Genomic DNA, 57,126 nt, shown 5'->3' with positions numbered 1-57,126 from the left:
CGTCGAGATCCACGCCCTTGGTCTCGCGGCTGAACAGCAGTGAGGTGACCGTGATGGCCATCGTGATCACTAGGTATCCGACCACCATACCGACGCCGTAGTTGTCGATGAGCCAGACCGCGATGAACGGCGCGGGTGCACCGGCGATGATCGACGAGCCCTGGAACACCAGCGACGAACCGGCGTAGCGGTAGCGGGTCGGGAACAGTTCGGTGATCCACGCGGCCTCCGGGCCGGCGAGCATGCCGTGGAAGAACGCGCCGACGCATACCCCGAGCCACAGCATCGGCAGGCTCTCGAGCTGTACCAGCCAGAAGAACACGGGCGCCCACACCACGAGGATGATCGCGGGCACCAGCATGGCTACCCTGCGGCCGACCCGGTCGGACCACGCGCCGCCGCCGATCATACCGACGAACTGGAACAACGATGCGAATGTGACGGCCATGATGACGTCGCCGCGGTGGAAGTCGAAGTACGTCGTGGCGTAAGCGATGACGAAAACGGTGTAGACGTAGAACGCAATGTTCTCGCCCAGCCGCATGCCGAGGCCGGTCAGGATGGCGCGGGGACGGGACAACGCCTCGAGGATGCTCGACCGCTCCTGTGCCTGCGGTGCCTTGGCGGCCTGCTCCTGGGCAGCCTTGAAGACCGGCGACTCCTCGACGCCGCGACGGACCCAGAAGCCGATGGCCAGCAGCGGGATGGCGAAAAGGAACGCCACGCGCCAGCCCCACTGGTCGAAAGCGTCGTCGGAGAGGAAGACTGCGATCACCGACACGACGACCGTCGCGAGGACGGTGCCCATCGGGGCGCCTGCTTGTGGCCACGACGCCCAGAAGCCACGCCTCTTCGGTTCGCCGTATTCGCTGACCAACAGCACGGCCGCGCCGAACTCGCCGCCGAGGGCGAAGCCCTGGATCATTCGGAGTACGACGAGCATCACGGTGGCCCAGATGCCGATCTGATCGTATGTCGGCAGCAGGCCGATCGCCGCAGTTGCCGTGCCGAGCATGATGAAGGTGGTCACCAGCATCGGCTTTCGGCCGAACTTGTCGCCGAGATGGCCGAATACGATGCCGCCCAACGGGCGGGCGACGAAACCTAGGCCCTGGGTCGCGAGCGCGAGCAGCAACTTCGTGACGCCGTCTTCGCCCGGGAAGAACAGCGGGCCGAGGACGGTCGCGGCGAGGATTCCGTAGATCGCGAAGTCGTACCACTCGAGCACGGCGCCGGCCATGCTGCCGGTGAGGACGCGCCTGAAGCTGGACCTGGGTGGCTGGTCGCTCGCAGACGAGCCCGTGGGAACTACGGGCCCGGTGACAGTCGGTGATCCCATGACGGATCCTTTCGGGTGCTGAAAGAGGAGGGGGAGGTGGGTCAGAGCGCGAGGGTGATCTTCTTGCCGCATGCGCGGGAGCAGCAGGTCATCATCGACTTGTTCTGAGCCCGTTCGGTTTTGGTGAGCACCATGTCGCGGTGATCCACCTCGCCGTCGAGGACGGGGGCTTCGCAGGATCCGCACAGCCCCTCCTCGCAGTCGCTCTGGATGTCGATGTTCGATGCGCGCAGGGCGTCCAGCACGGTCTGGTCGGCGGCAACTTGGAGGGTCAGACCCGAGTCGCGCAGTTCGAGTTCGAAGGCGTGCTCGTTGGCCGGGTCGAGCGTGGCCAGGTTGGACGTGAAGTGTTCGACGTGCAGCGAGTCCTCGGCCCAGTGGGCGCTGGCCTCGTCGAGGGCGGTGAGCAGCCGCTGCGGACCGCATGAGTAGATCTGGGTTCCGTCGACCGGGACGTCGAGCAGGGCCGGGATGTCGAGGCGGTTGCCGGTGGAGCTCGCGTGCACGGTGGTGCGTTCTCCGTGATCCGCCATCAGCCGGTCGAGTAGTGCCATCGTCGTGAGATCGCGCCCGCAGTAATGGATCTCGTAGTCCTTGCCGACGGCCTTGGCGTGGTCGGCCATCGCGATGATGGGCGTGATGCCGATGCCGCCCGCGACGAAGATGTAGCGCTCGGCATCCGGGTCGAGCTTGAAATGGTTGCGGGGTCCGCGCATCTTCAGGGTGTCGCCGGCCTGCAGGGTGCGGTGCACGTAGCGCGAGCCGCCCCGGCTCTCGGGCTCCTCGAGCACCGCGATCTCGTACGACGACAGGTCGTTCGGGTCGCCGCACAGCGAGTACTGGCGCGAGAATTCACCCAGGTCGATGTCGATGTGCGAACCGGGCGTCCACTTCGGCATTGCCTTGCCCGACGGATCCGACAACGTCAGGCGCACGACGCCGTCGGCGACCGGCGTGATCGCGTCGACGGTGACGGTCCGGGAGATGTTGGTCTTGGACGGCTCGCCGACCTTGACCGGCTGGCGGCTGTCGAGGATCGACGGATCCGTCCGCTCCGGGTTCTTCGCCGGATCCCACTGCACCAGAACGTGGTCCGGTCCGCGGAAGGAGGTATTGGGCAGGTAGGTGAACTCCTGGTCCGGGACCAGTTCCATGTGCGGGAGGCGCTTGGTGAACTCCTCGAGAAAGATCTGCATCTCCATGCGGGCGAGGTTCTTGCCCATGCACTGGTGGCTGCCGTAACCGAACGTCAGGTGGTCGCTGGAGTTCTCGCGGCGAATGTCGAAGTCGTCAGCATTGTCGAAGTGGCGCTCGTCGTGGTTCGCGGACGACGTGACGATCAGCAGCTTCGAGCCCTCGGGGATGTCGATGCCGCCGATCGTGGTGTCGGCGGTGACCAGGCGGCGCCATGCGGCGACCGAACCCGAGTGGCGCAGGCACTCTTCGACGGCGTTGGGGATCAGGCTCGGATCGGCGCAGATCTCCTCCCACACACTGCGGTTCTCGAGCAGCAGGCGGAAGGCGTTGGCCGAAGCATTCGCCGTTGTCTCGTGTGCCGCAACGATTCCCGCCATCATCATCGAGTGCAGATAGGAGTCGGTGACGACGTCCGGCAGCTCCTTCTGCACGCGGATGCCGAACGGCATCCAGCCGTGGCCCGACGGATCCTTGCGCATCTTCTCGAGTACCTGGCCGGCGTATTGCCAGAACTTGCCGACCGCCTCGGCGACCGCGACCTGCTCTTCGGGCGCGGGCCGGCCCCACGTGTTGACCGTGTGTGCGATCGAGTAGCTGCGCAGCTCGTCCATGTCCTCCTCGGGCACGCCGAGAAAGTGCAGCGCGACGGTGAGCGGGACCTCCCACAGCATCTCGTCGACGAGGTCGGCCCGGCCGGTCTCGATGAACCGGTTCACGTACTCGCGGGTGAGGCGACGGACCATCGGTTCGTGGTGAACCAGTTCCTTGGGGGTGAACGGATCCATCAGAACCCGGCGACGCGGCATGTGCGCGGGTTCGTCCTCGTTCACCATGGTGCGCGACATCGCGTAGTCGTACTTCGCGAGCGTCGCCGTCGCCTCGTCGGAGACCGGGGTGATCTTCTCGAGCGCGATCGACGGCGAGAACAGGATGTTGTCGCGGAAGACGGCCTTGACGTCCTCGTACCGGGTGACCACCCAGTAGCCGAGTTCCGGGCTGAAGAACACCGGTTCCTCGTCGCGAGACCAGCGCAGTGACGCTGCCGGATCCACCTGGTACGGGCCGTTGAACGGGTCGAAGGCGGCGGCATTCGCGGAAACCGGGCAACCAGTGTTCGGCATGGTGGCGACGCCGCCGGTGTTCTGCAGTGCTGCGTGGTCGATCGGGCACATGCTCATGGGTTGAATCTCCGTCTGTCTGAAAACTGCGCTCATCTGCGAAGTTACTAATAACGCACATCATGTATCTGTGAGCGAACTTGAGACAGAGTAAGTGCGGTCACATTCGAGGTCAAGTAGGGCCCGAATAACGACGCGGATGGTCTGTTCTGTGGTAAAACGAGCGACCCGGAGTGGCCGGTCGCGGGGTGCGCGACCGTGCGGGTATGGAGTGCGTGGGAGCCGGGAGGCAGGCCCCGGCCGTCAGACGCTTCGGACGCTGATGCGGGTTTCGATCTGGCGCGCGGTGCGCTTCACCGCGGCGGCGGCGCTGTCGGTGTCGAGGCCGTCGATTGCGACGACGCCGACGCTGCGTTCGAGGCCGGTGCTCGACCCGAGGCCCGCGGGCAGTGCGATGCCCGACGCGATGCCCACCGCGCCGTGTTCGAGTTGGCCGCGGGTGAGGCTGTAGCCGTCGGCCCGGGCCTGACGGACCGCGTCGGGATCGTTCGACTGCTCGGGGCGCAACGCGAGGATTGCGATACCTGCGGCGCCCTGGTCGAGGGGGTGGCTGCTGCCGACGCGGTACCCGACACGCAGCAGCGTGCCCTCCGGTTCGGCCACCATGATCACGACACAGTTCTGGCCCTGAGCTGCGGAGACGAAAGCGGTGGCCCGGGTCTCGTTCGCGAGGGAGAACAGCAGCGGTTGCACGTCGCCGGAGAACTGCGGCTCGAAGCGGGACGCCAGAACTGCGGCGCCGACACCGAGGCGGATGCGTCCGTCGTCGGTGCGTGTGACCAGTGAGTGCGCCTCGAGTGTCGCGATGATGCGATAGCAGATAGCCCGGTGGACATCGAGTTCCTTGGCCAGATCGGCCACCGAGATCCCGGCTCGCGACTGGGCGACGACATCGAGCGCCCGCAGCCCGCGGTCGAGGGTCTGCAGCGTGCTCATGTCCGTCCAGTCCGGGTGTCGTCGGGGCCCGTCGGGCGGGCTCGACCCCGTGGTCCGGGGTCTGTGCGCCGACTTTACGTGTCGGGTGGCAGGCCGTGGACGACCTGATCCGCAGGGCGGGCATTCGCTCGGGAAAGCCCGGATTAAACAGTTAACAGATATACTAGTTCGGTGACGATTCCGCGACGGTCGCAGCAGACGGCGGCGACCGTCTGCCGCGATAGGGTGACCGCATGAGCGGGGACGACGGGCGAAATGGGCGGGCTGCGGCGGATGCTGCGGCGCCGGAGGCCGGCGATCTCGACTTCTGGTCCTTCATCGACCTCGCGAACCGGCGCCTGAGCACCGAGTTCGGCTCAACTCATCAGCTCGCCACCCAGGTGTTGCTCACCCTCAACCGGGCCGCGAACGTGGTGACCTATGACCTCGAATCGTCGGTGCACCGTCCGCGGGGGTTGTCGTGGTCGACGTTCCGCTTGCTGTTCGTGACGTGGCTGGCCGGCCCGATCGAGCCCAAGAGTGCCGCCAAGCTCACCGGCATGAGCCGCGCCGCCGTGTCGAATTTGACGAAAACCCTGGTGGCAAGCGGTCTGCTCGATCGGTCGCCGGACGAACGCGACGGCCGGTCGGTCCAACTGTCGCTCACCGAGAAGGGGCGCGCCGAGATGGCCGCGACGTACCGCGAGCACAACGAGCGCGAGTACGCGTGGGCGAGCGTCCTCACCGAGGCCGAGCAGCGCATTCTCGTCATGCTGCTCGACAAGCTGATCACCAATCGCAGCCAGTTCGACGTCCGCGGACGCAACTGACCCAGCCGTCCTCCACGCGTCTCTCGCGCGATAAGTGCGCAAATCGCGGGTTTGCCCGACGCGGATGCGCGATAAGTGCGCAAATCGCGGGTTTGCCCGACGTGGATGCGCGATAAGTGCGCAAAACGCGGCGGCGGGGGCGGGCCGGAGTGGGTTCCGGTGGGGCGGGGAGGGGGAGACCGCTTGTGTGGTTGCGCTCACGCCCCGAAACTAGTTAATCTATTTACTAACCTCGGAGCGGGACCGGCGGCCGTGACGACCACAGCCGCGCTGCTGTTTCGCCGACGGTGACAAACACAGCCCGAGTTCGGGCGCGAGCACTCAGGAGGCCGGTCATGGCGTTCTACCGACAGCTCGGCAACATTCCGCCGAAGCGTCACACCCAGCACCGGGACGAGAACGGTCAACTCTACTTCGAGGAGCTGATGGGTGAGGAGGGCTTTTCCTCTGATTCGTCGCTGCTGTACCACCGTCACATCCCGTCGGCCATCGTCGACGCGACCGTGTGGGAACTGCGCGACCAGACCACCACCCCGAACCACCCGCTCAAGCCGCGGCATCTCAAGCTGCACGACCTCTTCCCCGAGGAGATCTGGGCCGAGACCGACGTGGTCACCGGACGCCGGCTGATCCTCGGCAACGCCGACGTGCGCCTGTCGTACGTGGTCTCCGCCAAGGAGTCTCCGCTGTACCGCAACTCGCTCGGCGACGAGATGGTGTACGTCGAGTCCGGTGAGGCGATCGTCGAGACCGTGTTCGGCGCACTGCATGCACGACAGGGTGATTACGTCCTGATCCCGATGTCGACCACCCACCGCTGGGTGCCGCAGGGCTCGGAGCCGTTGCGCGCGTACGCAATCGAGGCGAACAGCCACATCGTTCCGCCCAAGCGCTACCTGTCGAAGTTCGGCCAGTTCCTCGAGCACGCGCCGTTCTGCGAGCGCGACCTGCACGGCCCGTCCGAGCCGCTGATCTCCGAGGGCACCGACGTCGAGGTACTGGTCAAGCACCGCGCCGGTGGCGAGATCGTCGGCACCCGCATGGTGTACCCGAACCACCCGTTCGACGTCGTCGGCTGGGACGGCTGCCTCTACCCGTACACATTCAACATCTCCGACTACGAGCCCATCACGGGTCGCGTGCACCAGCCGCCGCCGGCACACCAGGCGTTCGAGGGCAACAACTTCGTCATCTGCAACTTCGTGCCGCGCAAGGTCGACTACCACCCGCTGTCGATTCCGGTGCCGTACTACCACTCGAACGTGGACTCCGACGAGATCATGTTCTACTGCGGTGGCGACTACGAGGCCCGCAAGGGTTCGGGCATCGGCCAGGGCTCGATCTCGATCCACCCCGGTGGGCACGCCCACGGCCCGCAGCCGGGCGCGTACGAGCGCAGTATCGGCGCCGAGTTCTTCGATGAGCTCGCGGTCATGGTCGACACCTTCCGTCCGCTCGAACTCGGCGAGGGCGCCCTCGCGTGCGAGGACGAGGCCTACGCGTGGTCCTGGTCCGGGCGTGGCCCGGCGTCGGGGCAGTCCGGACGGGGGCCGAACAAGTGACCATTTCTCCGTTGCTGGCCGGCCTGTGCGACGACGCGGCGCTGTTTCCCCCGGGGAACGCGCCGATGGACGCCGCGGTGCCCGCGCACTTCGAGCACGAGCGCAGTGATCACGCTCCACTGGTGGGGCCGTTCGTGTTCCCGGCGCCGCGCCTCGGTGAGCTGCCCGAGATCGTTGCGAAGCAGGACGGCGAGCTCGAGCTGAGCCTCACCGTGCCCGCCGGCACCGACGCCGTTCCTGCCGCGCTCGAACAGTTGCGCACCATCGACGGCGTGAAGCTGGTAGCGGTGGAGATCGGTGTTTCCGAGGGACAGGCGCCGGACGGGCTGTTCGCCGCCCTCGACGAGATCGCCGCCACCGCGCCGGGTGTGGAGATCTTCGTCGAGGTCCCGCGCGACGACCGCCGCCCCGCGATCCTCGCCGGTCTGGTCGGCACGCCATACGCTGCGAAGTTCCGCACCGGCGGCATCGTCGCGAACGCTTACCCGGACGAGGCCGAACTCGCTACTGCAATTCACGCCGTCGCGACGTCGGGCGTGCGATTCAAAGCGACCGCCGGTCTGCACCACGCGATCCGGAACACGGACCCCGACACGGGATTCGAGCAGCACGGCTTCCTCAATGTCATGCTCGCGACGCACCGGGCGATCGGTGGAGCGAGCGTCGGGGAGATCGCCGCGACGCTCGCCGACCGTGACGGAACGAGCCTCGCCGGAGCACTGGCGGGACTGTCGGCCGAGGCGGTGGACGCGCTCCGTGCGCGCTTCCGGTCCTTCGGCACCTGCAGCATCAGCGACCCGCTGACCGAACTGGTCGGACTCGGCCTGGTGCCCCAAGCATCCACCGAGCCCTCCGCGCCTACGGGCTCGGTGGATTCCACCTCGATTGACGAAGGACCCCTCGCATGACCGTCATCTCGATTCCCGCCGACTCCCTGTTCGGTCTCGACAACCTGCCCTACGGCGTGTTCTCGACCGCCGCCGCGGGCCCGCGGGTGGGTGTGCGCGCCGGCGACAGCGTCGTCGACCTCGCCAAGGCTCTGGGCGATGACGTCTTCGCTCAGCCGACGCTCAACGCGTTCATGGCCCAGGGCCGCGACCGTTGGGTCGAGGTCCGCGCGCAGATCACCGCGCTGGTCTCCGGCGAAATCGCCGACGACGCGGTGTTCTCCGCCGACGACGTCACGATGCACCTGCCGATCGCGGTCGCGGACTACGTCGACTTCTACGCGTCGGAGAACCACGCGACGAACCTCGGCAAGCTGTTCCGACCGGATTCCGCTGCGCTGATGCCGAACTGGAAGCATCTGCCGGTCGGCTACCACGGCCGGTCGAGCACCGTCGTGGTGTCGGGCACCGACATCGTCCGTCCGTGCGGTCAGCGCAAGGCTCCGGCCGACGCGGCCCCCACCTTCGGTCCGTCGACCCGTCTCGACATCGAGGCCGAGATGGGCTTCATCGTCGGTGTCGGCTCGCCGATGGGCTCCTCGATCACCCCGGACCAGTTCGCCGAGCACTGCTTCGGCGCCGTGATCCTCAACGACTGGTCCGCCCGCGACATCCAGGCGTGGGAGTACGTCCCGCTGGGCCCGAATCTCGGTAAGAGCTTCGCGACGTCCATCTCCCCGTGGGTCGTCCCGCTGCTCGCGCTCGAGGCGGCCCGCATCGACACTCCGGTGCAGGATCCGACCCCGCTGCCGTACCTGCAAGGTGACGAGAAGTGGGGCCTGGACATCGATCTCGAGGTCGAGTGGAACGGCGACGTCATCTCACGTCCTCCGTACGCCCAGATGTACTGGTCGCCCGCACAGATGCTGGCGCACACCACCGTCAACGGTGCGGCGGCGAGCACGGGTGACCTGTTCGGTTCCGGCACCATCTCGGGTCCCGACAAGGCTCAACGAGGCGCCTTCATTGAATTGACCTGGGGTGGAGCTGAACCCGTCGAGGTCGCCGGTGAGCAGCGAACCTTCATCCAGGACGGCGACGAGATCTCGATCTCGGCGACTGCACCAGGCGTGAACGGTGGCCGCATCGGCTTCGGTGAGGTCCGCGCCCGCATCCTGCCCGCTACCGGTGGTGCGCGATGAGCAAGGTCTACGCAACTGCGGCCGACGCTGTCGCCGACATCGCGGACGGGTCCTCGCTCGCGGTCGGTGGTTTCGGGTTGTGTGGTATCCCGACCGAGCTGATTGCCGCTCTCGCCGAGCGCGGTGTCACCGGGCTCGAAGTGTTCTCCAACAACTGCGGGGTCGACGACCACGGTCTGGGAATTCTGTTGTCGGCCGGTCAGATCCGACGGGTTACCGCGTCATATGTGGGTGAGAACAAGGAGTTCGCGCGGCAGTATCTGTCGGGCGAGTTGGAGGTGGAGTTGACGCCGCAGGGCACGCTCGCCGAGCGTCTGAGGGCCGGTGGTGCCGGGATTCCCGCGTTCTTCACTCCGGCCGGTGTCGGTACCCCGGTGTCCGAGGGTGGGCTGCCGTGGCGCTATCACGCCGACGGCTCGGTGGCGGTTGCGTCGCCGCCGAAGGAGACGCGGGAGTTCGGCGGCAAGACGTTCGTGCTCGAGGAGTCGATCGTCGCGGACTTCGCGCTTGTGCACGCCGAGATCGGCGACACCGAGGGAAATCTCGTGTTCAACAAGACCGCGATGAACTTCAATCCGTTGGCAGCGATGGCCGGGCGGGTCACGATCGCGCAGGTCGAGAAGCTGGTCTCCCCGGGCGAGCTCGATCCCGCGCAGGTCCATCTGCCGGGTGTGTTCGTTCAGCGGGTAGTGCATACGGGTTTGCAGGACAAGCGAATCGAGAAGCGGACGGTGTCGGCATGAGCTGGTCACGTGAGCAGATGGCCGCGCGCGCCGCGGCCGAGATGATCGACGGCGAGTACGTCAACCTGGGGATCGGGCTGCCGACCCTGATCCCGAACTACCTGCCCGAGGGCGTCAAGGTGGTTCTCCACTCCGAGAACGGCATCCTGGGCACCGGCCCCTACCCGACGGACGATGCGGTCGATCCCGACCTCATCAACGCGGGCAAGGAGACGGTGACGGTGAACCCGGGTGCGGCGTTCTTCGATTCGGCGTTGTCGTTCGGCATGATTCGCGGTGGACACATCGACACCGCGGTCCTCGGTGGCATGCAGGTCTCCCGGAACGGAGACCTGGCCAACTGGATGGTGCCGGGCAAGATGGTCAAGGGCATGGGCGGGGCCATGGATCTGGTGCACGGTGCCCGGCGCGTCATCGTGGTCATGGAACACACCGACCGCGATGGCGGCGCCAAGATCGTCGACGAGTGTTCGTTGCCGTTGACCGGTCGGGCCGTGGTGCAGCGCATCATCACCAATCTCGCGGTGATCGATGTCGAGGACGGGACGCTGGTCCTACGCGAGCTCGCGCCCGGCGTGACCGTGGAGCAGGTTCGGGAATCGACCGGCGCCCCGCTGGTCATCGACTCGGCGGCCTAGCCCGCAGTCGCCCGTCCGGCCCGGACTTTCCCTACCGGGTCGGACGGATCGCCGAGCTCAGCGCGCCGCGATCGCCTCGTTCACGAACTTTGCCGCGCGCTCGAACTCGAGCTCGAGGTCGTACTCCGGATCCTGCCGCCAGTAGCGGATCGACGTCACATACACGGCGGTGACCATCTGGCCGAGGAAGCGCATTGGGTAATCGGTCCGCACCTCGCCCTGGGTTCTGCCGAACTCGAGGACTCGGACGAATGCATCGATGAAGCGCTCGGTGCGTTCGGCGCTGAAAGCGGGTGTCGCCAGATCGCGGTCGAGTTCGCGGGTGATTGCCTTCAGATACTGCTCCATGTGCCCCGCCGCGTCGACGACGTCGCGAAACAGGCGTTGAATGCGTTCGGCGGTGGTGATGTCTTGGGCAAGCAGATCGTCGATGATGCCCGGCAGCTTCTGCATGTGGGTGTCGTGCAGGGTCCAGAGGACCGCGTCCTTACCCTCGAAGTAGTTGAAGAAGGTGCCGCGGGAGACGTCGGCGGCCACGACGATGTCATCAATCGTGGTCCGGTCGAACCCCCGCTCGGCGAACAGTGTGCGTCCGGCGTCCAGCAATCGCTCGCGCGTTCGCCGCTTTTTCTCCTCGCGGCGTGTCAGAATCTCCTGGTCGTCCATCTGCCTGCGCGTCCCCACCTCGACAGCCCGATTAGTTGGTCTTCCCGACATCAGCAATCTACCGGGTCGACTCTTCTGTCGGACATTCTTCGCGAATCCGGCGTTGTCTGCCGTGCAAGCGCACTGTGTCAGCGTGGCGCGAGGGATTCGGCCGCGTAGCGCGCCGCCTTCTCGAATCCGTCCGCGAGGTCGTAGTCGGGATCCTGCCGCCAGTACCGGACTGTCGATACGTAGATGGCCGCAACCATCCGGGCGAGGAACAGCGGCGGGTAGTCGGTTCGAATCTCGCCCCGCGCGATTCCGGATTCGAGGATTCGCAGGATCTCTTCGTTGAACCGCTCGGTGCGTTCGATGCTGATCTCCGGGGTCGTGAGATCTCGGTCCAGTTCGCCGGTGACGGCGCGCAGATAACCGGGTAGCTCGACGGCCGTCTGCACGAAATCCTCGAAGAGTCCGTGGATTCGGTGCTCGGTCGTCAGATCCGCCTCGAGAAGGCGGTCGATGACCTGCGAAACCAGGTCCATATGGCTGGTGTACAGGGCGTCGAGCAGTGCATCCTTGTTCTGGAAGTAGTTGAAGAATGTCGCGCGGGACACGTCGGCTTCGTTGGCGATGTCATCGACAGTGGTGCCGGTGACTCCGTAGTTCGCAAACAGGCTGCGCGCCGCGGTCAGCAGGCGTTCGTGCGTCGCACGCTTGTTGCGCTCGCGGCGTCCGAGCGTTATGTCCTCGTTCATCGGCTTCCGTGACTCCGCTGTGCTCCGTAACTCCGCCGTCAAGTCTGACTGCGTTTCGACCCTATCTGGCGGCAGGACGGACGCCCTGCGTGCGGGTACTCGGCGAGCCCGCGAGGAAGCGGATCCTCGAAACCCTTGCCCGAACATAGACCAGCGGGGGCAGGGAGCTTTCGTGGCAGGACAGCGCCGGACCGGCTGCGTGGCCGAAGCGTCCCGGTCAACTGAGTGGAGACGCTGTCGGCCCGTTCCGGGCAAGCGAGGAAAGGGCCTCTACTCCAACGGGTTCAGCTGGCAGCATGGGCACGATCGCGTACCGCCCTTGCTGCCGTGCGATCTCGCCGATCTCAACGAGTTCGGCGGCGGCACGTTCTTGGAGCAATGGTGATGTGAGCTGGGCGGCGGCGATGGAGTTGTTGACCACCCAGGCCCAGGGGCGAATTCCTGCGCGTTCGAGGTCGGCGTGGAGGCCTTCGGCTTCGAGTCGGGGCGTCGTTTCGGCGAGGGTGACGATGAGGATCTTGGTCTCGTCGGGGTTCTGCAGCCGCATGAGCGGGGTGGTGAAGTTCGTGTTCTCGCCCATCTGGCGGGCGATCTCGCGGTGATAGGAGCCGGTGGCGTCGAGCAGGAGCAGGGTGTGGCCGGTGGGGGCGGTGTCGACGACGACGAAGTGCCGGCGGGATTCGTGGATGACCCGGGAGAAAGCCTGGAAGACCGCGACTTCCTCGGTGCACGGGGACTTGAGGTCCTCGGCGAGGTTGGCGCGGCCCTGCTCGTCGAGGGCGGCGCCCTTGCTGGTCAGCACCCGGTCCCGGTACGCGGCGGTGGCCTCGGCCGGATCGATCCGCGAGACGTTCAGATTCTCGAGGCTGCCGCCGAGGGTGTCGGTGAGGTGCGCGGACGGGTCGGTGGTGGTCAGGAGGACCTGGTGACCGCGCTCGGCAAGCGCCACCGCAAGCGCTGCAGCAATGGTGGTTTTCCCGACCCCGCCCTTGCCCATGCACATGATCAGGCCGTGATCGTCGGCGGCGAGTTCGTCGACGAGCGCGGACAGCGACGCATCCGGCACGGTGGCAGCGGACACGGAATCCTGTTGGGCCGCAGCGGTGCTCGACTCGGCGATGAACAGGGTATCGAGGGCGTCGACGCCGACCATATTGGTGGCCTTGAGCTCAACCCGATCGATGGGCAGCTTCCGCAAGTCGGCCGGTAGAGCGGCGAGGGCGGCCTGTTCACGGTCGTAGATCGCGGCGGCCAACTCGTCGTCGCCGTCGGGGGCGGGGAGGACGCCGTTGATGACGACGTGCTGCTCGGTCAGTCCGATGTCGGCGAGTTCGGTGTGAGTGCGGGCGATCTCGGCCAGCGGGGACCGCTGCGGCCGGGCGACCAGGACCAGGCGGGTGCGCTGCGGGTCCGAGAGGGCGGCGACGGCGCCGGCGTAGATGGTGCGCTGCTTCTCGAGTCCGGACAGCGGGCCGAGGCAGGAGGCGTCGCCCTTGCCGTCGTCGAGGAAGTCGGTCCACGACCCGGGCAGCTGCAGCAGGCGGATGGTGTGGCCGGTGGGGGCGGTGTCGAACAGGACGTGGTCGAACCCGGCGATCGTGGTCTCGTCGGTGAGCAGCGCGGTGAACTCGTTGAACGAGGCGATCTCGGTGGTGCACGACCCGGAGAGCTGCTCGGTGATCGACGCGAGTTCCTTCTCGGGGAGCAGGCCGCGGACGGGGCCGATGATGCGTTCGCGGTACGCGTCGGCGGCCTGTTCGGGGTCGATCTCGAGCGCCGAAAGCCCCGGGACGGCAGGAACGTCGGTGATGGTGTTGCCGATGCTCAGTCCGAAGACCTGCCCCACGTTGGAGGCGGGGTCGGTGCTGACAAGCAGGACCTTCTTGCCCTCGCGGGTGAGGGCGACGGCGGAGGCGCAGGCGATCGAGGTCTTCCCGACCCCACCCTTGCCGGTGAAGAACAGGAATCGGGGTGCACCGTCGAGGAACTTCATGGGTCGACCTTTCAGCAGCAGCTGGTGTTGTCCGGGCCGTCGCCGCAGCAGGATCCGGCGCCGGTGGTGTCGGCGAGGCCGAGCATCTGGGTCCCGGCGGGCGCGGCCACCGGCTCGGCGGCTATACCGGCCCACTTGGCGAGCTGGGCGCGGTCGGGATAGCGGCCGGTGACGGCGGTGATGCCGTCGACCAGGACGAGCGGGAGTCCCTCGGAACCGGAGAGCTGAAGGAACGCCTTGACCGGTTCCCGCTCCGCGAAGGCGAGAGGCTCGTTAGCGAGGTTGAAGCGCGCGACGTCGCCGCCGCGGGAGTTGATCCAGTCCATGTCGGCGGTGAACGTGACCAGGGCCTGGTCGACGTCGTCGCCGCACACCCCGGTGTTGCAGCACAGTGCGGGCTCGAACACCTCGATACGGGTCATCAGTTGGTCCTCTCAGTTCTCAGGGGTGGGTAGGGGCGGTGAGCTGGCCGACGAGCCGGTCGACGCGGGCGGCGATGTCGTCACGGACCAGGCGCATGCGTTCGATGCCGTCGATGCCGCGCTCGGACGGCTCGTCGGTGTCCCAGTTCTCGAACCGGGTCCCCGGGACGGGATCGACGTGGGCCTCGCTGCCGAGGGTGACCACCAGGTCGACCTCACGCACCAGCTGCGGGTCGATCGCCTTCGGTGTCTCGGCGGTGATGTCCACGCCGACCTCGAGCAATGACTGCGCGGACAGGGCGTTGACGGCGGTACCGGGCTTGGTGCCGGCCGAGTGCACCTCGACCGCGTCGCCGGCGGCCTTACGCATCAGCCCGGCCGCCATCTGGGACTTGCCGCCGTTCTTCACACAGACGAACAGCACCGAAGGTTTGTTCACGCTCGGATCCTTCCCGGGTGGCCGTGTTCACCGGCCATTCGGTTGACGAGTTGAATCGATAAGAGTCAATATAGACGTATGTCGAATCAATCGTCGAGTGGAGTCGAAGCCTGCTGCTCGCCGCTCACGCGGGAGCCGTTGACCTCGGATTGGGCCTGCGACCTGGCCCGGATGTTCAAGGCGCTCGGGGATCCGGTCCGTCTGCGGATGCTGAGTCTGATCGCCAGCCACGAGAACGGCGAGAGCTGTGTGTGCGACATCTCCCCGGCGTTCGAGCTGTCGCAGCCGACGATCTCGCACCACCTCAAGGTGTTGCGCGAGGCCGGGCTGCTCGACTGCGAGCGCCGCGGCACCTGGGTGTACTACCGGGTGATCCCCGCTGCACTCGCGCAGCTGTCGGCGGTGCTGTCATCGGAGTCCGGTGTTGTCGAAGGCTCGGCATGCGTGCCGATGGTCGCTGCGATGGAGGTGGCCCTATGAGCGAGACCGTCGCCCACCCTGCTGTTGTCGGCAAGCTGTCGACCCTGGACCGGTTCCTGCCGGTGTGGATCGGCGTCGCCATGGTCGCCGGGCTGCTCCTGGGCCGGATGATCCCCGGCCTCGGCGATGCGCTGAGCGCTGTCGAACTCGACGGGATTTCGCTGCCGATCGCACTCGGCCTGCTGATCATGATGTACCCGGTGCTGGCGAAGGTGCGCTACGACCGACTCGACACGGTTACCGGCGACCGCAAGATGCTGCTCGGCTCGCTCGTCCTCAACTGGATCATCGGGCCGGCGCTGATGTTCGCGCTGGCCTGGCTGCTGCTGCCCGACCTGCCCGAGTATCGGACGGGCCTGATCATCGTCGGTCTGGCGCGCTGTATCGCGATGGTCATCATCTGGAACGACCTCGCCTGCGGGGACCGGGAAGCGGCCGCAGTGCTGGTCGCGATCAACTCCGTCTTCCAGGTGATCATGTTCGCCGTCCTCGGATGGTTCTACCTCTCGGTCCTGCCCGGCTGGTTGGGTCTCGAGCAGACCACCATCGACACCTCACCGTGGCAGATCGCCAAGTCCGTGCTGATCTTCCTCGGTATCCCGCTGCTCGCCGGGTTCCTGACCCGTCACTTCGGGGAGAAGGCCAAGGGACGCGAGTGGTACGAGTCGACGTTCCTGCCGAGGATCGGCCCGTGGGCCCTGTACGGGCTGCTGTTCACCATCGTGATTCTGTTCGCGCTGCAGGGCGACCAGATCACCTCCCGGCCAATCGATGTCGTGCGGATCACGCTGCCGTTGCTGGCATATTTCGCGATCATGTGGGGCGGCGGCTACGCCCTCGGCGCCGCGATGGGATTGGGCTACGAGCGGACCACGACGCTCGCGTTCACCGCCGCGGGCAACAACTTCGAACTCGCGATCGCCGTCGCGATTGCCACCTACGGCGTCACCTCCGGGCAGGCCCTCGCCGGGGTCGTCGGCCCGCTGATCGAGGTCCCAGTCCTCGTCGGCCTCGTCTACGTCTCCCTCGCCCTGCGTAAACGCTTCCCTCCTACATCGGTGCCCACGCATCCTCCGTCGTGATTCCCGACTGAATTCCACTACCTCCGAAAGGCTCGCGATGACCACCGCATCCCCGGACGGCAAGCCGTCGGTCCTGTTCGTCTGCGTGCACAATGCCGGCCGCTCCCAGATGGCCGCCGGATTCCTGACCGCGCTCGCCGGTAACCGGATCGAGGTCCGCTCAGCGGGCAGCGCCCCGGCCGACCAGGTGAACCCCGCCGCCGTGGCGGCGATGGCAGAACTCGGCATCGACATCTCGACTCAGTCCCCGAAGATTCTCACCGTCGACGCCGTGCAAGCCTCCGACGTGGTGATCACGATGGGTTGCGGGGACACCTGCCCGATCTTCCCCGGCAAGAGCTACCGCGATTGGGTTCTCGACGACCCGGCCGGTCAGGGCATCGACGCGGTGCGCCCGATTCGTGACGAGATCAAGGCGAAGGTCGAGGCGCTGATCGCCGAGCTGGCCGCCGCACCCGCTCGCTCCTGACCGGAACCCGGTCCGAGGCGACTGGTACGTGACCTCGCGGTTTTGCGCAAGAGTGGAACAAGTTCTAGCTACGATGCGGCATGCGAATTGCCAAGACAGCTCCGTCAGCACTCCTCACCGCGATCGCCGTCGCGATCATTGCACCGGCAGCCGTATCGGCGGCGCCGAATCCCGATGACAGCCCCAACCAGGCGATGGCCCGTGCGTACATCGACGCCCTCGTCAGTCACGACGCGAGCGCTGTGCGGTTCACGCCGGATGCAACGCGGGTCGAGGCCGGTCTGCAGACGGGTTTCTCCGGGCCGCAGTTGGCGAACGATCTGGGGCACGGTGTGCAGTACAGCGTCATCCAGGGCGTGCGGAACCTGACGATGGCCGAGACCGGTAATACCGTGCACACCACCTATCTGCTCGATGCCGGCATCGGCGGAATGCGCCTGATGACTGTGGAGATCGTCGAGAGCTTCGAGCTCGAGGCCGGCGCCATCGACCGGATCGTCGCCGACATCCGGCCGGTATCGCTGTCCTGACGCGTAGCGTCACCGCAGACAACATCGGCGAGCGGCAGGATGGGGCAATGACGGAGATGACGGACATGGCGGACGGCAATCAGCGGGTTGCGGTGGTCTCGGGCGCGGCGCGGGGGATCGGCGCCGCGATCGCGAAACGGCTCGCATCGGACGGTCTCGCGGTGGCGGTGCTGGATCTCGACGAGAATGCATGCGCCGAAACTGTTTCCGCGATTCGTGATGCGGGAGGGCGTGCCCTCGCGGTCGGTGCCGATGTGGCCGATGAGTCGTCGGTGGAGGCGGCCGTCGCACGCGTTGCGGACGAGCTGGGTGGGCCGGCCGTCGTCATCAACAACGCCGGGATCACGCGCGACAACCTGTTGTTCAAGATGTCGGTCGACGACTGGGACTCCGTGATGCGCGTGCACCTGCGCGGCGCCTTTCTGCTCACGCGGGCCGCGCAGAAGTACATGGTGGAGGCAAAGTGGGGCCGCGTGGTGAACCTGTCGAGCATCTCGGCGCTCGGCAACCGCGGCCAGGCGAACTACTCCGCAGCCAAGGCCGGAATGCAGGGACTGACCAAGACGCTCGCATTCGAACTCGGCCCGTTCGGCATCACCGCCAACGCGATCGCGCCCGGCTTCATCGTCACGGAGATGACTGCTGCCACGGCCGAGCGCCTTGGAGTGTCGTTCGAGGACTTCAAGGCCGGTGTCGCCGCGGAGACCCCGGTGCGGCGGGTCGGCCTGCCGGAGGACATCGCGCACACCGCGTCGTTCCTCGTCAGTGAGGGCGCCGGATTCGTCTCCGGGCAGGTTGTCTACGTCGCGGGTGGCCCGAAGGCCTGACGCTCCCGTTCGGTGCTGGCGGAAGGTCGGTCTCGCTAGTGCCAGCGGTGGTCGACGATAGGCGTGCGGGGGCCGAACTTCGGTTTGCGCGCGTGCCCGCTGATCTCCAGCAACCGGATCGCGCGGTAGCGGTGGGGCCGGAGGTCGGCGAGGTACTCGACCATTGCGTCGTCGTCGATCGCCCGGCCGAGCAGAGTCCAGCCGACGATCGATGCCAGATGGAAGTCGCCGACCGACAGCGCGTCGGCGTCGCCCAAGGCGCGCTGCGCGACCTCGGCGGCGGTCCACGCTCCCACCCCGGGGACGGCCCGCAGTCGACGGTGGGCGGCGTCGCGGTCGAGGTCCACGATCTCCTCGAGGCGATCGGCTACGCGAGCGCACGCGACGATCGTCTGCGCGCGCCGCGGATCGACATTCGCGGCGTGGAACTCCCACGACGGGATCCGCCGCCACACATCGGCGGGCGGCGGCACCCGCATCCCGTCGGGCGCGGGTCCGGGTGCCGGTGTCCCGAACTTTCCGACGAGCCGCCGCCACGACGTGTACGCAGCCTCGGTGTGCACCCGCTGCTCGAGGATCGCCGGCACCAGCGATTCCAGGACCCGCGCGGTCCGCACTATCCGCAGGTTCGGGTAGCGGCGGTGCGCGTCGACGAGCTTCGGGTGCGAGGGCTCGAAAGTGCCGGCGGCATCTGCGTCGTGTTCACCCACCAGCCCGGGTGCGAATGCGCCGAACTCCTCGGCTCCCGAACCCCACACCCGGACGTCGACGGTGTTCGATCCCCGTTGCCGGAGCCGGTAGGTCACTGCGCCGGACGGCAGCAGCGATGTGCGCCACACGGTCCCGTCGGACTCGACCCGATGGCACGGGTCGAACCGTCCGCGGCGCAGCGGCGACAGGGTCGACGCAAGGTCCACGGGACGTCGCGTGACCATCTCGAAGTGCACGTCGGAGGCCGTACCGGTCATTGCGGGAAGCCTAGCGCCGACGCTCCGGGACCGGACCGTCGCATGTCGGTGCGAGCACGTATTGTCCGAAGCCATGATCATCGTGAGTACCGACGGCTCGTGTCTGCGGAATCCGGGCGGTGCGACCGGCTGGGCTTGGGTCAATCACGAGGGCCCCAGCAAGTCGGGCGGTGAGGTGTCCGGTACCAACCAGAGCGCCGAGCTGCGGGCGCTGCTCGAGGCGATCGTCGCGCATCCCGGAGCCGAGCCACTGCTCATCGAATCCGACTCCCAGTACGCCATCAAGTGCGCCTCCGAATGGCTACCGGGATGGAAGAGAAAGGGATGGAAGACGACGTCCGGCGGCCCGGTGAAGAACGTCGAACTCGTCCAGGGGATCGATCGGGCGATCGTGGAGCGCCCCGGCCCGGTCCGGTTCCGGTGGGTGCGCGGACACGTCGGCAACCACTTCAACGAGATGGCGGACAAGCTGGCGGGTGAGGCAGCGCGTGCTGTCGCCGCGGACCCCGACAAGGCTGCCCCGTGGCATGCGGAGACGGCAACTTCCGCAACGAACAGATCGCTGCCCGCAGACGAGGCGCCGTGCCAGGCGGCCGCCCGGCCGTCGGGCAAATCGAGCGGTGTCGGCACCATCGCGGCGGGCGGTTGCCAGCCGGAGCCCTTACTCACTCTCTTCTGAGTCAAGTTGCCGAAACCCGCGCGCGACCCGGAAGGACGGTGTCGAACCCGGGTCTCACGGAGCACGCACCATCCGGGTTAGGGTCGGCAGGAATGCACCGGCGTCACCCGGGCAGTGGAGCGGCGAGAGGGACTGTGCGTGTGTGAACCCGCTGATCGGGCCGAACAAGGATGGGAGTCCGACGCTGCCGGCGTGGTCGAGTTCCGGGAGCGTCTGGGACTGACCGCGCTGATCGACATCCACACCCACTTCATGCCGAAGCCAGTCATGGACAAGGTCTGGGCTTACTTCGATGCGGCCGGCCCGCTCACGGGCCGAGAGTGGCCGATCCGGTACCGCATGGAGGAACAGTCTCGGCTCGAGCACCTTCGCGCGTTCGGTGTCAGCAGATTCACGTCGATGCTCTATCCACACAAGCCAGAGATGGCGGCGTGGCTCAACCAGTGGGCCGCGGACTTCGCTGCCCGCACACCCGATTGCCTGCACACCGCGACGTTCTACCCGGAGGTGTCGGCGCCCGGCTACGTCACGGCGGCGCTCGAGGCCGGGGCACGCGTTTTCAAGTCCCACGTCCAGGTGGGCGATTACGACCCGAACGACCCGCTTCTGGAACCCGTGTGGGGCCTGCTCGCCGACAGCGGTACCCCGATCGTGATTCACTGCGGATCCGGTCCAGCGCCGGGCCGGTTCACCGGCCCCGACCGCATTGCGCGGCTCCTTGCCCGGCACCCGCGGCTGGCGCTGGTGATCGCACACATGGGGATGCCCGAGTACGCGGAATTCCTCGATCTGGCGGACCGATACCCGAATGTGTGCCTCGATACGACGATGGCCTTCACCGACTTCTCGGAGTCACAGATCCCATTCCCGCGATCCGAGGTTCCCCGATTGCGGGACCTGCAGGACCGCATCCTGTTCGGCAGCGACTTCCCCAACATCCCGTATTCGTACCTCGACGCGCTCGAGGCCCTGGAGCGGTTCGATCTGGGTGACGATTGGGTGCGCGCGGTGGCCCACCACAATGCCGCGGTGCTGTTCGGGATCAGCTGAAGAGTCAGGCCGGTGGCTCGGGCTGCATGACGCTGAAGACGGCGCCCTGCGGGTCGGCGAGTACCGCCATTCGGCCGACGGTCTTCATGTCGAAGGGATCGGCCATCAGCGCCCCGCCGGCAGCGATCGCCGTGTCGACCGTCGCGTCGGTGTCCTCGGTGCAGAAGTAGACGTGCCAGTGATTGAGGACATCCGGCCGCGGCGGCGGCAGGCAGCCACCGACGCCATCGGAATCGACCTGCAGGACGGTGTAGTCGCCGTCCGGCATCGGCATCTTTGTGCTGCCTATCCCCACCACGTCGCGGTAGAAGGCCAGCGCCGTGTCCGGTTTGTCGGTGATCAACTCGTTCCAGATCAAGGCGCCGGTCTCGTTCACGAGGGTGGCGCCGAGATGCGTCCGGGCCTGCCAGAGGCTCACCTCGGCTCCGGTGGGGTCGGCGAGGACGGCCATCCTTCCGGCATCCCCGACGTCGAATGCCGGGAGGATGAGCCGTCCGCCCGCCGGTTCCACCTTGGCCACCACCGTGTCCACGTCGTCGACCGCGAGGAAGGTGTTCCACCGCGCTGGCGTGTCGGCCGGCCATGAGCCGGTCGGCAGCGGGGCGATTGCCGCGACCAGTTCACCGTGCAGCGTCGCGATGGAGTAGATCGCATCTTCCAGCATCGGTCGGTCGTCGTAGACCCAGCCGAACAGGGCGGTGTAGAACTCTTTTGCTCCTGACTGGTCCGGAGTCTGTAGATCCACCCAGTCCGGCGTTCCTTGGGCGTAACTCGAACGTGTAGACATCGCGAGGTCCTCTCCGTCGTGTCGACGTGGTGCACTGTCGACTTGCAGCACGGCCGACCCGAGCGCACGTCGCGGCGGAGGGAGGAAGTGAATATCGGACGGTGGATCCGAACGCTGCGACACGCGGCCGAGCACCAGGCCAGGTTATCGCAGAATCCGGGTGTCCGCGGTTCCACAGCGGACTGCGAAACCGCGGACGAGAACGTTTCTAGACGAAATCGGCAGTGATGATCTTGTCCATGTTTCGTTCCGCGAGTGCGGTGATCGTGACGAACGGATTGACGCCGACGTTACCGGGCACCAGCGAGCCGTCGACGACGTACAGGCCTGGGTACTCAGGCAGGCGCCCGTAGTTGTCAGTGGTCTGGTTCAGCAGGCAGCCGCCCAGCGGGTGGTACGTGAAGTCGTCGCCCCAGGTCTTGTACGTACCGAACAGATCGGTCCGGTAGATCGTTCCTTCCTTCTTGTTGATCTTGTCGAAGACCTTCTTGGCCATGTCGATGCCCCTCTGGTTCTGAGACGCCGCCCAGGAGAGATCGACCTTGCCCGTGCTCGAATTGAACTGGAAGCGAGCGCGTTCGGGGTTCTTCGTGATCGCGAGGTAGAGGCTGATGTATGTTTCCAGGCCCGCGGGGAGCGGGGCGATCTCGGCGAAGACCGGGGCGTTGGGGTCGTTCCAATTGTCGATGCCCATGGTCGGGATCGTCGCCTGCCTCGAGCCGGTGGCGTCCCACATGTGGTTGGCCCGGCCGACCATCACGTTGCCGTTGTTGCCCCAGCCACTACCGACGCTGTTCGACAGATTGGCCAGGTGGCCCTGGGCCTTCATTGCTACCAGCAGCTTGCTGGTACCGACGCTACCGGCGGCGAAGAACACCCGGTCCGCGGTGACGACCTTGGTGGCGATCTTGTTGCCCTGCTCGTTGATCTGGTCCATGGTGACGCTGTAGCCGCCGCCGTTGGCCGGGGTGACCTTCGTGACCTGATGCAGCGTGGTGATGGTGAGCTTGCCGGTGGCTGCCGCCTGAGCAAGGTAGGTCTTGTCGAGCGACTTCTTGCCGGCGTTGTTGCCGTAGATGACCTCGCCGCCGAGGCTGGACTTGGCGACCTGCCCAGCAGCTTCCTTCTTCATGTACTCGAAGTCGTAGACGTTCGGCACGAAAGTCGTTGCGAACCCGGATCGTTGGGCGGTCTTACGGCCCGTCCGCGCGAACTGGTACCACGGCGTCGATTCGAACCAGGCCTGGTCGATGTTGTTGACACCGAGACTTGCGTTCGCGCGCGGAAAGTAGGTGTTGTACATCTCGGTGGAGTTGACCGAGGGGAGGATCTCCTCGAAGTAGCCCCGCTTCGGCGTCACGGCCATACCGCCGTTGACGAGCGAACCGCCGCCGACACCGCGGCCCTGGTAGACCTTGATTCCGGAGAACTTCTCGGCGTCGAGGACACCGACATACTTGTCGATGCTCTTGTTGATGCCGATGCCCATGAACTTGCTGACCGGCTGATCCGTCTTGTTGGCCAGCCACATCGAGCGCTTGTCAGGGTTGAGCACCCCGCAGAAGATCTTGCCGTCGGCGCCGGGGGTGTCCCAGCTGCGGCCCATCTCGACGATGTGGGTGGGGATGCCTGCCTTGGTCAGACGCAGAGCGGCGACCGCACCGCCGTATCCGCTGCCGATGACGAGCGCGGGAATCCGGTCGCCGTCACCGAGGGCGCGGCGGGGGGAGGCGGAAGCAGAGGTCGACACCGACGAGAGCGCGAGCGCTCCGGCGGCGAGACCTGCTCCTGCGAGGAATCGGCGGCGGGAGACGTTGGCAACCCCTCGGGTTGCATCGGCTCGGAACGCCTGGCTATCTGACATGGATCTCCTCTGTCGGTAGTTTGTTTGGTAACTCACTTGACAGCAAGGGTTATACCGCCGACAGCGGAGCCTTCGAGGAAGTACCGGAAAATTGGTACGCATCGAACATGATCACCGCAGCTCGGCGTTGCCACCGTCCGACATAAGCGCCTGTCTCGTCATGTATTTCGAATCCTGGTCCGCGAGGAACACTGTGACGGGCGATGTCCGTCCCGGGATCGCCGATTCACCACGACCAATTCGAGAAGCCTCCGCCGAAGTCCGTCCGAAATGGTGCGTGTGCGCCTGAATGTCGGTGCCTGTCGAGTTCTTCTTCCGGGGCACCCATAAGCTCGACCGGCAATCGATACGAGCAACAGTGGGAGGGCGTATGGGCGTCTGGGGTTCCGGAAACTTCGACAGCGACACCGTCGCCGACGGGCTGGGAATGCTGACCGGCCGGATCGTCGAGGACATCACCGCCGAGTTCGAGGACGACTCGAGCCTGGAGCCGGACGAGTGGGGCGGGGAGATGGTGCCGGCCTGGCTCGAGATCCTCACCGAGATTGCCGAGACGCGACGGGTGGGTGTGACCTTTCCGTCGACGACAGTGCTGATCGACTGGCGCGACCGATACCTGCGTGTGTGGGACGAGTACATCGACGAACTCGAGCCGGACGACGACTACAAGGTCACGCGTCGGGCCGTCCTCGTCCGCACCTTCGAGCGGGCCGTTGCTGTCGCCGCCGAGCGGGAACGGGTCTAGCTCGTGCGTCCCGGCCGACGAGGTCGAGGTCGAACTGGGGAGTGCGAGGCGATCTCCCATGCTCAGTCATCGACCTTCCGGTCGGAGCTGTCGTCAGCACAGCCCCCGCCCCGGAGCCGGTGATGAGGGTCGTGCGGTTCGCCGCGCTCGGCTGATCCACCACGCACGGCTCATTTACCTTTTGCGTGACGGCGTAAAACTAGTATTTGTTCTAGTGATACTGCAACGGTTCTTCGGAGTTGGATCGACCTGAATTGCGGTGTGTTTCACGCTCGCACGGTAGGCGTTCCTGTCCGGCGGTGTCCGTTCTCGCCGGCGCATTCACGGAGGTCGATTGAAATTTATTCTATTTCTTGCTTGTGATCCTCGGCACAGGCATCGGAAATTTGTGGTAGAACGCACTTTTGCTCCAAGTGCGATTTTCCGGAAGGACCAGCCATGTCATTGAACCTCGCCGACCTCACCGAAGCGGTGGTCGACGCGATTCCCGACCACGTCGCTCTGGTCTGTGGGCCCGAGTCGCGGACCTACGCCGAACTCGACGCAGGTGCGAACCGGATTGCCCACCACCTGGCCGCTCGAGGAGTGCAGCCCGGCGATCATGTCGGGCTCCACGCCCGCAACAGCATCGAGTTCGTCGAGGCGCTGCTCGGCTGTCTCAAGGTGCGCGCGGTGCCGATCAACGTCAACTTCCGGTACGTCGACGCCGAACTCACCTATCTCTACAACGACGCACAGCTGTCTGTCGTGATCGCCGACGGCGAGTTCAGCGATGTCATTGCCGAGGTGCTCCCGAAGTGCCCGAAGCTGCGCCACATCGTACTCATCGGGGCGGCGGTCTCGCCCGCACTCGCTGAGGCCGCGACCGGCGCTGATGTCGAGGTCGTCGACTACCACAAGGCGATTGCGGACCAGTCCGCCGAGCGTGACTTCCCGGCCCGCAGCAACGACGACCTGTATGTCATCTACACGGGTGGGACCACCGGCATGCCCAAGGGCGTGATGTGGCGACACGAGGACTTCTACTTCGCGGCCCTCGGCGGTGGAAACCTCATGGGCGACCCGATCCTGTCCGGTGCCGAGCTCGGCGCTGCTGCGGCGGCCAACCAGTTCGCGATGTCCTACTTGATCACCGCTCCGCTGATGCACGGAGCGGCGTCCTACTCACTGTTCACGTGCATGTTCATGGGGTCCAGGCAGGTCCTGATGCCCAAGTACGACGCCGTCGAGGCGCTCGAGCTGATCGAGAAGCACAAGCTTAACTGCGTCATGGTGGTGGGTGACGCGATCGCTCGTCCGCTGGCCGACGCCATTGCCGAGCACGGCGACCGCTTCGACCTGAGCACGCTGTGGATCATCGGTTCTGGTGGTGCGCTCTGGTCGGCCAGCGTCCGCGAGCAGTTGCAGGAGCTCCTGCCGAATGTCTACCTGCGCAACGCGTTCGGCTCGTCCGAGTCCGGTAACGACGGTGAGGTCAAGGCGAGCGAGGACGGCCAGCTGCGGATGCCGCCGTCGCCCAAGGTACGCGTCGTCGATACCGACTTCGCCACGATCGAGCCGGGATCCGACACGATCGGATACCTTGCGCACGTGGGCCACGTCCCGGTCGGGTACTTCGGCGATCCGGTGAAGACGGCGGCGACGTTCCCGGTGGTCGGCGGCGTCCGGCTGTCCGTGCTCGGTGACCTCGCCCGCGTCGAGGAGGACGGGTCCATCGTCGTGCTCGGACGCGGTTCGTCGTGCATCAATACCGGCGGCGAGAAGGTGTACGCCGAGGAGGTCGAGGAGGCCATCAAGAGCCACCCCGACGTGCTCGACGCGCTTGTTGCCGGTATCGAGGACCCCATGTACGGGCAGCGGGTCTCGGCCGTGGTCCAGGCGCGTGACGGCGTCGACGCGCCCGATCGCGAGGATCTGATCGCGCACTGCCGCACCAAGATCGCCGGCTACAAGGTCCCGCGCACAGTCGTCGTCGTGCCCGAGATCGTGCGCTCGCCCGCAGGCAAGGCCGACTATCGTTGGGCGAAGGCGACTCTCGAAGCTGCCGACTGGCGCAACGGCTGATGCGAAAGCGGCCCGCCCCCAATCCGCAGTGGCGGGGTGGGCCGCCGCGTCCGGGAGTGGCTGGCAGTGTCTACCCGTGCGCAGGGGGTGTTCCGGGTGGCCCTTCGGCAGCGGTGCGCCTGCTGTGATGTGTCACAGCGTTTCGGTTCCGGTACGTGGAGGATCTCGGTGTGAGATCGCTCCCGGACCGCAGGACCGCCTGATAGTGTTTCGGAATCAATTTCAGTTTTGCGCTGGTTTGCTTTGTCGACCAGTGGATCGGATGGTTGTGGAGGCGTGGATGACTGTCGTCGATCCAGACGATCCGGTAGATCCTCCTGCCCCGCGGCGTGAGCTGCCGCCCTCCATGGTTGAGCGGATGACGCTGATCCTCGACGCGTTCGACGGCCGTAGTTCCCGACTCACCCTCGAAGAAGTCGCGCTCCGGACGCAGCTACCGCGCTCCACCGCGCACCGCATCCTCGATCAGTTGGTGCGGCTCGACTGGGTCGAGCACGCGTCCTTCGGCTACTGCCTCGGCCGTCGTGCCCTCGGCCTCGGTGGGGGCGACGGTGGTCACAGCGAGATCCGTGCTGCGGCTGCGCCTTTGCTGCATGAGCTGCACATCCAGACCGGGATGGTCATCCACCTCGCGGTGCTCGACGGTAGCGAGAGCGTCTACCTCGACAAGGTCGGTGGCCGCTACGCCTCGTCGCTGCCATCCCGCGTTGGCGGCCGCGGTCCCGCGTATTCGACAGCCGGCGGCAAGTCGATGCTCGCGTGGCTCGATCCGGAGCGGGTGGACAGCCTGTTCGAGGGGCGTTTCAGCCGCTGCACCGACCGCACGATCACCGACATCTCCACGCTCCATCAGGAGCTCAACCGTATTCGTCGGCGTCGCGGTCTTGCCTTCGAGCGCGGTGAGTCCATTCGCGGTGTCGCGTGTGTCGGCGTCGCGATCCGCGGTAACGAAGGTCCGGTCGCCGGGATCTCGCTGTGCGGTGACGCGCGCACCGCGCAGCTTGAGCGCGTCGCCCCGCTCGTCGTCGACGCGGCCCAGGAGATCTCGCGGACCTTGTATCCGGAGTTCGGTGCACCGCGCCGCGGGCGCCGGGCGCCGGAACTCCCGGAGAACATGTGGTCCGCCGACGCGATGGACCGTTTGCTGTCCATTCAGAGCGGGCAGTGGATCTGATCGATTTCGTCGTCTGCGGCTGACGGAACTTCGGTCTTCCGGACTAGACTCCGGCGGCATGGCGGACGTCCGCGTCGGGATCTCAGGCTGGACATACCCGGGCTGGCGCGGTGGCTTCTATCCGCCCGGCCTGGTGCATCGCAAGGAGCTCGCCTACGTCGCCAGGCGTCTGACATCCGTAGAGATCAACGGTTCGTTCTACGCCTTGCAGAAGCCGGAAAGCTATGCGAAGTGGCGCGAGGAGACGCCTGACGACTTCGTGTTCGCGGTCAAGGGCGGCCGGTACATCACCCACGTCCGGCGTCTGCTCGACGTCGAGGCCCCGCTCGCCAACTTCTTTGCTTCGGGCGTATTCGCGCTGGGTCCGAAACTCGGGCCGATCCTGTGGCAGCTGCCGCCGAACCTGCAGTTCGAGGCGACGCGCCTGGACGCGTTCCTGGCGCTGCTTCCACGGACCACGACGGAGGCCGCGACCCTTGTGCAGCGCCGCGACGAGAAACTCCCGGATGATCGCGTGCTGACCGTCGCCGACGCTCACCGCCCGATCCGGCACGCACTCGAGGTTCGGCATCCCAGTTTCGCGGTGCCGGCACTCGTGTCGATGGCACGCGATTACGGTGTCGCGCTCGTAGTCGCGGACACCGCCGGCCGGTATCCGCGCATCGAGGAGCCCTGTGCGGACTTCTTCTACGCCAGGCTGCACGGTGATGCCGAGTTGTACGCCAGCGGGTACACCGCAGAGGCACTCGATCGGTGGTGCCGGAGGGTCCGCGGCTGGGCGGCGGGCGGCCGGGATGTGTTCGTCTACTTCGACAATGACGCGAAGGGGCACGCGCCGTTCGACGCGATGGCGCTGCTGAGCCGGCTCGCCGGGGGCTGAGCATTCCGGCATCGGCGGCGATGTGGCGGTCGGTCAACTGTTTGGTCAGGCGTCGAGATCCGCTATGCACGAAAATTGTCCACATTTTTTGCGGCCTCTGCTCGGCCCGGTTTACGGGAATCGGGCCCGAAGCCTGCTAAGAACAACGCGATGATCTTGGAAGCGCCAGGATTTCGGTGGCTTCTAGTTGTCCCGAGGATGGCCCACAGGTTTTCCTCGCCCTCGACGAGTAGGAACTTGCCAATGAAACTGACCGGGTCGATCGGGGCCGCCGCGGGCGCTCTGGCCGTGGCCATCTCACTGGGTGTCACGCCGGCGTCGGCGTCGGCGGCGGAGCCGCTGCCGGGGCCGGTTCCCCTGGCGGACACCTGGTACCAGGAGCCCGACAATCTGGCGGCCTACGCCAACGGTGACGTGATCCGCTCGCGCACCGTCGAGGTCAAGTATCCGGCCAACGCGGCCTGGTCGATGGTCAAGGCGACGCAGCTGCTGGTCCGCAGTTCCGACGCGCACGGCGCCCCCGAATCGACCGCGGCGACGGTGATGATTCCAGACCGCCCGTGGACCGGACCTGGCGAGCGTCCGCTGCTCTCCGTGCAGGTGCCTACCGATTCGCTGGGCCTGCAGTGCAATCCGTCGGTGACGCTGACGCAGGGCACCGACGCTGATCTGGCACTGGTCTCGCCCATGCTCGCGCTCGGGTACGCCGTCGTCGCCACCGACTACGAGGGCCCGGAGATGGCGTGGATCGCCGGCTATCAGGCGGGTCACGCGGTGCTCGATGGCATCCGCGCCAGCCAGCGCTACGCACCGCTCGGCCTGTCCAAGTCGCCGATCGTGATGTACGGCTACTCGGGCGGCGGCCAGGCGACGGCCTGGGCGACCGAACTCAAGGCGTCGTACGCGCCGGAACTGAACGTCATCGGCGCCGCCGAGGGCGGTGTTCCCGGCAACCTCGCCGAACTCAGTGCGCGACAGCCTGCTGCGGGCTTCACCGCGTGGGGTTCGCTGCTCGGCCTGTCCCGCGCGTACCCGGAGCAGGTGCGCCCGCAGGACTACCTGAACCCCGAGGGCATCGCCTTCGCGACGGGTCTGACCAACCAGTGCCTCAGCGATCTGCTGAAGAACACGGACAACGTCAGCCTGACTCAGTACTCGACGGTGGGCAACATCCCCACCCTTCCCAGTGTGCGAGCGGTGTTCGAGAAGAACTCGCTGGGCCGAACGGCCAACACGCCGGACATGCCGCTGTACGTCTTCCACGACAGCAAGGACACCCTGATTCCTGACTGGGCGATGACTGGTGTGGTGCAGGAGTACTGCGAGCGTGGCGTCGACGTGCAGTTCGTGTCCGGGCCGGGTGTGGGTCACGTCGGCTATGCGCTGCTCGGCATGCCCGCCGCGTACAAGTGGCTCGACGACCGTGTCATGGGGCGCCCGACGACCCCCAACTGCGGCGCGCCGGTGACGCCCGGCCTGTCCTGACCACCTTCCCGTAGGCGAAGGGCGGCCCGATTTCTCGGGCCGCCCTTCGCGTTTCGGACGCGGCTCGGGATGCGCGTCCGCGACCCGGGATCCGTCGGCGCCGCCGGCGAGGCCGGCCTTTTCCAGGAGGATCGTGTTCAACCCGGCGATGTGCCCGTGTAGGTGCCGGCCAGTTGGCCTCCGCCGGTGTCGATGTCGACCATGTCGCACTGGGGTGCCCAATCCTGGATGGATGTATCCTCCATCGAGTTCGGGTTCGATGCGCGCGCAATCGCAGGAGTCGGTACGGGGGCAGTGCGACTCCCGAACAGTGGAAGCGCATCGACTGGTTCGACGCCGGGTGGGACCATTTCGTGTATGCGGTGCCACCGGGTACGGCGGGTGTTGACGGAAACGAGTAGGGGGTCCATGGTGCCGAGAGTCGCCGAGGCGCGGGACGCGGCGGAGCCTAGTTCTGCCGAGCAGCGGGCACGGTTCGTGCGAATGCTCGATGCCGCGGCGCAGCTGGGCACCGAGAAGGAACTCGAGCGGGTCCAGATGCACGAGGTCGCCAAGCTTGCGGGGGTCGCGATCGGCACCCTGTATCGCTACTTCCCGTCCAAGATCCATCTCTTCGTCGCTGTCATGGTCGACCAGATCGATCAGATGAGCGACAGCTTCGGCCACCGGCCGCATCCGGCGAACACGCCGCAGGAGGAAATCTTCGACACCCTCCTGCGAGCGACGAGAGCGTTGATGCGGCGTCCGGTGCTGGCCACCGCGATGATCCAGGCGACGAGTACCGCGAGGGTGACGGCGATTCCCGACGTCGCCAAGGTCGATCGGCAGTTCCGCGACGTGCTGTTCGCGGCCGGCGGACTCGAACAGGTCACCGAAAACGATTCCGTCCTGGTCCGGGTGCTGGTGTCGGCCTGGTTCGGCATCATCCAGTCCTGCCTGAATGGACGCATCTCGGTGCCGGACGCCGAGTCGGATCTGCGCGTCGCGTGCGAGCTCCTTCTCGCTGGTCTGTCGAATGCCCAGGTTTCGGCCCGGAGCTGACCCGTTCGCCGAGAGTCCACGGGTAGCCCGTCGGGAATCGCCGAGACGCATTCTTGTTTCTACGCACTTGCTGGGCTTCCGGCGCAGATCCGGGCTGTTTCCTGGTCCACCCATTGCTCTCGGCTGGTAAGCGGAATACATTTCGAAAATGAACGTGTTTCAGTTTTCGGTCTCGGGTCGAAGCGCTGTGCGGCGCAGCTGTGAGCCGAGTCCACCGGTCCGGCCGGGTAGTGCGCTGTTTACGACCACCGTCGCCGCGCGCACCTGATCCACCGAGCTCCATCTACTTTCCGACCGCCTGCCGACGAAATTTCAGGGGAATAGCGATGACCATTGGCTTGACTGACGAAGACCGCGAACTCCGCGATTCCGTTCGTGGGTGGGCTGCCCGCCATGCGACGCCGACGGTGATCCGTGAGGCCGTGGAGGCCAAGGCCGAGACGCGCCCGGCGTATTGGGGATCGCTCGCCGAGCTCGGCCTGCTCGGTCTGCACCTGCCCGAGGAGTTCGGTGGCGCCGGCTACGGCCTGGTCGAACTTGCCATCGTCACCGAGGAACTCGGCCGGTCGATGGTGCCGGGGCCGTTCCTGCCGACCGCGGTGGTCTCTGCGGTGCTGTGCGAGGCGGGTCGCACCGCGGAGCTCCCCGGCTTGGCCGACGGCAGCGTGTTCGGCGCGGTGGCACTGCAGCCGGGTGGGCTGAAGCTGGTGCGTGACGGCGGCGCGGTCACGTTGTCGGGCACGTCTCGCTTCGTACTCGGCGGCCAGGTGGGCGATTTGTTCCTGCTCGCCGCCACCGACGCCGCAACGGGCACGCTCGCGTTCGTCGTGGTGGAACGTGAGCGCCTCGCTGTCACCGAGCTGCCGAGCCATGATGTGGTGCGGCGAAACGCCGAGGTCGTGGCGGACGGGCTCGAGCTGGCTGACGGTGATGTGCTGGAGCTGGATTCGCAGCGCGTCCTCGATATCGCCGCCACGCTGTTCGCGGCTGAGGCGGCCGGTCTGGCGGACTGGGCCACCACGACGGCCGCCGACTATGCCCGGGTGCGTCAGCAGTTCGGTCGTGTCATCGGTCAGTTCCAGGGCGTCAAACACAAGGCGGCCCGCATGCTCAGCCGTGCCGAGCAGGCCCGGGTCACCGCATGGGATGCCGCCCGAGCGCTGAGCGAGGATGTCACCGTGGCGGAGTCCTCGCTGGCGGCGGCGGTGGCCGGGGCGGTGGCGCCGGAGTCCGCCTTCCAGGTCGCCAAGGACTGCATCCAGATCCTCGGTGGCATCGGTTACACGTGGGAGCATGACGCGCATCTGTATCTGCGCCGCGCGCAGTCGCTGCGAATCCTGCTGGGCTCCACTGCTTCCTGGAATCGCCGCGTCGCGCAGCTGACGCTCGAGGGTGCTCGCCGTGTCCTGAGCGTCGAGCTGCCGCCGGAGGCGGAGCAGATCCGCGCCGATGTGCGCTCCGAGCTGTCCCCGGCGAGGGGGCTCGAGGGCTCCGAGCAGAAGGCGTATCTGGCCGAGCGCGGCTACACCTTGCCGCATCTGCCTGCGCCGTGGGGTAAGGGCGCGAACGCCGTGGCACAGCTGGTGATCGCCGAGGAACTGCGGGCGGCCAAGATCAAGCCGCACGACATGATCATCGGTAACTGGGTGGTCCCGACGCTGATCGCACACGGCAACTCCGGGCAGCTCGAGCGTTTCGTGCCGCAGTCGCTGCGCGGTGACATCGTGTGGTGCCAGCTGTTTTCGGAGCCGGGTGCGGGTTCGGACCTGGCGAGTCTGTCGACCAAGGCCACCAAGGTCGACGGCGGCTGGAAGCTCAACGGGCAGAAGGTGTGGACCTCGATGGCCCGCGATGCAGACTGGGGCATCTGCCTGGCTCGCACGAATCCCGATGTGCCCAAGCACAAGGGCCTGTCGTACTTCCTGATCGACGTCAAGAACAGCGGCCTCGACATCCGTCCGCTGCGCGAGATCACCGGCGAGGCAATGTTCAACGAGGTGTTCCTCGATGATGTGTTCGTCCCAGACGAGTGCCTGGTCGGCGAGCCCGGTGACGGCTGGAAACTGGCCCGTACCACCCTCGCCAACGAGCGCGTCTCGCTCTCGCATGATTCGTCGCTGGGTTCGGGCGGCGAGGCGCTGCTGAACCTGGCGGCCGAGATTCCGGGCGGTCTGGACGATGAACAGCTCACCGTGCTCGGAAAGGTGCTGTGCGACGCACAGTCCGGTGGGCTGATGGGCTTGCGGACGACCCTGCGTTCGCTGACCGGCGCGCAGCCCGGTGCGGAGTCCTCGATCGCCAAACTTCTCGGCGTCGAGCACGTTCAGCAGGTGTGGGAGGTCGCGATGGACTGGGCCGGCCCGCGGGCGCTGCTCGGTGAGCAGGCGCGGAACTCGGACACTCAGATGTTCCTCAGTTCGCAGTGCATGTCGATCGCGGGTGGTACCACCAACGTGCAGCTCAACATCATCGGCGAGCGGATCCTCGGGCTTCCCCGCGATCCCGAACCCGGAAAGTGAGTTCTCCCATGAGCAGTCGCACGTTCGTCGTCGGCGTGGGCATGACCAAGTTCGAGAAGATCGAGTCTCGGGACTGGGAGTACCCGGACATGGTGGCCGAGGCGGTGGGCGCCGCGCTCGCCGACGCCGGGATCTTGTACGACCAGGTCCAGCGCGCCGCGGTCGGGTACGTCTTCCAGCCGTCGGCGGCCGGTCAGCGCGCGCTGTACGAGACCGGTCTGACCGGAATCCCGATCGTCAACGTCAACAACAACTGTGCCACCGGTTCGTCGGCGCTGATGATGGCGCGCGAGTGGGTGCAGGGCGGCATCGTCGACGTCGCGCTCGCGGTGGGCTTCGAGAAGATGACCAAGACGGCGCTCACCGGCACCGGAGAAATGCCCACGGTCACCACGCTCGACGAGCACCTGAAGGTGATGACGGCCAAGCACGAGTGGGGCGCAGGCCCGATGACGGCGCAGCTGTTCGGAAATGCCGCGCTCGAGCACATGGAGCGCTACGGCACCACCGCGGAGCAGATCGCGTCCGTCGCGGTGAAGAATCACAAGCATTCGGTGCACAACCCGTACGCGCAGTTTCGTGACGAGTACACGTTGGCGCAGGTGCTGGACGACAAGATGATTCACCCGCCGCTCACCCGCTCGCAATGCTCGCCCACCTCCGACGGTGCAGGTGCCGCGATCGTCGCCAGCGAGCGGTTCGTTCGTGAGCACGGCCTCGAGGACCAGGCGATCGAGATCGTTGCGCAGGCACTGACCACCGATACGGCCGAGGCGTTCGCCGATCAGTCGATGATCGACGTTGTCGGTGCCCCGATGACGCGGGCCGCGGCCGCGCAGGTGTTCGCCGAGTCGGGTCTGACGATCGAGGACGTCGATGTCATCGAGTTGCACGACTGTTTCGCGATCAACGAAATCATTACGTACGAGGCTCTGGGCCTGTGCGGCGCGGGTGAGGGTGGCAAGCTCGTCGAGTCCGGCGGCACCACATACGGCGGCCAGTGGGTGGTCAATCCGTCCGGTGGTCTCATCTCGAAGGGCCACCCACTCGGCGCGACGGGACTGGCGCAGTGCGCCGAGCTGACGTGGCAGCTGCGCGGCAAGGCCGACGCCCGCCAGGTCGACGGCGCGCGAGTGGGCCTGCAACACAACCTCGGCCTCGGTGGCGCGTGCGTCGTCACGCTGTACCGCGCCGGGACCATCTCAGCGTCTTTCGAGGATCCGGAGCGAGGCGGTCAGCCGGTGCCGACCCCTGCGATCAGCGAGGTTCGGTCGTGAACGTCGGTGATCACCCGACCTCCCATACCCATCCTCACGGCACGGTGCTGACATCGGCGCCGCAGGAGGCTCCGGTGGACCGGGCGACCGCTGCGGCCCGACGGGTGATCGATGCGATGCTGCGTACCGACCGAGGTAACGCGAACCTCGATCGTGTTGCGGAGGAACTCGACAGCATCGCCGACCATCTCGAGGAACATGCCCCCGAGGTGGCCGAGCGGATGATCGACATGTGGAGCGGTGAAGGCGTCACCCGGCACGATCCGATCACCGGACCGGAGAACGCGATCGCGCCACCGCTCGTGCTCGAGGGGTTCGGGGACGGGTCGGTGCAGGGTGTCGTGACGCTGAACCTGCCGTACCAGGGCCCGCCCGGGTGCGTGCACGGTGGCGTCTCGGCGTTGATCCTCGATCACGTGCTCGGTGTAGCGAACGCATGGGGCGGCAAGGCCGGCATGACCGCACAGCTGAACGTGCGTTACCACAAGCCGACCCCGCTGTTCGAACTGTTGACCGTCACCGGCAAGCAGATATCGGTGGAGGGACGCAAGATTCACACAATTGGCGATATCAAGAACGCCGCCGGCGAGGTTTGCGTCTCGGTCGAGGGTTTGTTCATCGACGCAGCGGTGCCGCGTCCGCGCTAGCCCTGTGACGGCCCTATGGTGTCGGCGGCGGTCAGCTGAAGGGGGAGCTGATCGCGCTGCCGTAGGAGCTGCCCATGCTGCCGGTGGAGGAACTCCCGAGGCTGCCGGCGGGGGACCGGCCGACACTGCCCACACCGACGCTGCCCAGACTGCCGGAGCTTCCGGTACCCAGCTGTTCGAGGAACGTGGTCAGCGCGCCGGAGATGTCGATGGCCGCGCTTCCGAGCGAGCCGTTCATTGTCGGCGGCCCGGGCTGCGCTGCGGCGGTACCTGGCGTGAACGTCAGCAATACTGCGGTTGCAGCGGCCGACACGACAGCCCCGAGTACCGGCCGCACTCGCGATCGGTACGTCGTCGACTGGGGCTTCGTCGAGTTCTTCACCATGGTCCAAGTTCCCTTTCGTCAGTCTGGGAGGTATAGAACACGAGAACTGGGCCAGTGGTGACGAGAATGGGCGGATTGGCGACCAGTGCGTGCCGTCGGTGTGTGGTGGGCGGTTTCAGGAGAAGGGGACCGGCGTCCGAAAGATCCAATCGATCCCGCCCGGCCACACATAGCATCGACGTCATGAACCCTCAGCTCAACGCGATTGGTCTGGTGACGACGGATCTCGCCGCTTCCCTAAGCTTCTACCGCCTTCTCGGCCTCGACATTCCGGCCGATGCCGAGGACTACCCGCATGTCGAGGCGACGGCCGGCGGAATCCGGGTGATGTGGGACACCGTCGAAGTGGTCGAATCGTTCAGCGGTAAGTGGACGCCGCCCACCGGGAGTCACCGTGTCGCGCTCGCATTCGATTGTGGGACCGCCGCGCAGGTGGACGCGGCGTGGGCGCGGTTCGTGGCGGCGGGGCACGGCGGTACGGCGCCGTTCGACGCGCCGTGGGGCCAGCGCTACGCGAGCCTGGTGGATCCCGACGGCAACGCCGTCGACCTGTTCGCGCCGCTACCGGGCTGACGAATCTCACCGAACGGGCGTCCGGTGAGGCGCCGCGACTCACGGATCAGGTGCGCCTGGTCCACATAGCCGCACTCGGCGGCCACGGCAGCTGATGGAATGCCGAGGCCGGCGAGGTCCCGAGCCCGCTGCAACCGCAGAATCCCGGCGAGCGTCTTCGGTCCGTAGCCGAAGCTCCTCGTTCCGAGTCGGTGAAGTGCGCGGGTGGACAGGTCGGTGGCCGCCGCAACGTCGGCGACGGAGGTACCGGCGCCGAGCATCGTGGCGACGACAGTGACGACCGGATCGACCGGCCCCAGCACCGCCAGGCGCGAGCGGCCGAAGTCCTCGAACATTGCGGCCGCGATGGTGGGATCCACCCCGGCGAGCGGCGCGGCCATCCGGCGTCCGACCACATCGACCAGGGGGATTCGGCTGTCGCGCAGCTGTTCTGCTGGAACTTCGAGGAGATGGGGGAGTAGCCCCGGCGGGAAGCGCAACCCGACGCTGGGCAGCGGTGACGCCGACACCGCGATCGGGCCGGTGTCGGGCCCGGCGACCATAACCTCACCGTCGCGCCACACGAGGTCCATGCAGCCATCCGGGAGTATGATCCCGTCCTCGGTGCGGATACTGCCCCACCGGATCGCGGAGGGGATTGCCTGCGAAGGGCGCTCGGAGTACACGCCCCAGTACAGCACGGCTCGCCGGTCAGTCCGGGTGGCGCCGTCTCCGCTGCTTCCTTGCGGGGTGGTTGCCGCCGAGGTGATCGCAATCTACGGTCGCACGCAGTGCTTGCCGGCGCCTCGACAGGAGATATCGACTTGGAACGGACCACGATCGCCGAGATGCTGCTCGACCGGCTGGGCGACGAGCGCCTGGGCGTCCGGACCCGCGAGCAGGATTGGACATGGGACGAGGTGGTTCGCGAGAGTGCCGCGCGCGGCGCCCTCTCATTGTCGCTGCGCGTCGACGGCCCGTTCCATATCGGTGTCCTGCTCGAGAACGTTCCGGACTTCCTGTTCTGGCTCGGCGGGGCCGCGCTGACCGGTGGCACGATCGTCGGTATCAATCCCACCCGCGGCGCGGTGGAGCTCGAGGCCGAAATCCGTTACGTCGATTGCCAATTGATCGTCAGTGACGCTGCGGGTATGGAGAAGCTTCGAGGCCTCGACCTCGGCCTCGCCGAGGACCGTTTCATCCTGATCGACGCCCCGGACTACCGGGAGCGGCTCGACGACCACCGCGTCGAGCCCGCCGTCGCCGACGGGATCGACGAGTTCTCGCTGTTCCTGCTGCTGTTCACATCGGGTACTACGGGAATGTCGAAGGCCGTCAAATGCAGTCAGGGCCGGCTCGCCCGGATCGCGCACGCGAACACTGCGAAGTACGGGCATCACCGCGACGACATCGACTACTGCCCGATGCCGCTCTTCCACGGAAACGCGCTCATGGCATTGTGGGCGCCCGCGCTCGCCAACGGGGCTACGGTGTGCCTGCCGGAGGCTCGCAAGTTCTCGGCGTCGGGTTTCATGCCGGACGTGAAATTCTTCGGCGCCACGTTCTTCACGTACGTCGGAAAGACGCTCGCCTATTTGATGGCGACGCCGGAGCATCCGGGCGACGGCGACAACCAGCTCGAGCGCGGCTTCGGCACCGAGGCCTCGCCCGAGGACAAGGCCGAGTTCGTGCGCCGCTTCGGTGCGGAACTGCACGAGGGTTACGGCTCGAGCGAGGGGGCCGGCTCGGTGCAACTCGACGCCGAGGCCCCCGCAGGAGCGCTGGGCCGCCCCGCGCATGCCGGCATCGCCGTCGTGAACCCGGAGACTCGGGAGGAATGCGTCCGCGCGATTCTCGACAAGCACGGCCGGGTGCTGAATCCGGACGAGGCTATCGGCGAGATGATCGACAAGGACGGCGCCCGCGCGTTCGAGGGCTACTACAAGAATGACGCCGCCGACGCCGACCGGATCAAGCACGGCTGGTACTGGACCGGCGATCTCGGCTACGTCGACGAGGCCGGCTTCATCTACTTCGCCGGTCGCAAGGGTGACTGGATCCGCGTCGACGGTGAGAACACGTCCGCGCTGATGATCGAGCGCGTACTGCGCCGGCACCCGCAGGTCATCGCAACCGGCGTGTACGCGATCCCGGACCCGCGTTCGGGCGACCAGGTGATGGCGGCGGTCGAGCTGGAGTCGCTCGAGGAGTTCGATCCTGCCGAGTTCGCGTCGTTCCTGTCCGGCCAGGCCGACCTGGGCAGCAAGGCCACCCCGCGGTTCGTCCGGGTGTCGACGAACCTGCCGATGACCGGATCCAACAAGGTACTCAAGCGCGAGCTGCAGGCGGAGCTGTGGCGTACTGGTGATCCGGTGTTTCGCTGGGAGGGCCGCGGTGCGCCCGCCTACAAGCAGATGACCGACGAGGACAAGAGGGCGCTCGAGTCCGAGTTCGCCGCCCACAGCCGCCAGCGCTTCCTGGGCTCCTGATGGGACGGCCGCGACGGGTTTCGTGTCCCGATCCGTCGGTTGCCGAGATCGACGCGCTCGGTGCCTGTCGTCAGAGCAGGTGGACCTTTTTGTAGAGCACCTTCGACGGCCCGCCGACGAGGCCGACGCTGTCGAGGAAGTTCATGAGTTTCGAACCCGACGTACGGATCACGTCGTGGTGGTGGGTGTTGGTGCGGGCGGCCTCGAGCGCACGTTTCTTGTCGAGGCCGGCGTTGGTGTACACATCGGGGTGGATCATGCTCTTCATCACGAAGTAGACCACCGTGGCGGTGTTGACGCGCTCGGCGGCGAGCCGTGCCCGGCTGGCGCCCTGTAGTCGGCGGCTTACCTCCTCGCGGGCGAAACGGATGTGTCGCGCCTCCTCGAGGACGTGGATCTTGCTGACGGTGCGGGTAACCGGTTGGACGCGCTCGTCCCTCATGAAGTCGCGCTGCATCATGTCCAGGATTTCCTCCGCCGCCATCACACTGGCGTACGCGTTGGCGCCGCGGAAGAACCCGCCCCATATGCGACCGGCCTTGTGGATGAACGGGATCGGCCCGTAGTCGGGCATCCCCAAGCGTTCGCCGGCGCGGGCGAACATTACCGAGTGGCGGCACTCGTCGGCTACCTCGGTGAGTGCGAATTGCACGTGGCGGGAGTGCTTGTCGCGGCCGTATACATCGCGCAGCAGCATCTGCATGAGGAGGATCTCGAACCAGAGGCCGACGCTGGAGACGCTGGCGGCCTCATGTTTGGTGAGTCGGATCTTCTGTTCGTCGCTCATCTCGTCCCACAGGGGTGTGCCGTAGAGCGTGCTCCACTCCGGGGTGAGGCCGAACTTGTCGGCGGGTACCGGGGCGTCCCAGTCGACTTCGATCATCGGGTCATACGACTTGCGGGCGGACGATGCCAACAGTCTGCGTGCGGTGTCCTCGCGGTCGGACACTGGCGGAGCCGGGCGGGTCGTCGGAGCCGCCGGAGTCTGAGGTGTCATGACTGCCCCTCGTTCGTGTCACAGCCGCGACGGGCCACGACATATATGTGACGGGTGGTAACTGTTATTTCGACCATACAGTGGCCATCGTCACAATCGCAATGGTGAGCAAGGAAGTCGCAGATCGGCCGTGTTCGCGGATTGCATCGAAGTCCCCCGCGCTCGAGACCGCTCGGCGGTACCGTGACGTAGTCCTCACGAGGACACCGCACGGCGAGGAGAGGAACTCGATGATTACCAATGCGCTCAACTGGATTCTCGGCCTGATCGGCAGCGGCTCGGCCGGCAGCAGCGGGTACTCGATTCCCCCGGGAAGCCTGGGCGGTAGCTGATCAGTTCCTCAAACGTTCGGCCCGCGGCCGGGCCGTAGGGCGAACGCGCGGAGCCGCGAGTAGCCACGGACCCGGAGCGGGCGTAGCGGCTTGAGGACCAATTCTTCATCCTCCGCCAGCGCCGCCGCCAGTTCCGCGTCCACCAGAACGGTGCCGGGCCGGGCGGCGCTCGTGAGCCGAGCCGCAATGTTGACCACTGCGCCGAACAGGTCGCCGAAGCGCACCAGGACGGGGCCGAGTGCCAGGCCGACCCGCAGGTCCGGCTGCCCCGATTCGCCGAGGAACGCCTCCTGTAGTGCCAGTGCGATCCGTGCCGCGTCGGAGGCGTTCTCGGCGGCGAACATCACTTCGTCACCGACATTTTTGATCACCCATCCGCGGCCTTGCGTGATGATCGCGGTGGTCCGGGACTCGAACTCTTCGAGCAGTCCGCTGAGTTCGTCGACGCGGATCCGGCGGGTCAGGCTTGTGTAACCGACCATGTCCGCGAAACCGACCGTGAGCATGCGGTGGGCTGTGTCCTCGCCGACGCTGCCGGCCCGGCGGGCAGTCGCCGCGGCGAGATGGCGTCGCCACACGTACGACTGCAGTGCCTCGACGGTCGGCAGTAGCTGCGAGGTGAGGGTACCGACGGCGGTGCGCAGGGCCTGCTCATCGAGTGTCCCGGACTGATCGAGACCCGCCGCGAGTTCGTCGGCGAGGTGCGAATTGAGCACCGCCACCTGCCATTCCGCGAGCCGTGACATCGATTGGCCCAGGGCTCGGGTAGCTGCGACGGCCGCGTCCGGTGCCAGCGCGCCACCGTCGACGAACTCGACGAGCGCCCGGAGCGCTGCGGCGTCACCATCTGTGAACATCACCGCATCCGGATCGGAGTCGATCGCGAAGCCCATCGATACCCACAGGCGCTGGGCCCGCTCGAGGGGTACGCCCGCCAGTTCGGCGACCTGATCCCGGGTGTATTTGCGGGGGCCGCCGAGCAGGGTCTGCTCGACCTCTGACTGGATCAGGCCCAGCAGCGCCGAGTCGAGATGCGTGGACAGTTCCACCGGAGCCCCTTTCGTGACGGCCGACCAAGAATGGACCACCGTCGTGCGGGCTGCAACGACTGTCGGGGGTCTGTGGAAAAGTGGCAGTGCAAGGATCAGTACTGCAATCTCGATTGTGACGTCCTCGACTGTGACGTCGAAGAACCACCCACGGAGGATTCACCATGCCGCCCCGCAGCCGTTCCGGCGCAGGTTCGTCCACCCCGGAACACCTCACCGCGGACAACCTCGAGACGCTCGCCGCCGCCGTTGCCGACGGCAGACGGGCCACCGTGTACTTGCGTGAAGCCACGCCAAGTCTCGGAATCGAAGCTGGTTGCTCGGCGAAAGTTGTTTCTGTCGAGGGGAATACGGTGACAATTCGGCCAAAGGGTGTCAACGACGAACTGCCGTTCGAGGCTGAGGAGCTGCGGATGACCCGCAAAGCGCCCGAGCCGGCAGGTAAGCCCGCCGCGCCGAGAAGGGCCGGGCGGGTCGCCGTGCCGCGGACTGCAGCACCTGCTCCCGCGGTCCCGCAACGCACTGCGCCGCCCACCGCTCCCGCGCCGACGCCCGCCGCCGCCGCGAAGGCTCCGGCCACGGCGGCGCCCGCGCCACCGGTGTCCCCTGTCCCGGCTTCCGCCGGTGCACCGGCGTCGCGTCGCCCGCGGAAGGCTCAGGGTGGGGTGTCGGTGACGATCCACGCCGGGCCCGAGAACGAATGGACGGTCACTCTCGCGCACGGTGCAAAGCGTCCGAGCAAGGCGGTTCCGGTCAGTCCGGACGCGGTGGATCGGGCCGTCCGTGAGCTAGGCGATCCTCAGGTTCTCGAGGCGGTCCAATCGGTCATTCTCGCTGCTCGCGAGGCTGCAGAGCAGCGAATTGCCGCCTTGAGCAAGGAACTCGAGGATGCGCGTAGGACGCTCGCGGCGCTGGGGGCGACGCCCTAGTCGGCGATTCGGTGACGATCGGGTCAACGCGGCCCGTCGGCACCGGCGTAGGTGGGAAGGTTGCCGATAGAGTGTCCCGCCGACTCGAGTGCGTGAGCGCCGAGGGCGCGTCCGTGGGCGGTGATCGACCGATGGCACATTCCTAGCGCCAACCGGGAGGGCAACATGCTCAAGCGACTTTCCTTGATCTTCGCGGTGTTGGCGGTGATCGCCGCGATGCTCGGGGTCGGCACCGCCACCGCCGCGCCGCCGAAGACGGTACTCGGTGGCGGCTCGGGGATCGTGATCGACGACATGTACCAGTGCACGCTCACCACGATCGGATACGACAACGCCGGCAGACTCGTCGGCATCACGGCCGGTCACTGCGGTGACGCCGGCGCGACAGTAGTTTCGGAGTCCGCACCCGACGCCGGTGTCGTGGGCCAGTTCGTGGTGTCGAACTCCGACTACGACTACGCGGTCCTACAGTTCGACCCCGCGAAGGTGCAGCCGGTGAACACGATCGGTCAGGTCACGATTACCGAAATCGGAAAGCCCGCGCAGTTCCCGGCGGTCGCGTGCAAGCAGGGACGCACCACCGGACATACGTGCGGGGTGGTCTACGGCGACCTCTTGCAGAGTCAGGAGACGTGGACCCAGATGTGTGTCATCGAGGGCGATTCTGGCTCGCCGGTCGTCGTGGGCACTACGTTGGTCGCGATGGTGAACGCCTACCTCGGGGTGGCGTGCTTCGGGCCCGAACTCGGCACCAACATGACGTCGATCATCGACAACATCAACGCCAGCGGTGGCGTCGGGGCCGGATACAGACCGATCTAGCTGCGGCTCAACCGCACACGGCGCCGTCGGACGCCGACCCGACGAGCTTGGTGTACTTCGCGAGGACGCCTCGCGTGTAGCGAGGTGGAAGGGGCTCCCATCCGCTGCGGCGGGTGGCGAGCTCCTTCTCGTCCACCAGTAGATCGAGCACCCCGTTCGCGACGTCGAGACTGATGCGGTCCCCGTCCCGGACGAAGGCGATGGGACCGGCGTCCACCGCCTCGGGTGCGACGTGGCCCACACACAGTCCGGTGGTTCCGCCGGAGAAGCGTCCGTCGGTGAGCAGTAGGACGTCCTTGCCGAGCCCGGCCCCCTTGATCGCGGCGGTGATCGCGAGCATCTCCCGCATCCCCGGGCCGCCCTTGGGGCCCTCGTAGCGGATCACTACGACGTCGCCCGCAGTGATGGTGCCGTCCTCGAGCGCATCCATCGCGGCACGCTCGCGGTCGAAAACGCGTGCGGTGCCGGTGAAGATGGACGAATCGAATCCGGCCGACTTCACCACCGCGCCGCCCGGTGCGAGAGAACCCTTCAAGATCGTGATGCCGCCGGTGGGATGGATCGGGGAACTCAGCGCCCTCAGCACCTTGCCGTCGGGGTCCGGCGGGTCGATCTCGGCGAGATTTTCGGCCAGCGTCCGGCCGGTGACGGTGAGGCAGTCGCCGTGCAGCAGCCCGGCGTCGAGCAGTGCCTTCATGATGACCGGCACGCCGCCGATTCGGTCGACGTCGATCATGACGTGGCGGCCGAACGGTTTGACGTCCGCGAGGTGCGGGACGCGGGCGCCGACGCGGGCGAAGTCGTCGAGCGTGAGCGGCACCTCGGCCTCGTGCGCGATCGCAAGTAGGTGCAGGACGGCGTTGGTGGAGCCGCCGAACGCCATGACGACGGCGATCGCATTCTCGAACGCCTCTTTGGTGAGGATGTCCGACGTGGTGATCCCGCGGCGCAGTAGCTCGACGACGGCCTGCCCACTGCGACGGGCGAAGCCGTCTCGCCGCCGGTCGGTGGCCGGGGGAGCCGCGCTGCCGGGCAGAGACATCCCCAGTGCCTCCGCGGCGCACGCCATCGTGTTGGCGGTGTACATGCCGCCGCACGCGCCCTCGCCGGGGCAGATCGCCCGTTCGATTGCGTCGACATCGGCGCGGCTCATCAGGCCCCGCGAGCACGCGCCCACCGCCTCGAACGCGTCGATGATGGTCACTTCCTTCTCGGTGCCGTCGGACAGCTTCGCGATGCCCGGCAGGATCGATCCGGCGTAGAGGAAGACGTTGGCCAGATTCAGTCGCGCGGCGGCCATCAGCATCCCGGGTAGCGATTTGTCGCAGCCGGCGAGCAGCACCGAGCCGTCGAGCCGCTCGGCCTGCATGACGGTCTCGACGCTGTCGGCGATCACCTCGCGGGAGACCAGCGAGAAATGCATGCCCTCGTGCCCCATCGAGATGCCGTCGGAGACCGAGATGGTGCCGAACTCGAGCGGGTAGCCGCCGCCCGCGAACACCCCGTCCTTGCAGGCTTTGGCGAGCCGGTCCAGCGACAGGTTGCACGGGGTGATCTCGTTCCACGACGATCCGATGCCGATCTGAGGCTTGTCCCAGTCGTCATCACCCATGCCGACCGCTCGCAGCATTCCGCGCGCGGCGGTCTTCTCGAGGCCGTCCGTGACATCGCGGCTGCGGGGCTTGATGTCCGGAGTGGGTGAATCCTTCGAAGTGGTCACGGCACTGCTCCCAACGATCGATCGTCACGGATGGCGGGCTCGAAGTCCATGTAACCATCACGCGGGACGAGGTGGGACGTCTCTACGCCTCCCGCGGGCGCCTGCCCGATCTCCCGCGTCTTGCGCACTTGGCGCCGAATCGCCCGTCGGAGAAGCGCGGTAGGTGCGCAAAGCGCGCGGTACTCGGGATTGGTCAGTGCGGCGGCGGTTGCACGGCGGGCGCGGTGACGTCGCAGTGCGGTTGGCACGCGACGGACTCGCTCCCCGGTTCCGCTGCGGGTTCCCGGGCAGTGACGCCTCGCGGGATCATCACCGCCGCGATAATGGCTCCGGTCAGCAACAGTGCGGCGCAGATGAGCATCGCGGTGCGGAACCCGGATGCAAAGGCGTCCGGGTTCCCGAGCGCCTCGGCGCCGATCCCGGCGAGTGCAGGCAGTGCCGCGACCGCGAGTAGCTGGCTGGTGCGCGCGACCGCATTGTTGACCCCCGACGCGATCCCGGCCTGGTTCGACGATACCGAGCCGAGGACTGCCGCGGTGAGCGGCGCGACGAGGACGGACAGACCGAGGCCGAAGACCACGACGGCGGGCAGGACCTGCGTCGGGTACGACGCACCCGGTCCGATCCGGAGCATGAGCAGCAGCCCTGCAGCCCCCAGGATGGGGCCGACGGTCATCGGGATCCGTGGTCCGTGCACCTGGGCCCAGCGGCCCGCCCTGGACGACAGCGACAGCATCAGGATCGTGATCGGCAGTGACGCGATGCCCGCTGCGAGCGGCGAGTACCCGGACACGATCTGCAGCTGAAGAAGCAGGAGGAAGAAGACGCCACCGAGCGCCGCGTACACCGCGAGGGTCACCAGATTGGCGGCCACGAACACGCGGGAGGTGAACAGCGAGCTCGGCACCAGGGCGTTCCGGGAGCGCCGTTCCACCATGACGAACCCGGCGAGCAGCGCGACGCCGACGACCACCGCCCACACCTGTTTCTCGATCATTCCGTAGGTGAGTGCGCCCAAGGCGAGTATCGCAAGCGCAGACCCGAGGACGTCGAGCCGCTCCGGTGGGTGCGGGTCGCGGCTCTCCGGGACGTGCCGGACCGAGACCCACACGACCGCGACCGCCAGCGGCAGGTTGATCAGGAACACCGAACGCCACCCCGCGATCTCGACCAGCCAGCCGCCGAGCAGCGGGCCGATCGCTGCCGCCACACCGCCGAGCCCGGACCAGAGTCCGATCGCGGCGCCCTGATCCTCGTCGTCGAACGACGCCGAGATGATCGCCAGGCTGCCCGGAGTGAGCATTGCCGCGCCCACTCCCTGCAGCAGTCGGGCGGCTATGAGCATCGACACGTCCGGTGCCAGCGCGCACAGGCCAGACGCAATCGCGAACCAGACTGTTCCCCAGACGAATACGCGGCGCCTGCCCCACCGATCGCCGAGCGCCCCGCCGAGGAGGATGAGCGCCGCGAGCGTCAGGGTGTAGCCGCTGAGCGTCCACTGCAATCCTGCGACCTCGGTCCCGAGATCCTCGCCGATCCGGGGTAGCGCGACATTGACGACCGTCCCGTCGAGCATCGCCAGGGAGGAGCCGAGTACGGTCGCGAGCACCACCCAGCGGCCCTGACGCGATTTCAGGTGCAGCGGCGGCGCGGCGGTCATGTAACCGATGGTGCGCTCTCCTAGCCGGGCCGGGAACCCCCCGATCTGGAGAAGTACGTCCGGTCTGTCTCATGTGAACCGTCTGAGGGTTCAGAAGCTCCACTTGCGGTCGCCATAACGACTGCGCCTCCGATCGCAGCGGCCTATGGCGGTGAGGAGAACGATCACAACATTTCTCATGCTGCACTTCCGTTTCCGCTTGTGCCATGTCCATAGCCTTCTATGGAAGTGGTCAAGATCCGCCAGGTCGTCGAGGCTCCCTCCATCGCTGAGTCTCGCCTGGACGCAGCGCATCCACGCGAATTGTGAGGACAACGTGAGAGTTCCGCGCCGCGCCGACGGGCTGCCCGATGTCCGGGCAGGATCGGCGATACCGTCCAGCACGCCGCACCCGTGCGGTGACGGACGGAGCAGACGAAGGGCTGGGAGTGGCATGTTCTCGATGCGCAGAGGAACCGAACGGTTCCGACGGACGGCGATGGTTGGTGTGATGTGCGCTGCGGCGCTGGCGATGTCGGCATGCGGCGACGGGGGCAACCAGCCTTCGGTGCCTGGTCCGGTCACCACAACCGTGATGATCTCGACCACGCCCCCAATCCCCGCCCCGACAGCCGCCGAACTGAACGCAATCCTCACGAAGGCGCTCGACGCGAGTCTCCCAGCCGCGGAGAAGGTGGCCCTCGTTCAGGGTGCGGCAGCGGACCCGGGACTGATCGACCAGGTGGTGGCTGCGGCGATGGCGAACAAGGTGACCGTCGAGGTCACGGAAGTGACCGACCTCGGTGACGGCGCAGTCGCCGCGACGGTGACCATGATCCTCGACGGTCAGCCCAATCCTGACGCCATCATGAACTTCGTCGCAGAGGACGGGGTGTGGAAGCTGTCGCAGGACAACGCTTGTGGGACGTCGAAATTGCCGGCCTGAGTTCTACTACCTGCGTGTAGATCACAAATTCTCGCAGTCTCACCGCACTTTCCGGGATCCTCAATTGTGCTGACTCCTCTTGTTCGACAGTGATTTCCGAGACAGACCAGACGCAAATGTCACAGCCTCGGATTGTCCATCTGTTCGACTTGACCGAGGAAGATGCCGCTGGCGATTCCGGAGTCTTCGCCGTCGAATCGCCACTGCCGCTTCCTCGTTCGGTAACGGAAACGGCGCGTGGAGGTATCCCTCCGTTGCCGCACAAGCCCGGGTCGGGGCTAATCGGCTTCGTACACAATCCTCACCGTCGACCCGATCCGCTCATGTAGATCGAACACCGAATCATGATCCGCATGTCGGGACAGCACGAATGCGGGGTATCCAGAAAAGTGCGGATACGGCCTCACGACATCACCTGAATGAAGCATCTGAATAATGTGATCTACCTGCGGATCCACCGAGATATCGGAAAGGCCGACAATTTCCGCTATGCGGCCGGAGCCATCGGACTGAACGATATAGTTTGCTGCAATGCCTACAGGAGTTGCCAGGGTGTCCTGCTTCGCATCGATGTTTCGAGGGGGCAGTCCAACGGCCATACGCATCACTTCACCCGCAAAGTCGACACCGCTCACTCCCTGAGCGATGTAGTGTGAAACGCCAGATCCGCCGAACCGGGCGCCGACTTCTAGAATGAAAGGCCGGTTCCCTTCGCACAGACGAAGCTCAGTGTGCGTCGGACCCATGTTGATCCCGAGCGCCCGATGCCCGCGAATCACTTCCCGGAAGATAGCGTTCCGTGCCTCATCATCCAATTGCGCAGGAGCGACGTAGTTGCCTGCTTCAAAGAATGGCCCTTGAGGGTAGCCCTTGTCCCCGATGGCAAGCACATGAACATGTCCATCCACCACCAGGCTCTCGACAACGTACTCGGGGCCGTCGAGATACTCCTCGACAACCAGTCTTGGATCAACTCCCTCGTTCGAGCCGAGTGCAACCTGTCTTGCTAACTCGGATTGCCTGATTGCAGAAGACAATCCAGATTCTTCATCTACTCGTATGACCCCGAGACTCCCAAAGCCATCAGCCAGCTTGACCACCACTGGCGTAGGGCCCTTGATCCCGGGAGGACCGCCTCCGCCCGATTCGCCGGTCCGGTCGGAGCCTGGGCGGAGCTGGTCGGCTGCGCCGGGTTTGCTGGGGTCCGCTGCGGGGTCGCGTCTGCCCGGTGAGCTGGCTACTCGCGTCGGACACTCCGTCGTATGGCCGCTGATCGGCTGGGATCGGACCGGATGACCAGGCTCGATGCCTCACGGCTCGGGAGTTCGGCGTATCTGTGAGGTTTCGTCCGCGCAGGTTCCAGGTCAGCCGTCTGACGGCTTCCGTGGAGGCACCCGGCATCCTGGGGCGACGGTCCCGCGATCAGATTGTCCGCTGTTGTTCGCTTGCAGGTCGCTCACCGGTTTCTCAATCGTTGCCGGGTGGGCGCAACATTCTTTCCGAGATCCTGCAGAGGTGAAGGGGACGTAAATCCGCTCTCGACTGTAGTTTCTTCCCGATGCGCAACAAGCGCATAAACCGTTGATTTGAGGAGTGGTAATGGGTTCTTCTGACGCAGACCTCGCGCTGATCAAGCAGATCCAGCCGGTTGTCAGTGGCATTGGTAGCGTGCTCTCGGGCCTGGCTGCGATCCTCGGCCTGGTCGGCGCGCTGAACGCCTTCAGCTGATCTGTATCTGATCCGGGCCCGCTGGTCCGGAAGCTGAACGGCAGTGCCCCACCGTCTCTCATGAGAGACAGTGGGGCACTGTTGTCGTTCGGTGGCAAGCGGTTGGGAACCGCGGCGATTCGCAGTGAAACGGCATTCGCCTCAACGCCTTCGATTGGCGATGAGGCGAATGCCGTGATCGATCTGGCGACTACTTGTAGCTGTAGAAGCCCTGACCGGTCTTCTTGCCGAGGTGTCCGGCGTCAACCTTGCGGCGCAGCAGTGCCGGCGGCGCGTAGTTCGGCTGCCCGAACTCGACGTACAGTGACTCCGCCGCAGCAAGCGCGACGTCGAGACCGACGGTGTCGAGCAGGGTCAGCGGCCCCATCGGGTAGCCGCAGCCGCCCTTCATCGCGTCGTCGATGTCTTCGGCGCTCGCGTAGCCGGATTCGAGCATCCGGACCGCATCGCACAGGTACGGGATGAGGAGCGCGTTGACGATGAAGCCCGCGCGGTCACCGGCCCGGACGGCCTTCTTGCCCAGAGTGTTACGGGCGAAATCCGTCACTGCTGCAACAGTCTCTTCGGACGTGACCAGGCTGACCACGATCTCCACCAGCGGCATTACCGGCACCGGGTTGAAGAAGTGGACACCGACGACCTGGCCCGGACGCTGGGTTGCTTTGGCAATCTTGATGACCGGGATCGAGGAGGTGTTGGTTGCCAGGATGCCCGACGGCTTCACGATCTTGTCGAGCTTGCCGAAGATCTCAGCCTTGAGCGCCTCGATCTCCGGGGCGGCCTCGATGACCAGGTCCCGGTCCGCGAACTCCTCGATGTCGAGGGTCACTCGCACGCGAGCGATCGCCGCGTCTGCCTCCTCCTGGGTGATCTTACCCCGGGCGACGCCGCGGCCGATCGAGTTGGCGATACGCGCCTGCGCTGCATCCGCGTACTCCTGCTTTGTTTCCAGGACCAGGACCGAACTACCGGCCTTCGCGCACACTTCGGCAATGCCGGCACCCATCGTGCCGCCGCCGATTACACCCACTAGCTCCACAGTTGACTCTCCAAATGGTTCTCGGTCGAAATGATGTCGGGGACATTCTGCTACCTGAGCAGAATGCGGGACTACTTCAGGAGCGCCCGGGACATCACGACGCGCTGGATCTGGTTGGTGCCCTCGTAGATCTGGGTGATCTTGGCATCTCGCATCATCCGCTCGACCGGGAAGTCGGTGGTGTAGCCGGCGCCGCCGAACAGCTGGACGGCGTTGGTGGTGACCTCCATCGCGACGTCGGACGCGAGGCACTTCGCGGCGGCGGAGATGAAGCCGAGGTTCTTCTCGCCGCGCTCGGCGCGGGCGGCCGCGGTGTAGACCATCAGGCGGGCCGACTCGATCTTCATCGCCATGTCGGCGAGCATGAACTGGGTGTTCTGGAACGACGCGATGGACGTGCCGAACTGCTTGCGGTCCTTGGTGTAGGCCAGTGCCGCGTCGAATGCGCCCTGCGCGAGGCCCAGTGCCTGCGCGCCGATCGTCGGGCGGGTGTGGTCGAGGGTCTCGAGCGCGGTCTTGAAGCCGGTGCCCGGTTCGCCGATGATGCGGTCTCCCGGAATGCGGCAGTTCTCGAAGTACAGCTCGGCGGTGGGCGAGCCCTTGATGCCGAGCTTGTGCTCGAGCGGTCCGACGACGAAGCCCTCGTCGTCCTTGTGCACCATGAACGCCGAGATGCCGTTGGCGCCCTTGTCGGGATCGGTCACGGCCATGACGGTGTACCAGGTTGACTTGCCGCCGTTGGTGATCCAGCACTTGGAGCCGTTGAGGATCCAGTCGTCACCGTCCGCCTTCGCGCGGGTGCGCATGGCGGCGGCATCGGAGCCGGCCTCCCGCTCGGAGAGGGCGTAGGAGGCCATGTTGCCCTCGGCGATGCCCGGCAGTACCTGCTTCTTGAGCTCGTCCGATCCCTTGAGGATCAGGCCCATCGTGCCGAGCTTGTTGACGGCGGGGATCAGTGAGGACGAGCCGCAGACGCGGGCGACCTCCTCGATCACGATGCAGGCCGCGACCGAATCGGCGCCCTGGCCGTCGTATGCCTCGGGGACATGGATGGCGTTGAAGCCCGATGCGACGAGCGCCTGCAGGGCCTCCTCGGGGAAGCGGGCCTTCTCGTCGACTTCCTTCGCGTAGGGCGCGATCTCCTTCTCGGAGAGAGCGCGGATCGCGGCCCGTAGCTCGTCGTGCTCCTCGTTCAGCTGGAACAGGGGGAAATCGGGGTTGCCGGCCATGGGACGCTCCTCGGTTGTGCGGGACGGTCAGTCGTACGGGGCGGTCTGCTGGAATCAAGTGAACCCGGAAACCGCAGACCCAGCATTCGGAGGCACTCAGTGCCAGTTCCTGGTCGTCGGTTTTGGCGGGCACTGCGGCATGTTTCTACCGATAGCACACTTATCCCAACGAGTGCCCCCAGTCAAGCATGGCACTTAGTGCCAGTCAAGATTCGGGATGGAGCTGGACGACTCGAGCTGCAGTCGCACCCGGCGGGCCACCTCGGCGGCCGAGGTCCCGGCCGGGTAGGTCACCACCGTCACCACGTCCTGTGTGGACGGCGCTCGGGAGTCGGCGCTGCTGTCGCCCGCCACCCCGAATGTCCGTCTGATCCGGTCCAGAGCCCGCTGCAACTCGGCCGGCGTCGCAGACTCGTCTCCGCGGATCATCGCCCGCAGCAGGTAGTTGTGGCTCGCGGTCACGGTCGCCGCAAACCCCACCACATCGAGCGGGGTGGCCGACGGCACCGCCTCCCGCAGGTACTCGGTGAACAAACGTTCGTAGCGGTAGCCGGTCACGATCTCGCGGTCCCTTAGGGCCGCCACGCGCTGGACCACCTGGTATCGGCGCACCGATAGTTCACGGTTCTCGCGGAATCGGTTGAAGACCAGGTGCGCGGCTTCGCACACCGCTGCCCACGGGTCCTCGGGTGCCCCCGCCAGATACTCCGAAGCCTGTTCGAGGAGAGATTCGTGGTCGGCGAAGATCACGTCCTCCTTCGAGCGGAACTGCCGGAAGAACGTGCGCCGGGATACTCCGGCCGCCGCCGCGATCTGGTCTACCGAGGTGGCCTCGTACCCGTGTTCGGCGAACAGTCGGATGGCCTGAGTCGCGACGTGGACCCGAAAGTCCGCGGGGTCGCCGGCTGGGTCGGCTCCGGATTCGTCGACGCGCTCAGTCATGGGTGCCAGTATCCACGGGCTGCGTAGCGAGAACCGAGTTCCTCCCGGAGTGCCCCTCGCTGACCTGCCGGTCTGGACCGGGCCGCCGGGCGGGCGGATACTGCACATAGGCGCTGCTCGTCGCGTACGGCTTCCGCCTCGAGGGCTTGCGGTTCCGAGGGCTGGGTGAGTTCGCACGACGGTGGCGCAAGCCGCTGCGGCGAACCGAACCTCTCTGGAGGCGATATTGGATTCCGCTGAATCTCACCCTGTCGGCCGTCAGCCTTCCGGAATTCGCACCGAACCGGTGCGCTTCCCGTTGTCGGAGGCGCAGCGTGCACTGTGGTTCGTCCAGGAGCTCGCGCCGCGCGTTCCGCTGTTCATTGCGCAGTATGTGGAGATCGACGGCCCGCTCGACGTCGGCCTGTTACGCGAGGCGAACGTTCGGGCGGCCCACGAGTTCCAGTCTCCGTTCCTGCGTGTGGTGACCGTCGACGGCGAACCGGTGCAGTACGTCGATCCGGCGCGCGACACCTCGATCGCCCTCGTCGACCTGCGCGGTGAGGACGATCCTCGCGCCGCCGCCGATGCCTGGATGCGCCGCGAGTATTCGACGCCTGTCGACCTATCAACCGATCGTTTGGTTCAAACTGTGATTCTGCAGGTGGGTGCGCGGCACTACCTGTGGTACAGCAGAAGTCACCATATCGCGCTCGACGGATACGGCGCTGCGACGATGCTGTACCGGATCGCAGCGCTGTACACGGCAGCGGTCGAGGGCCGGGAGCCCCCGCCGTCCGGTGCGGCCGATCTCCTCGAGCTCCACGCGATCGACGAGCGCTATCGTGCGTCGAACAGATCCCGCAGCGACCGGGAGTACTGGTCGAATCGGCTGGCGGGGCTCCACGGAATCAGCCTCACGCGTTCTCGGGCGCCGACTGTCGCCGAGAGTCGGCTCGCGTCCGCGCGGCTGTCGGTGGAGGCCGTCCGCCTGCTCGAGAGCGACACCGGTGCGTCCGCCGCCGCCCGGATCATCGCGGCGTTCGCGTGCTACCTGAGCCGGATGACGGGGCGTGCGGACACTTTGGTGAACATTCCGGTGTCCGCCCGCACCACCGCGGTACTGCGCCGATCGGGAGCGATGACAGTCAACCTCGTCCCGCTGCCGATCGAAGTCCGTCCACAGGACACCGTCGGGGATCTGGAGGGTCGCGCTCAGCTCGAAATGATTGCAGCACTGCGACATCAGCGGTGCAGCCTGGCCGACATCCGGCGCGACGTGGGCGAAGCCGCGGTGTCGGGTCCGATTGTGAATGTGATGTTCTTCCACCCGGAGATCGTCATGGGGGCGCTGCAGACGGAGTTCCACATCCTCACCTCGGGTCCGGTCGACGACCTTCTGGTCAACGTCTACCAATCAGGGAGCCCGGCCAGTACATTCGTGGACTTCCGCGCCAACCCCCGCCGCTACGACGATCGGTCGGTGCGCGTTCATCACCGGCAGTTCCTCGAACTGGTGGAGGAGTTCGTCGCCGCCGATCCAGGTGTACCCATCGCGACATTGCGATCCGGCCGCACCGCCTCCGCGGAGTGGGTTGATGTGGTGTCGTCCGACATCGAACCTGAACTCGAGACAGCGGACTTACCGCACAACGGCGTGCCTGCAGACGCGGCGCTGCGGACGCCGGACGGTGAGGGGCATACCCGTGAGGTGGTGGCGCGCGTCTTCGCCGACGTGCTGTCGGTACCCGGCACCGTTCGCCCCGAGCAGAGCTTCTTCGATCTCGGCGGCGACTCGTTGGTCGCCACGCGCGTGATCGGCCGGTTGAACGCCGTGCTGCCCGTGCAACTGAGTGTTCGTGATCTGTTCGAGGTGCCGACCGTCGCGGGGCTGGCGCGGCACATCGAGCGGAGGCTCGTGGGCATCGATCCCCGACGGGGAGCGGGGGCCCGACCCGCGCTGGTCGCTCGCGATCGTCCGGACCGAATCCCGTTGTCCCCGGCGCAGCAACGGATGTGGGTGATCAATCAGCTCGACACTGCCTCAACGGCTTACAACATCGCGTTCGCCGTGACCCTGACGGGCGATCTCGACTGCCCGGCGTTGCAGGCGGCGCTGGGCGATGTGATTGCGCGGCACGAATCGTTGCGCACGGTGTTCCCCGCCGACGCCCACGGGCCGAGCCAGGTGATCGTTCCGGCGTCGGGTGAATCGGTGGACCTGACGCCCGTGGTCGTGGACCGGGACTCGGTGTGGGATGCAGTGGGGGCAATGGCAGCCGCCGGTTTCGATGTCCGGGAAGGGGTTCCGCTGCGTATCGGGATGTTCCGGACCGGACCGCTCGAACATGTCCTCGCCGTCGTCGTGCATCACATCGCGACGGATGGTCAGTCCGTGGCACCGCTGGCCCGCGACGTCGCGGTGGCATACGCGGCGCGGGCCGCGGGCCGGATACCGGAGTGGAAGCCGCTGCCGGTGCAGTACGCGGACTACAGCTTGTGGCAGCGCCAATTGCTCGGCGCGGAGTCCGATTCCGATTCGCTCGCATCTCGGCAGCTGGGCTACTGGACCGAACGGCTGGCCGATCTGCCGGTCGGAGTTTCGCTGCCGTATGACCGTCCCCGGTCGGCGCGTACGACGGCGTCGGGAGACCGGATCGAGTTCGACATCGACGCAGGGGTACACCGCGGACTCGTCCGAATCGCGCGCGAGAGCGGTTGCACACTGTTCATGGTGCTGCATGCCGCACTCACGGTCCTGCTTGCTCGGCTCGGCGTCGGCCGCGATGTCTCGGTGGGGACGCCGGTGGCCGGTCGCGGGGAGCCCCAGCTGGACGACCTGGTCGGCGTGTTCGTCAACACACTGGTCCTGCGCAGCGATGTCCCGCCCGGCGCTAGGTTCACCGATCTGCTCGCTCAGGTACGCGAGACCGACGTCGGCGCGTTCGCCCACGCAGATCTGCCGTTCGATCGGCTGGTCGACGAGTTCGCCTCGGACCGTTCGCCTGTAGATGCGCCGCTGGTGCAGGTGCTGTTCGAGTTCCAGCCCGGCGGGTCTTCGTCGGCGGTGATGCCGGGACTGTCGGCTGCGGTGGTCGAGGTGGATACGGGCGTTGCCAAGTTCGATCTCCAGCTCGGAGTGCGGGAGAGATTCGGTGAGTCGGGCGATGCCGCGGGGCTATCGGCGACGCTACGGTTCGCGACCGACCTGTTCGATCGCACCACGGTCGCCGCGATCGGCGAACGGCTGGTACGGATTCTCGACGCGGTGGCGGCCGATCCTGCCGTGGTGGTGGGGGACATCGAGATCACCAGTGAGCGGGAACGCGCGCTTGCGGTGTCGGAAGAGCCGGGTGATGCGTTGTCGGGTACGACGTTGCCGGAGCTGTTCGAGCGCACTGCCGCTCGGAACCCGGACGGGTGCGCGGTGGTCTCCGGGAACATGCGCGTCAGCTACGCCGACCTGGCAGCAAGAGCTAACCGGTTGGCCCGCTTGTTGATCATGCACGGGGTAGGCCCCTCGTCGGTGGTGGCCGTTGCAATGACCCGCTCGCCCGAACTGCCGGTGGCTCTGCTCGCGGTCCTCACGGCCGGCGCCGCCTACGTCCCGGTGGATGTCGACTATCCAGCGGAGCGCATTTCCTACATTCTCGCCGATTCGTCCCCGGCGTGCGTCCTTGTGAATGGCAATGCGGGAGTTCTGGTACTGCACTGCAAGGATATTCCGGTGATCGATCTCGCCGGCCACGAGGTTGAGACCGCGATCTCCGGAATGTCGGCGGCCCCGGTGGCAGACGCCGACAGAACCGCACCGCTGCACCCGGACGCGCTCGCATACGTGATCTACACATCAGGATCGACCGGGCGGCCCAAGGGGGTCGCAGTACCGCACCGCAGCGTGAGCACACTGTTCGCCAACACGCGGCAACTGTTCGGATTCGACAGCGGCGACGTGTGGACCATGTTCCACTCCTACGCCTTCGATTTCGCGGTGTGGGAGCTGTGGGGCGCACTGATCCACGGCGCCACAGTGGTGCTGGTCGATTACACCACCGCCCGCTCGCCGCGGGACCTCGTGCAGCTGTTACAGGACGAAGGGGTCACCGTCCTGTGCCAGACGCCCAGCGCCTTCTACCAATTGGCCGACGCCGACCGGATGCGCGCCATCGAGGGAAACGCCGCCGCACTACGGTTGCGCTGGGTAATCCTCGGCGGGGAGGCGCTGGATCCGGGCCGGCTTGTCGAGTGGTTCTCCCGGCATGGGGATTCGGTGCCGCAGTTGGTGAACATGTACGGGATCACCGAGACGTGCGTGCACGTCACCTTCGGCCCTGTGCACGACGCACTCGGCCCTGGGGCCGGGACGTCGGGCGACCGCGGCCGTGATTCGATCGGCCGTGCGCTGCCGGGGCTGCGGGTGCGGGTCCTCGATGAGCGGTTGCACGTGGTCCCGCCCGGGGTGGTGGGGGAGCTGTACGTCGCGGGCGGACAGCTGTCGCGGGGATATCGGGACCGCAGCGGGTTGACTGCTGCCCGGTTCGTCGCGGACCCGGCCGGGTCCGGCACGCGGATGTACCGGACCGGCGACCGGGGCCGGTGGCGAGCGGACGGCACCCTCGATTACCTGGGCCGTGCGGACCTGCAGGTGCAGGTGCGGGGCTACCGGGTGGAGCTGGGGGAGGTGGAGGCCGCGCTCACGGCGGTGCCGGGGGTGGCTTCGGCGGTGGTCGTCGCAGACGAGGGGCCGGTCGGGATCCGGCTGGTGGCGTACGTGGTGCCGACCGGCGGCGCGGTTCTCGACGCCGATGAGGTGAGTTCGGCTGTCGGGAAGACTCTTCCGGGTTACATGGTGCCATCGACGTTGATGATCCTGGATTCCCTTCCGCTCACTGCCCACGGGAAAGTCGATCGCGGGCACCTGCCGTTCCCGCAGGACACGGAGACGGCCCACGTCGCGCCGAGGAACCCGTTGGAGGAAATTGTCGCGGGCGTGTTCTCCGACCTGCTGGCGGCCGGAGCCGTCGGCGCGACCG

The 57,126-nt window shown here is 66.5% G+C and carries 51 protein-coding genes (2 of these 51 running past the window's edge); 30 read left to right on the top strand and 21 right to left on the bottom strand.

What is annotated here, in order from left to right; translation table 11 throughout:
- The 3 genes from ERC79_RS09635 to ERC79_RS09625 all read right to left on the bottom strand — a co-directional run.
- Positions 1-1,339, bottom strand: the 5' portion of a protein-coding gene (locus ERC79_RS09635; RefSeq protein ID WP_131577714.1) for an MFS transporter. It extends 11 nt beyond the left edge of the window; the window shows 1,339 of its 1,350 coding nt (coding positions 1-1,339); it begins with the start codon at positions 1,337-1,339; its stop codon lies off the left edge, out of view.
- Between the two features lie 41 nt (positions 1,340-1,380).
- Positions 1,381-3,657, bottom strand: coding sequence for a cytochrome P450/oxidoreductase (locus ERC79_RS09630; RefSeq protein ID WP_242676866.1), 2,277 nt, complete (start codon positions 3,655-3,657; stop codon positions 1,381-1,383).
- Positions 3,658-3,957: 300 nt separating this feature from the next.
- Positions 3,958-4,650 (bottom strand): helix-turn-helix domain-containing protein, encoded by a 693-nt coding sequence (locus ERC79_RS09625; RefSeq protein WP_131577711.1) that lies wholly within the window; start codon positions 4,648-4,650, stop codon positions 3,958-3,960.
- A gap of 233 nt (positions 4,651-4,883) precedes the next feature.
- Here ERC79_RS09625 and ERC79_RS09620 point away from each other — a divergent pair, with 233 nt between their 5' ends.
- The 6 genes from ERC79_RS09620 (at position 4,884) to ERC79_RS09595 (ending at position 10,491) form a co-directional block, all read left to right on the top strand.
- A complete protein-coding gene (locus ERC79_RS09620) occupies positions 4,884-5,459 on the top strand; it encodes a MarR family transcriptional regulator (RefSeq protein ID WP_131577709.1) in 576 nt (191 codons plus the stop codon).
- A gap of 335 nt (positions 5,460-5,794) precedes the next feature.
- A complete protein-coding gene (locus tag ERC79_RS09615) occupies positions 5,795-7,021 on the top strand; it encodes a homogentisate 1,2-dioxygenase domain-containing protein (protein ID WP_131577708.1) in 1,227 nt (408 codons plus the stop codon).
- The gene (locus ERC79_RS09610; protein ID WP_131577706.1) at positions 7,018-7,929 is read left to right on the top strand and encodes a hypothetical protein; all 912 of its coding nucleotides are present in this window, start codon (positions 7,018-7,020) and stop codon (positions 7,927-7,929) included. The genes ERC79_RS09615 and ERC79_RS09610 overlap by 4 nt, the downstream gene beginning before the upstream one ends.
- Positions 7,926-9,110: a fumarylacetoacetase gene (fahA, locus tag ERC79_RS09605; protein WP_131577704.1), complete on the top strand. Its 1,185-nt coding sequence runs from the start codon at positions 7,926-7,928 to the stop codon at positions 9,108-9,110. The genes ERC79_RS09610 and fahA overlap by 4 nt, the downstream gene beginning before the upstream one ends.
- Complete coding sequence (locus ERC79_RS09600) at positions 9,107-9,853, top strand: CoA transferase subunit A (RefSeq protein WP_131577702.1); 747 nt, start codon at positions 9,107-9,109, stop codon at positions 9,851-9,853. The genes fahA and ERC79_RS09600 overlap by 4 nt, the downstream gene beginning before the upstream one ends.
- Entirely contained in the window at positions 9,850-10,491 is a 642-nt protein-coding gene (locus ERC79_RS09595) for a CoA transferase subunit B (RefSeq protein ID WP_131577700.1), read from the top strand. The genes ERC79_RS09600 and ERC79_RS09595 overlap by 4 nt, the downstream gene beginning before the upstream one ends.
- Before the next feature lie 57 nt (positions 10,492-10,548).
- On the opposite strand, the gene ERC79_RS09590 is transcribed toward ERC79_RS09595, so the two are convergent.
- The 5 genes from ERC79_RS09590 to ERC79_RS09570 form a co-directional block, all read right to left on the bottom strand.
- Positions 10,549-11,157 carry a TetR/AcrR family transcriptional regulator gene (locus ERC79_RS09590; RefSeq protein WP_131577699.1) on the bottom strand — a complete coding sequence of 203 codons (609 nt, stop codon included), beginning with the start codon at positions 11,155-11,157 and terminating at the stop codon, positions 10,549-10,551.
- A 128-nt stretch (positions 11,158-11,285) separates the two neighbouring features.
- Positions 11,286-11,894, bottom strand: a complete 609-nt coding sequence (locus tag ERC79_RS09585) for a TetR/AcrR family transcriptional regulator (protein WP_131577697.1) — start codon at positions 11,892-11,894, stop codon at positions 11,286-11,288.
- 217 nt (positions 11,895-12,111) lie between these two features.
- The gene (gene arsA / locus ERC79_RS09580; RefSeq protein ID WP_131577695.1) at positions 12,112-13,887 is read right to left on the bottom strand and encodes an arsenical pump-driving ATPase; all 1,776 of its coding nucleotides are present in this window, start codon (positions 13,885-13,887) and stop codon (positions 12,112-12,114) included.
- A gap of 11 nt (positions 13,888-13,898) precedes the next feature.
- On the bottom strand, positions 13,899-14,309 hold the full coding sequence (arsD, locus tag ERC79_RS09575; protein WP_131577693.1) for an arsenite efflux transporter metallochaperone ArsD: 411 nt from the start codon (positions 14,307-14,309) through the stop codon (positions 13,899-13,901).
- A gap of 19 nt (positions 14,310-14,328) precedes the next feature.
- The gene (locus ERC79_RS09570) at positions 14,329-14,748 is read right to left on the bottom strand and encodes a low molecular weight phosphatase family protein (RefSeq protein WP_131577691.1); all 420 of its coding nucleotides are present in this window, start codon (positions 14,746-14,748) and stop codon (positions 14,329-14,331) included.
- Between the two features lie 78 nt (positions 14,749-14,826).
- On the opposite strand from ERC79_RS09570, the gene ERC79_RS09565 reads away from it, so the two are divergent.
- From ERC79_RS09565 to fabG, 5 genes are all read left to right on the top strand, one after another.
- Entirely contained in the window at positions 14,827-15,228 is a 402-nt protein-coding gene (locus tag ERC79_RS09565; protein ID WP_131577689.1) for a metalloregulator ArsR/SmtB family transcription factor, read from the top strand.
- Positions 15,225-16,310: an ACR3 family arsenite efflux transporter gene (gene arsB / locus ERC79_RS09560; RefSeq protein WP_131577687.1), complete on the top strand. Its 1,086-nt coding sequence runs from the start codon at positions 15,225-15,227 to the stop codon at positions 16,308-16,310. The genes ERC79_RS09565 and arsB overlap by 4 nt, the downstream gene beginning before the upstream one ends.
- 37 nt (positions 16,311-16,347) lie before the next feature.
- A complete protein-coding gene (locus tag ERC79_RS09555; protein WP_131577685.1) occupies positions 16,348-16,779 on the top strand; it encodes an arsenate reductase ArsC in 432 nt (143 codons plus the stop codon).
- An 80-nt stretch (positions 16,780-16,859) separates the two neighbouring features.
- Entirely contained in the window at positions 16,860-17,309 is a 450-nt protein-coding gene (locus tag ERC79_RS09550) for a hypothetical protein (protein ID WP_131577683.1), read from the top strand.
- 65 nt (positions 17,310-17,374) lie between these two features.
- Positions 17,375-18,136 carry a 3-oxoacyl-ACP reductase FabG gene (fabG, locus tag ERC79_RS09545; RefSeq protein ID WP_131580949.1) on the top strand — a complete coding sequence of 254 codons (762 nt, stop codon included), beginning with the start codon at positions 17,375-17,377 and terminating at the stop codon, positions 18,134-18,136.
- Between the two features lie 35 nt (positions 18,137-18,171).
- Here fabG and ERC79_RS09540 read toward each other — a convergent pair whose 3' ends face one another.
- Positions 18,172-19,104, bottom strand: coding sequence for a DNA-3-methyladenine glycosylase (locus ERC79_RS09540; protein WP_131577681.1), 933 nt, complete (start codon positions 19,102-19,104; stop codon positions 18,172-18,174).
- Between the two features lie 73 nt (positions 19,105-19,177).
- Here ERC79_RS09540 and ERC79_RS09535 point away from each other — a divergent pair, with 73 nt between their 5' ends.
- Both ERC79_RS09535 and ERC79_RS09530 read left to right on the top strand, forming a co-directional pair.
- Positions 19,178-19,783: a ribonuclease H gene (locus ERC79_RS09535; protein ID WP_131577679.1), complete on the top strand. Its 606-nt coding sequence runs from the start codon at positions 19,178-19,180 to the stop codon at positions 19,781-19,783.
- 192 nt (positions 19,784-19,975) lie between these two features.
- On the top strand, positions 19,976-20,833 hold the full coding sequence (locus ERC79_RS09530; protein ID WP_242676865.1) for an amidohydrolase family protein: 858 nt from the start codon (positions 19,976-19,978) through the stop codon (positions 20,831-20,833).
- Between the two features lie 4 nt (positions 20,834-20,837).
- Here ERC79_RS09530 and ERC79_RS09525 read toward each other — a convergent pair whose 3' ends face one another.
- Complete coding sequence (locus ERC79_RS09525) at positions 20,838-21,620, bottom strand: VOC family protein (protein ID WP_131577677.1); 783 nt, start codon at positions 21,618-21,620, stop codon at positions 20,838-20,840.
- Between the two features lie 208 nt (positions 21,621-21,828).
- Positions 21,829-23,484 (bottom strand): GMC oxidoreductase, encoded by a 1,656-nt coding sequence (locus tag ERC79_RS09520; RefSeq protein WP_131577675.1) that lies wholly within the window; start codon positions 23,482-23,484, stop codon positions 21,829-21,831.
- Between the two features lie 370 nt (positions 23,485-23,854).
- Here ERC79_RS09520 and ERC79_RS09510 point away from each other — a divergent pair, with 370 nt between their 5' ends.
- The 9 genes from ERC79_RS09510 to ERC79_RS09470 all read left to right on the top strand — a co-directional run bounded on the left by ERC79_RS09510 (position 23,855) and on the right by ERC79_RS09470 (position 35,316).
- On the top strand, positions 23,855-24,229 hold the full coding sequence (locus ERC79_RS09510) for a DUF4259 domain-containing protein (protein WP_131577673.1): 375 nt from the start codon (positions 23,855-23,857) through the stop codon (positions 24,227-24,229).
- A gap of 438 nt (positions 24,230-24,667) precedes the next feature.
- A complete protein-coding gene (locus ERC79_RS09505) occupies positions 24,668-26,293 on the top strand; it encodes an acyl-CoA synthetase (RefSeq protein ID WP_131577671.1) in 1,626 nt (541 codons plus the stop codon).
- Between the two features lie 280 nt (positions 26,294-26,573).
- Positions 26,574-27,467, top strand: coding sequence for an IclR family transcriptional regulator (locus tag ERC79_RS09500; protein ID WP_131577669.1), 894 nt, complete (start codon positions 26,574-26,576; stop codon positions 27,465-27,467).
- Between the two features lie 58 nt (positions 27,468-27,525).
- On the top strand, positions 27,526-28,347 hold the full coding sequence (locus ERC79_RS09495) for a DUF72 domain-containing protein (RefSeq protein ID WP_131577667.1): 822 nt from the start codon (positions 27,526-27,528) through the stop codon (positions 28,345-28,347).
- A 243-nt stretch (positions 28,348-28,590) separates the two neighbouring features.
- Positions 28,591-29,832: a lipase family protein gene (locus ERC79_RS09490; RefSeq protein WP_165497069.1), complete on the top strand. Its 1,242-nt coding sequence runs from the start codon at positions 28,591-28,593 to the stop codon at positions 29,830-29,832.
- Between the two features lie 411 nt (positions 29,833-30,243).
- Positions 30,244-30,873: a TetR family transcriptional regulator gene (locus tag ERC79_RS09485; protein ID WP_207390504.1), complete on the top strand. Its 630-nt coding sequence runs from the start codon at positions 30,244-30,246 to the stop codon at positions 30,871-30,873.
- A 326-nt stretch (positions 30,874-31,199) separates the two neighbouring features.
- Positions 31,200-33,392: an acyl-CoA dehydrogenase gene (locus ERC79_RS09480; RefSeq protein ID WP_131577661.1), complete on the top strand. Its 2,193-nt coding sequence runs from the start codon at positions 31,200-31,202 to the stop codon at positions 33,390-33,392.
- An 8-nt stretch (positions 33,393-33,400) separates the two neighbouring features.
- Positions 33,401-34,669, top strand: coding sequence for a lipid-transfer protein (locus ERC79_RS09475; RefSeq protein WP_131577659.1), 1,269 nt, complete (start codon positions 33,401-33,403; stop codon positions 34,667-34,669).
- On the top strand, positions 34,666-35,316 hold the full coding sequence (locus ERC79_RS09470; RefSeq protein ID WP_131577657.1) for a PaaI family thioesterase: 651 nt from the start codon (positions 34,666-34,668) through the stop codon (positions 35,314-35,316). The genes ERC79_RS09475 and ERC79_RS09470 overlap by 4 nt, the downstream gene beginning before the upstream one ends.
- A 31-nt stretch (positions 35,317-35,347) precedes the next feature.
- Here the strand turns inward: ERC79_RS09470 and ERC79_RS09465 are convergent, their stop codons facing one another.
- Positions 35,348-35,701: a hypothetical protein gene (locus tag ERC79_RS09465; protein WP_131577655.1), complete on the bottom strand. Its 354-nt coding sequence runs from the start codon at positions 35,699-35,701 to the stop codon at positions 35,348-35,350.
- Between the two features lie 183 nt (positions 35,702-35,884).
- On the opposite strand from ERC79_RS09465, the gene ERC79_RS09460 reads away from it, so the two are divergent.
- Entirely contained in the window at positions 35,885-36,274 is a 390-nt protein-coding gene (locus ERC79_RS09460) for a VOC family protein (protein WP_131577653.1), read from the top strand.
- On the opposite strand, the gene ERC79_RS09455 is transcribed toward ERC79_RS09460, so the two are convergent.
- Positions 36,211-36,846, bottom strand: coding sequence for a helix-turn-helix domain-containing protein (locus tag ERC79_RS09455; protein WP_242676791.1), 636 nt, complete (start codon positions 36,844-36,846; stop codon positions 36,211-36,213). The two genes, ERC79_RS09460 and ERC79_RS09455, sit on opposite strands and share 64 nt — an antisense overlap.
- A 225-nt stretch (positions 36,847-37,071) precedes the next feature.
- Between ERC79_RS09455 and ERC79_RS09450 the strand changes: the two genes are divergently transcribed.
- Positions 37,072-38,742: an AMP-binding protein gene (locus ERC79_RS09450; protein WP_131580941.1), complete on the top strand. Its 1,671-nt coding sequence runs from the start codon at positions 37,072-37,074 to the stop codon at positions 38,740-38,742.
- A gap of 70 nt (positions 38,743-38,812) precedes the next feature.
- On the opposite strand, the gene ERC79_RS09445 is transcribed toward ERC79_RS09450, so the two are convergent.
- Positions 38,813-39,739 (bottom strand): diiron oxygenase, encoded by a 927-nt coding sequence (locus ERC79_RS09445; protein ID WP_131577651.1) that lies wholly within the window; start codon positions 39,737-39,739, stop codon positions 38,813-38,815.
- 104 nt (positions 39,740-39,843) lie between these two features.
- Here ERC79_RS09445 and ERC79_RS09440 point away from each other — a divergent pair, with 104 nt between their 5' ends.
- Positions 39,844-40,071 (top strand): hypothetical protein, encoded by a 228-nt coding sequence (locus ERC79_RS09440; protein WP_131577649.1) that lies wholly within the window; start codon positions 39,844-39,846, stop codon positions 40,069-40,071.
- A gap of 8 nt (positions 40,072-40,079) precedes the next feature.
- Here ERC79_RS09440 and ERC79_RS09435 read toward each other — a convergent pair whose 3' ends face one another.
- Complete coding sequence (locus ERC79_RS09435) at positions 40,080-41,120, bottom strand: adenylate/guanylate cyclase domain-containing protein (RefSeq protein WP_131577647.1); 1,041 nt, start codon at positions 41,118-41,120, stop codon at positions 40,080-40,082.
- 164 nt (positions 41,121-41,284) lie between these two features.
- Between ERC79_RS09435 and ERC79_RS09430 the strand changes: the two genes are divergently transcribed.
- Positions 41,285-42,049, top strand: coding sequence for a DUF6319 family protein (locus ERC79_RS09430; protein WP_131577645.1), 765 nt, complete (start codon positions 41,285-41,287; stop codon positions 42,047-42,049).
- Between the two features lie 165 nt (positions 42,050-42,214).
- Positions 42,215-42,871, top strand: coding sequence for a serine protease (locus tag ERC79_RS09425; protein ID WP_131577643.1), 657 nt, complete (start codon positions 42,215-42,217; stop codon positions 42,869-42,871).
- A 7-nt stretch (positions 42,872-42,878) separates the two neighbouring features.
- On the opposite strand, the gene ilvD is transcribed toward ERC79_RS09425, so the two are convergent.
- Positions 42,879-44,591 (bottom strand): dihydroxy-acid dehydratase, encoded by a 1,713-nt coding sequence (gene ilvD, locus ERC79_RS09420; RefSeq protein ID WP_131577641.1) that lies wholly within the window; start codon positions 44,589-44,591, stop codon positions 42,879-42,881.
- Between the two features lie 193 nt (positions 44,592-44,784).
- Positions 44,785-46,251 (bottom strand): MFS transporter, encoded by a 1,467-nt coding sequence (locus tag ERC79_RS09415; protein WP_131577639.1) that lies wholly within the window; start codon positions 46,249-46,251, stop codon positions 44,785-44,787.
- 442 nt (positions 46,252-46,693) lie between these two features.
- Between ERC79_RS09415 and ERC79_RS09410 the strand changes: the two genes are divergently transcribed.
- Positions 46,694-47,176: a hypothetical protein gene (locus ERC79_RS09410; protein WP_131577637.1), complete on the top strand. Its 483-nt coding sequence runs from the start codon at positions 46,694-46,696 to the stop codon at positions 47,174-47,176.
- A 278-nt stretch (positions 47,177-47,454) separates the two neighbouring features.
- Here the strand turns inward: ERC79_RS09410 and ERC79_RS09405 are convergent, their stop codons facing one another.
- Positions 47,455-48,279, bottom strand: coding sequence for an ATP-grasp domain-containing protein (locus ERC79_RS09405; RefSeq protein ID WP_165497068.1), 825 nt, complete (start codon positions 48,277-48,279; stop codon positions 47,455-47,457).
- A gap of 496 nt (positions 48,280-48,775) precedes the next feature.
- Between ERC79_RS09405 and ERC79_RS23705 the strand changes: the two genes are divergently transcribed.
- Complete coding sequence (locus ERC79_RS23705) at positions 48,776-48,904, top strand: hypothetical protein (protein WP_278249727.1); 129 nt, start codon at positions 48,776-48,778, stop codon at positions 48,902-48,904.
- 190 nt (positions 48,905-49,094) lie between these two features.
- Here ERC79_RS23705 and ERC79_RS09400 read toward each other — a convergent pair whose 3' ends face one another.
- The 3 genes from ERC79_RS09400 to ERC79_RS09390 form a co-directional block, all read right to left on the bottom strand.
- Positions 49,095-49,943: a 3-hydroxybutyryl-CoA dehydrogenase gene (locus ERC79_RS09400; protein WP_131577635.1), complete on the bottom strand. Its 849-nt coding sequence runs from the start codon at positions 49,941-49,943 to the stop codon at positions 49,095-49,097.
- 71 nt (positions 49,944-50,014) lie between these two features.
- Entirely contained in the window at positions 50,015-51,172 is a 1,158-nt protein-coding gene (locus ERC79_RS09395) for an acyl-CoA dehydrogenase (RefSeq protein WP_131577634.1), read from the bottom strand.
- 195 nt (positions 51,173-51,367) lie between these two features.
- Positions 51,368-52,114 (bottom strand): TetR family transcriptional regulator, encoded by a 747-nt coding sequence (locus tag ERC79_RS09390; RefSeq protein ID WP_131577633.1) that lies wholly within the window; start codon positions 52,112-52,114, stop codon positions 51,368-51,370.
- A gap of 226 nt (positions 52,115-52,340) precedes the next feature.
- Between ERC79_RS09390 and ERC79_RS09385 the strand changes: the two genes are divergently transcribed.
- Positions 52,341-57,126 carry the beginning of a non-ribosomal peptide synthase/polyketide synthase gene (locus ERC79_RS09385; protein ID WP_242676790.1) on the top strand. It continues 19,802 nt past the right edge of the window, so only the first 4,786 of its 24,588 coding nucleotides appear in the window; its start codon is at positions 52,341-52,343; its stop codon lies beyond the right edge, outside the window.

Origin of the sequence: Rhodococcus sp. ABRD24 (assembly GCF_004328705.1) — a bacterium.
Lineage (GTDB): Bacteria > Actinomycetota > Actinomycetes > Mycobacteriales > Mycobacteriaceae > Prescottella.
The sequence above is the reverse complement of the archived record's forward strand: the minus strand, read 5'-3'. Positions and strand labels throughout refer to the sequence as shown.

Bases quoted from the DNA above. Each gene is read 5' to 3' on its own strand.
- ERC79_RS09630 (WP_242676866.1), bottom strand. From the start codon at position 3,657: ATGCCGAACACTGGTTGCCCGGTTTCCGCGAATGCCGCCGCCTTCGAC.
- ERC79_RS09625 (WP_131577711.1), bottom strand. From the start codon at position 4,650: ATGAGCACGCTGCAGACCCTCGACCGCGGGCTGCGGGCGCTCGATGTC.
- ERC79_RS09620 (WP_131577709.1), top strand. From the start codon at position 4,884: ATGAGCGGGGACGACGGGCGAAATGGGCGGGCTGCGGCGGATGCTGCG.
- ERC79_RS09615 (WP_131577708.1), top strand. From the start codon at position 5,795: ATGGCGTTCTACCGACAGCTCGGCAACATTCCGCCGAAGCGTCACACC.
- fahA (WP_131577704.1), top strand. From the start codon at position 7,926: ATGACCGTCATCTCGATTCCCGCCGACTCCCTGTTCGGTCTCGACAAC.
- ERC79_RS09600 (WP_131577702.1), top strand. From the start codon at position 9,107: ATGAGCAAGGTCTACGCAACTGCGGCCGACGCTGTCGCCGACATCGCG.
- ERC79_RS09595 (WP_131577700.1), top strand. From the start codon at position 9,850: ATGAGCTGGTCACGTGAGCAGATGGCCGCGCGCGCCGCGGCCGAGATG.
- ERC79_RS09590 (WP_131577699.1), bottom strand. From the start codon at position 11,157: ATGGACGACCAGGAGATTCTGACACGCCGCGAGGAGAAAAAGCGGCGA.
- ERC79_RS09585 (WP_131577697.1), bottom strand. From the start codon at position 11,894: ATGAACGAGGACATAACGCTCGGACGCCGCGAGCGCAACAAGCGTGCG.
- arsA (WP_131577695.1), bottom strand. From the start codon at position 13,887: ATGAAGTTCCTCGACGGTGCACCCCGATTCCTGTTCTTCACCGGCAAG.
- arsD (WP_131577693.1), bottom strand. From the start codon at position 14,309: ATGACCCGTATCGAGGTGTTCGAGCCCGCACTGTGCTGCAACACCGGG.
- ERC79_RS09565 (WP_131577689.1), top strand. From the start codon at position 14,827: ATGTCGAATCAATCGTCGAGTGGAGTCGAAGCCTGCTGCTCGCCGCTC.
- arsB (WP_131577687.1), top strand. From the start codon at position 15,225: ATGAGCGAGACCGTCGCCCACCCTGCTGTTGTCGGCAAGCTGTCGACC.
- ERC79_RS09555 (WP_131577685.1), top strand. From the start codon at position 16,348: ATGACCACCGCATCCCCGGACGGCAAGCCGTCGGTCCTGTTCGTCTGC.
- ERC79_RS09550 (WP_131577683.1), top strand. From the start codon at position 16,860: ATGCGAATTGCCAAGACAGCTCCGTCAGCACTCCTCACCGCGATCGCC.
- fabG (WP_131580949.1), top strand. From the start codon at position 17,375: ATGGCGGACGGCAATCAGCGGGTTGCGGTGGTCTCGGGCGCGGCGCGG.
- ERC79_RS09540 (WP_131577681.1), bottom strand. From the start codon at position 19,104: ATGACCGGTACGGCCTCCGACGTGCACTTCGAGATGGTCACGCGACGT.
- ERC79_RS09535 (WP_131577679.1), top strand. From the start codon at position 19,178: ATGATCATCGTGAGTACCGACGGCTCGTGTCTGCGGAATCCGGGCGGT.
- ERC79_RS09525 (WP_131577677.1), bottom strand. From the start codon at position 21,620: ATGTCTACACGTTCGAGTTACGCCCAAGGAACGCCGGACTGGGTGGAT.
- ERC79_RS09520 (WP_131577675.1), bottom strand. From the start codon at position 23,484: ATGTCAGATAGCCAGGCGTTCCGAGCCGATGCAACCCGAGGGGTTGCC.
- ERC79_RS09510 (WP_131577673.1), top strand. From the start codon at position 23,855: ATGGGCGTCTGGGGTTCCGGAAACTTCGACAGCGACACCGTCGCCGAC.
- ERC79_RS09505 (WP_131577671.1), top strand. From the start codon at position 24,668: ATGTCATTGAACCTCGCCGACCTCACCGAAGCGGTGGTCGACGCGATT.
- ERC79_RS09500 (WP_131577669.1), top strand. From the start codon at position 26,574: ATGACTGTCGTCGATCCAGACGATCCGGTAGATCCTCCTGCCCCGCGG.
- ERC79_RS09495 (WP_131577667.1), top strand. From the start codon at position 27,526: ATGGCGGACGTCCGCGTCGGGATCTCAGGCTGGACATACCCGGGCTGG.
- ERC79_RS09490 (WP_165497069.1), top strand. From the start codon at position 28,591: ATGAAACTGACCGGGTCGATCGGGGCCGCCGCGGGCGCTCTGGCCGTG.
- ERC79_RS09480 (WP_131577661.1), top strand. From the start codon at position 31,200: ATGACCATTGGCTTGACTGACGAAGACCGCGAACTCCGCGATTCCGTT.
- ERC79_RS09475 (WP_131577659.1), top strand. From the start codon at position 33,401: ATGAGCAGTCGCACGTTCGTCGTCGGCGTGGGCATGACCAAGTTCGAG.
- ERC79_RS09465 (WP_131577655.1), bottom strand. From the start codon at position 35,701: ATGGTGAAGAACTCGACGAAGCCCCAGTCGACGACGTACCGATCGCGA.
- ERC79_RS09460 (WP_131577653.1), top strand. From the start codon at position 35,885: ATGAACCCTCAGCTCAACGCGATTGGTCTGGTGACGACGGATCTCGCC.
- ERC79_RS09455 (WP_242676791.1), bottom strand. From the start codon at position 36,846: ATGGACCTCGTGTGGCGCGACGGTGAGGTTATGGTCGCCGGGCCCGAC.
- ERC79_RS09445 (WP_131577651.1), bottom strand. From the start codon at position 39,739: ATGACACCTCAGACTCCGGCGGCTCCGACGACCCGCCCGGCTCCGCCA.
- ERC79_RS09430 (WP_131577645.1), top strand. From the start codon at position 41,285: ATGCCGCCCCGCAGCCGTTCCGGCGCAGGTTCGTCCACCCCGGAACAC.
- ERC79_RS09425 (WP_131577643.1), top strand. From the start codon at position 42,215: ATGCTCAAGCGACTTTCCTTGATCTTCGCGGTGTTGGCGGTGATCGCC.
- ERC79_RS09415 (WP_131577639.1), bottom strand. From the start codon at position 46,251: ATGACCGCCGCGCCGCCGCTGCACCTGAAATCGCGTCAGGGCCGCTGG.
- ERC79_RS09410 (WP_131577637.1), top strand. From the start codon at position 46,694: ATGCGCAGAGGAACCGAACGGTTCCGACGGACGGCGATGGTTGGTGTG.
- ERC79_RS23705 (WP_278249727.1), top strand. From the start codon at position 48,776: ATGGGTTCTTCTGACGCAGACCTCGCGCTGATCAAGCAGATCCAGCCG.
- ERC79_RS09395 (WP_131577634.1), bottom strand. From the start codon at position 51,172: ATGGCCGGCAACCCCGATTTCCCCCTGTTCCAGCTGAACGAGGAGCAC.
- ERC79_RS09390 (WP_131577633.1), bottom strand. From the start codon at position 52,114: ATGACTGAGCGCGTCGACGAATCCGGAGCCGACCCAGCCGGCGACCCC.